The organism is Streptomyces sp. WMMC1477, from assembly GCF_027460245.1.
In the GTDB taxonomy this organism is placed as follows: Bacteria; Actinomycetota; Actinomycetes; order Streptomycetales; family Streptomycetaceae; genus Streptomyces.
In genome coordinates, this window is sequence record NZ_JAPZBD010000003.1 from 2,950,001 (window position 1) to 3,007,073 (window position 57,073).

Annotated in this window: 48 protein-coding genes, 2 rRNA genes and 2 pseudogenes (2 of these 52 cut by a window edge); 25 read left to right on the plus strand and 27 right to left on the minus strand. The window is 72.8% G+C overall.

All coding sequences use genetic code 11. The features are described 5' to 3' along the window. The 3 genes from O7609_RS13590 to O7609_RS13600 all read left to right on the plus strand — a co-directional run. A 23S ribosomal RNA gene (locus O7609_RS13590) occupies positions 1–1,103 on the plus strand (it extends 2,024 nt beyond the left edge of the window). A 72-nt stretch (positions 1,104–1,175) separates the two neighbouring features. Then, a 5S ribosomal RNA gene (gene rrf, locus O7609_RS13595) occupies positions 1,176–1,292 on the plus strand. A gap of 149 nt (positions 1,293–1,441) precedes the next feature. Next, positions 1,442–2,401, plus strand: a complete 960-nt coding sequence (locus O7609_RS13600; RefSeq protein ID WP_269736676.1) for a DMT family transporter — start codon at positions 1,442–1,444, stop codon at positions 2,399–2,401. 1 nt (position 2,402) lies between these two features. Here the strand turns inward: O7609_RS13600 and O7609_RS13605 are convergent, their stop codons facing one another. The 7 genes from O7609_RS13605 to O7609_RS13635 all read right to left on the minus strand — a co-directional run bounded on the left by O7609_RS13605 (position 2,403) and on the right by O7609_RS13635 (position 10,391). Next, positions 2,403–4,055 carry a type VI secretion protein gene (locus O7609_RS13605; protein ID WP_269736675.1) on the minus strand — a complete coding sequence of 551 codons (1,653 nt, stop codon included), beginning with the start codon at positions 4,053–4,055 and terminating at the stop codon, positions 2,403–2,405. 1 nt (position 4,056) lies between these two features. Continuing rightward, complete coding sequence (locus O7609_RS13610) at positions 4,057–5,490, minus strand: ATP-binding protein (RefSeq protein WP_269736674.1); 1,434 nt, start codon at positions 5,488–5,490, stop codon at positions 4,057–4,059. Positions 5,491–5,541: 51 nt separating this feature from the next. After that, positions 5,542–7,086, minus strand: a complete 1,545-nt coding sequence (locus O7609_RS13615; protein WP_269736673.1) for an SCO6880 family protein — start codon at positions 7,084–7,086, stop codon at positions 5,542–5,544. Beyond that, positions 7,083–8,435 carry a hypothetical protein gene (locus O7609_RS13620; protein WP_269736672.1) on the minus strand — a complete coding sequence of 451 codons (1,353 nt, stop codon included), beginning with the start codon at positions 8,433–8,435 and terminating at the stop codon, positions 7,083–7,085. Before O7609_RS13620 ends, O7609_RS13615 begins: the two co-directional genes overlap by 4 nt. Beyond that, positions 8,425–9,261, minus strand: a complete 837-nt coding sequence (locus O7609_RS13625) for a hypothetical protein (RefSeq protein WP_269736671.1) — start codon at positions 9,259–9,261, stop codon at positions 8,425–8,427. Before O7609_RS13625 ends, O7609_RS13620 begins: the two co-directional genes overlap by 11 nt. A gap of 183 nt (positions 9,262–9,444) precedes the next feature. After that, entirely contained in the window at positions 9,445–9,657 is a 213-nt protein-coding gene (locus tag O7609_RS13630; RefSeq protein ID WP_269736670.1) for a DUF397 domain-containing protein, read from the minus strand. 83 nt (positions 9,658–9,740) lie between these two features. After that, the gene (locus tag O7609_RS13635; protein WP_269736669.1) at positions 9,741–10,391 is read right to left on the minus strand and encodes an O-methyltransferase; all 651 of its coding nucleotides are present in this window, start codon (positions 10,389–10,391) and stop codon (positions 9,741–9,743) included. A 537-nt stretch (positions 10,392–10,928) separates the two neighbouring features. Here O7609_RS13635 and O7609_RS24750 point away from each other — a divergent pair. Beyond that, positions 10,929–12,083 (plus strand): annotated as a pseudogene (locus O7609_RS24750) (IS701 family transposase); the annotation flags it as partial. Positions 12,084–12,095: 12 nt separating this feature from the next. Here the strand turns inward: O7609_RS24750 and O7609_RS13640 are convergent. Next, entirely contained in the window at positions 12,096–14,021 is a 1,926-nt protein-coding gene (locus tag O7609_RS13640; protein WP_269736668.1) for a helix-turn-helix domain-containing protein, read from the minus strand. A gap of 333 nt (positions 14,022–14,354) precedes the next feature. Between O7609_RS13640 and O7609_RS13645 the strand changes: the two genes are divergently transcribed. Continuing rightward, positions 14,355–15,131, plus strand: a complete 777-nt coding sequence (locus O7609_RS13645; protein WP_269736667.1) for a 2,3-dihydro-2,3-dihydroxybenzoate dehydrogenase — start codon at positions 14,355–14,357, stop codon at positions 15,129–15,131. A 69-nt stretch (positions 15,132–15,200) separates the two neighbouring features. Here O7609_RS13645 and asnB read toward each other — a convergent pair whose 3' ends face one another. The 4 genes from asnB to O7609_RS13665 all read right to left on the minus strand — a co-directional run bounded on the left by asnB (position 15,201) and on the right by O7609_RS13665 (position 20,955). Continuing rightward, positions 15,201–17,042, minus strand: a complete 1,842-nt coding sequence (gene asnB, locus O7609_RS13650; RefSeq protein WP_269736666.1) for an asparagine synthase (glutamine-hydrolyzing) — start codon at positions 17,040–17,042, stop codon at positions 15,201–15,203. Positions 17,043–17,098: 56 nt separating this feature from the next. Continuing rightward, positions 17,099–18,553: an MFS transporter gene (locus tag O7609_RS13655; protein WP_269736665.1), complete on the minus strand. Its 1,455-nt coding sequence runs from the start codon at positions 18,551–18,553 to the stop codon at positions 17,099–17,101. A gap of 168 nt (positions 18,554–18,721) precedes the next feature. Next, positions 18,722–19,123, minus strand: a complete 402-nt coding sequence (locus tag O7609_RS13660) for a hotdog fold thioesterase (protein WP_269737268.1) — start codon at positions 19,121–19,123, stop codon at positions 18,722–18,724. Positions 19,124–19,254: 131 nt separating this feature from the next. Further along, positions 19,255–20,955 carry an AMP-binding protein gene (locus O7609_RS13665; protein WP_269736664.1) on the minus strand — a complete coding sequence of 567 codons (1,701 nt, stop codon included), beginning with the start codon at positions 20,953–20,955 and terminating at the stop codon, positions 19,255–19,257. A gap of 445 nt (positions 20,956–21,400) precedes the next feature. Here O7609_RS13665 and O7609_RS13670 point away from each other — a divergent pair, with 445 nt between their 5' ends. The 7 genes from O7609_RS13670 to O7609_RS13700 all read left to right on the plus strand — a co-directional run bounded on the left by O7609_RS13670 (position 21,401) and on the right by O7609_RS13700 (position 29,307). Next, positions 21,401–23,326: an AMP-binding protein gene (locus O7609_RS13670; RefSeq protein ID WP_269736663.1), complete on the plus strand. Its 1,926-nt coding sequence runs from the start codon at positions 21,401–21,403 to the stop codon at positions 23,324–23,326. Continuing rightward, positions 23,323–24,450 (plus strand): beta-ketoacyl synthase N-terminal-like domain-containing protein, encoded by a 1,128-nt coding sequence (locus tag O7609_RS13675; RefSeq protein ID WP_269736662.1) that lies wholly within the window; start codon positions 23,323–23,325, stop codon positions 24,448–24,450. The genes O7609_RS13670 and O7609_RS13675 overlap by 4 nt, the downstream gene beginning before the upstream one ends. Next, positions 24,450–25,517, plus strand: a complete 1,068-nt coding sequence (locus O7609_RS13680) for a beta-ketoacyl synthase N-terminal-like domain-containing protein (protein ID WP_269736661.1) — start codon at positions 24,450–24,452, stop codon at positions 25,515–25,517. Before O7609_RS13675 ends, O7609_RS13680 begins: the two co-directional genes overlap by 1 nt. A 34-nt stretch (positions 25,518–25,551) precedes the next feature. After that, entirely contained in the window at positions 25,552–25,821 is a 270-nt protein-coding gene (locus O7609_RS13685) for an acyl carrier protein (RefSeq protein WP_269736660.1), read from the plus strand. Beyond that, positions 25,818–26,588: a 3-oxoacyl-ACP reductase FabG gene (gene fabG / locus O7609_RS13690; protein ID WP_269743632.1), complete on the plus strand. Its 771-nt coding sequence runs from the start codon at positions 25,818–25,820 to the stop codon at positions 26,586–26,588. Before O7609_RS13685 ends, fabG begins: the two co-directional genes overlap by 4 nt. Positions 26,589–26,767: 179 nt before the next feature. Beyond that, on the plus strand, positions 26,768–27,391 hold the full coding sequence (locus tag O7609_RS13695; RefSeq protein ID WP_269736658.1) for an isochorismatase family protein: 624 nt from the start codon (positions 26,768–26,770) through the stop codon (positions 27,389–27,391). Beyond that, entirely contained in the window at positions 27,388–29,307 is a 1,920-nt protein-coding gene (locus O7609_RS13700; protein ID WP_269743633.1) for an anthranilate synthase family protein, read from the plus strand. The genes O7609_RS13695 and O7609_RS13700 overlap by 4 nt, the downstream gene beginning before the upstream one ends. A gap of 353 nt (positions 29,308–29,660) precedes the next feature. On the opposite strand, the gene O7609_RS13705 is transcribed toward O7609_RS13700, so the two are convergent. Continuing rightward, complete coding sequence (locus tag O7609_RS13705; RefSeq protein ID WP_219092566.1) at positions 29,661–29,969, minus strand: hypothetical protein; 309 nt, start codon at positions 29,967–29,969, stop codon at positions 29,661–29,663. 84 nt (positions 29,970–30,053) lie between these two features. Between O7609_RS13705 and O7609_RS13710 the strand changes: the two genes are divergently transcribed. Together O7609_RS13710 and O7609_RS13715 are read left to right on the plus strand one after the other, a co-directional pair. After that, positions 30,054–31,022 carry a C40 family peptidase gene (locus tag O7609_RS13710; protein WP_269736656.1) on the plus strand — a complete coding sequence of 323 codons (969 nt, stop codon included), beginning with the start codon at positions 30,054–30,056 and terminating at the stop codon, positions 31,020–31,022. A gap of 335 nt (positions 31,023–31,357) precedes the next feature. Further along, a complete protein-coding gene (locus O7609_RS13715) occupies positions 31,358–32,038 on the plus strand; it encodes a phosphatase PAP2 family protein (RefSeq protein WP_269736655.1) in 681 nt (226 codons plus the stop codon). Positions 32,039–32,101: 63 nt separating this feature from the next. Here the strand turns inward: O7609_RS13715 and O7609_RS13720 are convergent, their stop codons facing one another. After that, a complete protein-coding gene (locus O7609_RS13720; protein ID WP_269743634.1) occupies positions 32,102–32,266 on the minus strand; it encodes a hypothetical protein in 165 nt (54 codons plus the stop codon). 90 nt (positions 32,267–32,356) lie between these two features. Between O7609_RS13720 and O7609_RS13725 the strand changes: the two genes are divergently transcribed. After that, on the plus strand, positions 32,357–33,169 hold the full coding sequence (locus O7609_RS13725) for a hypothetical protein (protein ID WP_269736654.1): 813 nt from the start codon (positions 32,357–32,359) through the stop codon (positions 33,167–33,169). A 251-nt stretch (positions 33,170–33,420) separates the two neighbouring features. Beyond that, complete coding sequence (locus tag O7609_RS13730; protein ID WP_269736653.1) at positions 33,421–33,618, plus strand: hypothetical protein; 198 nt, start codon at positions 33,421–33,423, stop codon at positions 33,616–33,618. Between the two features lie 80 nt (positions 33,619–33,698). Here O7609_RS13730 and O7609_RS13735 read toward each other — a convergent pair whose 3' ends face one another. After that, positions 33,699–34,046, minus strand: coding sequence for a metal-sensitive transcriptional regulator (locus tag O7609_RS13735; protein ID WP_269736652.1), 348 nt, complete (start codon positions 34,044–34,046; stop codon positions 33,699–33,701). Between the two features lie 214 nt (positions 34,047–34,260). Between O7609_RS13735 and O7609_RS13740 the strand changes: the two genes are divergently transcribed. After that, positions 34,261–34,881, plus strand: a complete 621-nt coding sequence (locus tag O7609_RS13740) for a DUF47 domain-containing protein (RefSeq protein ID WP_219092559.1) — start codon at positions 34,261–34,263, stop codon at positions 34,879–34,881. A gap of 6 nt (positions 34,882–34,887) precedes the next feature. Then, complete coding sequence (locus O7609_RS13745; protein ID WP_269736651.1) at positions 34,888–35,886, plus strand: inorganic phosphate transporter; 999 nt, start codon at positions 34,888–34,890, stop codon at positions 35,884–35,886. Positions 35,887–36,157: 271 nt separating this feature from the next. Here O7609_RS13745 and pstB read toward each other — a convergent pair whose 3' ends face one another. The 4 genes from pstB to pstS form a co-directional block, all read right to left on the minus strand. Next, positions 36,158–36,934, minus strand: coding sequence for a phosphate ABC transporter ATP-binding protein PstB (pstB, locus tag O7609_RS13750; RefSeq protein ID WP_219092557.1), 777 nt, complete (start codon positions 36,932–36,934; stop codon positions 36,158–36,160). A gap of 100 nt (positions 36,935–37,034) precedes the next feature. Beyond that, positions 37,035–38,114 carry a phosphate ABC transporter permease PstA gene (pstA, locus tag O7609_RS13755; RefSeq protein WP_269736650.1) on the minus strand — a complete coding sequence of 360 codons (1,080 nt, stop codon included), beginning with the start codon at positions 38,112–38,114 and terminating at the stop codon, positions 37,035–37,037. Further along, positions 38,111–39,121 carry a phosphate ABC transporter permease subunit PstC gene (gene pstC / locus O7609_RS13760; RefSeq protein ID WP_443072115.1) on the minus strand — a complete coding sequence of 337 codons (1,011 nt, stop codon included), beginning with the start codon at positions 39,119–39,121 and terminating at the stop codon, positions 38,111–38,113. Before pstC ends, pstA begins: the two co-directional genes overlap by 4 nt. Before the next feature lie 168 nt (positions 39,122–39,289). After that, a complete protein-coding gene (gene pstS, locus O7609_RS13765) occupies positions 39,290–40,420 on the minus strand; it encodes a phosphate ABC transporter substrate-binding protein PstS (protein ID WP_269736649.1) in 1,131 nt (376 codons plus the stop codon). A gap of 366 nt (positions 40,421–40,786) precedes the next feature. On the opposite strand from pstS, the gene O7609_RS13770 reads away from it, so the two are divergent. Then, a complete protein-coding gene (locus tag O7609_RS13770) occupies positions 40,787–41,992 on the plus strand; it encodes a C40 family peptidase (RefSeq protein ID WP_269743635.1) in 1,206 nt (401 codons plus the stop codon). 139 nt (positions 41,993–42,131) lie between these two features. Continuing rightward, complete coding sequence (locus O7609_RS13775) at positions 42,132–43,418, plus strand: PP2C family protein-serine/threonine phosphatase (RefSeq protein ID WP_269736647.1); 1,287 nt, start codon at positions 42,132–42,134, stop codon at positions 43,416–43,418. 61 nt (positions 43,419–43,479) lie between these two features. Here the strand turns inward: O7609_RS13775 and O7609_RS13780 are convergent, their stop codons facing one another. From O7609_RS13780 to O7609_RS13795, 4 genes are all read right to left on the minus strand, one after another. Beyond that, positions 43,480–43,833, minus strand: coding sequence for a DUF2516 family protein (locus O7609_RS13780; RefSeq protein ID WP_219092575.1), 354 nt, complete (start codon positions 43,831–43,833; stop codon positions 43,480–43,482). Between the two features lie 109 nt (positions 43,834–43,942). Continuing rightward, entirely contained in the window at positions 43,943–44,554 is a 612-nt protein-coding gene (locus tag O7609_RS13785) for a hypothetical protein (protein WP_269743636.1), read from the minus strand. Between the two features lie 31 nt (positions 44,555–44,585). Then, positions 44,586–44,954 carry a helix-turn-helix domain-containing protein gene (locus O7609_RS13790; RefSeq protein ID WP_269736645.1) on the minus strand — a complete coding sequence of 123 codons (369 nt, stop codon included), beginning with the start codon at positions 44,952–44,954 and terminating at the stop codon, positions 44,586–44,588. Between the two features lie 59 nt (positions 44,955–45,013). Then, the gene (locus O7609_RS13795) at positions 45,014–45,679 is read right to left on the minus strand and encodes a maleylpyruvate isomerase family mycothiol-dependent enzyme (protein ID WP_269736644.1); all 666 of its coding nucleotides are present in this window, start codon (positions 45,677–45,679) and stop codon (positions 45,014–45,016) included. Between the two features lie 436 nt (positions 45,680–46,115). Here O7609_RS13795 and O7609_RS13800 point away from each other — a divergent pair, with 436 nt between their 5' ends. Together O7609_RS13800 and O7609_RS13805 are read left to right on the plus strand one after the other, a co-directional pair. Continuing rightward, positions 46,116–46,811 (plus strand): SCO2400 family protein, encoded by a 696-nt coding sequence (locus O7609_RS13800; RefSeq protein WP_443072117.1) that lies wholly within the window; start codon positions 46,116–46,118, stop codon positions 46,809–46,811. A 77-nt stretch (positions 46,812–46,888) separates the two neighbouring features. Then, positions 46,889–47,734 carry an SDR family oxidoreductase gene (locus O7609_RS13805; RefSeq protein WP_269736642.1) on the plus strand — a complete coding sequence of 282 codons (846 nt, stop codon included), beginning with the start codon at positions 46,889–46,891 and terminating at the stop codon, positions 47,732–47,734. Positions 47,735–47,855: 121 nt separating this feature from the next. On the opposite strand, the gene rpmF is transcribed toward O7609_RS13805, so the two are convergent. Beyond that, positions 47,856–48,026 (minus strand): 50S ribosomal protein L32, encoded by a 171-nt coding sequence (gene rpmF / locus O7609_RS13810; protein ID WP_269736641.1) that lies wholly within the window; start codon positions 48,024–48,026, stop codon positions 47,856–47,858. A 217-nt stretch (positions 48,027–48,243) separates the two neighbouring features. On the opposite strand from rpmF, the gene O7609_RS13815 reads away from it, so the two are divergent. Beyond that, positions 48,244–50,031 carry a cholesterol oxidase substrate-binding domain-containing protein gene (locus tag O7609_RS13815; protein ID WP_269743638.1) on the plus strand — a complete coding sequence of 596 codons (1,788 nt, stop codon included), beginning with the start codon at positions 48,244–48,246 and terminating at the stop codon, positions 50,029–50,031. A gap of 222 nt (positions 50,032–50,253) precedes the next feature. Next, positions 50,254–53,439 (plus strand): alpha-N-acetylglucosaminidase, encoded by a 3,186-nt coding sequence (locus tag O7609_RS13820; RefSeq protein ID WP_269743639.1) that lies wholly within the window; start codon positions 50,254–50,256, stop codon positions 53,437–53,439. 49 nt (positions 53,440–53,488) lie between these two features. Here O7609_RS13820 and O7609_RS13825 read toward each other — a convergent pair whose 3' ends face one another. Then, positions 53,489–54,046, minus strand: a complete 558-nt coding sequence (locus O7609_RS13825) for an SRPBCC family protein (RefSeq protein WP_269736638.1) — start codon at positions 54,044–54,046, stop codon at positions 53,489–53,491. 146 nt (positions 54,047–54,192) lie between these two features. Between O7609_RS13825 and O7609_RS13835 the strand changes: the two are divergent. Beyond that, positions 54,193–55,837: pseudogene (locus O7609_RS13835) on the plus strand (MFS transporter). Between the two features lies 1 nt (position 55,838). On the opposite strand, the gene O7609_RS13840 reads toward O7609_RS13835, so the two are convergent. Together O7609_RS13840 and O7609_RS13845 are read right to left on the minus strand one after the other, a co-directional pair. Beyond that, entirely contained in the window at positions 55,839–56,237 is a 399-nt protein-coding gene (locus O7609_RS13840; protein ID WP_269736636.1) for an ankyrin repeat domain-containing protein, read from the minus strand. Between the two features lie 67 nt (positions 56,238–56,304). Then, on the minus strand, positions 56,305–57,073 hold the 3' portion of the coding sequence (locus O7609_RS13845; protein ID WP_269743641.1) for an asparaginase. Its footprint extends 278 nt past the window's final position; the window shows 769 of its 1,047 coding nt (coding positions 279–1,047); its start codon lies beyond the right edge, outside the window; its stop codon occupies positions 56,305–56,307.

Consider the following 57,073-nt stretch of genomic DNA (forward strand, 5'->3'; position numbering starts at 1 on the left):
TAAGGCGATGTATACGGACTGACGCCTGCCCGGTGCTGGAACGTTAAGGGGACCGGTTAGCTGCGTTTCGGCGTGGCGAAGCTGAGAACTTAAGCGCCAGTAAACGGCGGTGGTAACTATAACCATCCTAAGGTAGCGAAATTCCTTGTCGGGTAAGTTCCGACCTGCACGAATGGCGTAACGACTTCTTGACTGTCTCAACCATAGGCCCGGTGAAATTGCAGTACGAGTAAAGATGCTCGTTTCGCGCAGCAGGACGGAAAGACCCCGGGACCTTTACTATAGCTTGATATTGGTGTTCGGTTCGGCTTGTGTAGGATAGGTGGGAGACTGTGAAGTCATCACGCTAGTGGTGGTGGAGTCGTTGTTGAAATACCACTCTGGTCGTGCTGGATGTCTAACCTGGGTCCGTGATCCGGATCAGGGACAGTGTCTGGTGGGTAGTTTAACTGGGGCGGTTGCCTCCTAAAGAGTAACGGAGGCGCCCAAAGGTTCCCTCAGCCTGGTTGGTCATCAGGTGGTGAGTGTAAGTGCACAAGGGAGCTTGACTGTGAGACTGACGGGTCGAGCAGGGACGAAAGTCGGGACTAGTGATCCGGCGGTGGCTTGTGGAAGCGCCGTCGCTCAACGGATAAAAGGTACCCCGGGGATAACAGGCTGATCTTCCCCAAGAGTCCATATCGACGGGATGGTTTGGCACCTCGATGTCGGCTCGTCGCATCCTGGGGCTGGAGTCGGTCCCAAGGGTTGGGCTGTTCGCCCATTAAAGCGGTACGCGAGCTGGGTTTAGAACGTCGTGAGACAGTTCGGTCCCTATCCGCTGTGCGCGTAGGAGTCTTGAGAAGGGCTGTCCCTAGTACGAGAGGACCGGGACGGACGGACCTCTGGTGTGCCAGTTGTTCTGCCAAGGGCATGGCTGGTTGGCTACGTTCGGAAAGGATAACCGCTGAAAGCATCTAAGCGGGAAGCCTGCTTCGAGATGAGGGCTCCCTCCTCCTTTGAGAGGGTAAGGCTCCCGGTAGACGACCGGGTTGATAGGCCGGATATGGAAGCCCAGTGATGGGTGGAGTTGACCGGTACTAATAGGCCGAGGGCTTGTCCATAGTTGCTTGCGTCCACTGTGTAGGTTCTGAGACAACAACCGTGTGTTGGCCGGTTTGTTTGTTTCATGGTGTTTCGGTGGTTATAGCGTTAGGGGAACGCCCGGTCACATTCCGAACCCGGAAGCTAAGCCTTTCAGCGCCGATGGTACTGCATGCGGGAGCGTGTGGGAGAGTAGGACGCCGCCGAACAAATCGTGAGAGCCCGGGGTTCTGGATTTATCGTCCAGGACCCCGGGCTTTTTTGTGTTCCGGGTCCTGTGCACCCAACAACACGGCGTTGCCGGGATGCTCCACATAATTCGGTGGGTGTCGAAGCGGTCGTGGTCTACCGTCGGCCCATGACACAGACCCTGAACGTGGACCGTCAACGAGACTGGCCCGCGCTGATCGCTGTGAGCATCACCCTGCTCCTCTGGGCCTCCGCTTTCGTCTCCATTCGGAGTGCGGGTTCCTCCTACTCGCCCGCGGCCCTGGCTCTGGGGCGCCTGCTGACGGCGGCCCTGGTGCTGGGGGCGATCTGGCTGATACGTCGGGAGGGCCTCCCGCCTCGCCAGGCGTTGCCCTGGATCGGAATCGCGGGGGTGCTCTGGTTCGGCGTCTACATGGTGGCCTTGAACTGGGGGGAGCAGGAGGTCGATGCGGGGACCGCGGCCATGCTCGTCAACGTCGGGCCGATCCTCATCGCGTTGTTGAGTGGTCGGTTCCTCGGAGAGGGTCTGCCGCGTGCGCTGTTCCTGGGGATCGGGGTGGCCTTCCTCGGGGCCGGCATGGTCGGGTTCTCCATGGCCGACATCGGTGGGGCTTCGGTAGTGGGTGTGCTGCTCTGCCTGCTGGCCGCCGTCACCTATGCCGCGGGAGTGGTCGCGCAGAAGCCGGCTCTGCGGTGCGCGACGCCACTCCAGGTGACCTTCTTCGGGTGCCTGGCCGGTACGCTCGCCTGTCTGCCTTTCGCCGGGGTCCTGACGTCCGAGGTACGGGAGGCGCCGCCGTCGGCCACGCTCAACATGGTCTACCTGGGGGTCTTTCCGACGGCGCTGGCCTTCACCACATGGGCCTATGCACTGGCCCGGACGCCTGCCGGGCGGATGAGTGCCACCACCTACGTCGTGCCGGTGCTGGTGGTGCTCATGTCCTGGCTGGCGCTGGACGAGGTACCGCGGCCGCTCGCGTTGGTCGGTGGCGTGCTGTGCCTGGTGGGTGTGGCCGTCTCCCGCCGGCGGCCCGGGGACGGAGCCCCGCGGTCCGGGGCCGTCGTCGACGAGGGCACCGATCCCGCCCCGGAGACGGCCGCCCGCTGAGTCAGCGAACCAAGCCCGTCCGCGGCAGCTGGCCGAGCACCAACTCCGGCCACCAGGAGCGGGCCTGATCCTGGGAACGGAGGTGGGCGACCGCGTGGATGCCGACCTCCGTAGCCTCGTTGACGAGCGACGGGAGGTCGGCCAGAGGAGCGACGGCGGCCGGGTCGTCGAGGACCAGGGTGATTGGTGGGTCGAGCCGACCGGAGGATGACCGTTCGGCCATGCGCCGGCCGTGCTCGACCACGTTCGAGGTGAGCGCCGTGACGAAGGGCATGACGCCGGCATGACGGCGTGGGGCTTCCACGGCCTCGCCCACGATGTAGAGCGTGCCCACTTCGGGGGCGAAGGATTCCACCGCCCTGGAATCGGCGCGGTTGCCCGCGCAGGCGTCCCGGACGTGGACGTGCCCCAGGGCGTCCAACGCGTGGGCGATCAACGCGACGGCGGCCTCGCGCCGTTCCGGGTGGGCGGCGAGCGTCGCCTCCAGCTCGCCCGCCGAGCCCGGGGCGGCTCCGGTGTCGCGGCGCAGGATGCGGACGGCGTCTGCCGTGGACCCGCCCGTGGCCCACCGGTGCGCGAAACGGAACGGCTTGCCGGAGACAGCGGCGGCGTGGAGACAGCAGCGCAGCAGGGTTTCGGCGGCGTGGTGCACGGCTGCCTCGGCCGTCGCAGGGCTGCGGACCGGTGCGAGGAGAGCTGCGGCGCGGCTCCGGGCGACCGCCGGGTCGGCGCAGCCCCGCTCCGGGGCCCAGCGCAGCCGCACGGGGGCGTCCGTGCGGTGGGCGGGGTCGTACACGTATGTCGGCCCCAACTTGGCGCGGGCTCCGACCGAGACGCGCCACAGATCGGGATCGGCGGTGACGACGACGGCAGGGCCGTCGGCGGCCGCCAGGGCCTCGGCCGGATCGGCCGCGCCCCGCAGCACCAGGCCGTGCGCCGTTCCCGGCGAGGGCCGTGCGGCTCCCGTGAGGCCTACGGTGCTGGGGCTGTGCGAGGTGAGGCTGGAGCGTGGCACAGGCGCGGGCACCGGCTCGCCCGAAGCCGAAGCCGAAGCCGAAGCCGAGGCCGAACGCGGGGCTGAGCCCGGGGCCGGGTCCGGAGGGAAGGCCTTCGCCGCTGACGGGTCCCGCGCCGACTCGTGGGGGCTGTCGGCCCGGAGCGGTGGCCGCGGGTCCGGGACGGCGTGGGGCCGGGCCGCCTCCCGGGCCTCCCACGGCTGTCCCGGTGGCGCCTCCTCGCGGGTGTCCTCCGCGATGCGCCGGGCCACGTCCCTCGCCCGCCGCCGGGCCCTGCGGCGGGCGAGGGACGTGAGCACCGCGACGGTCACCACGAACAGGATCATGACCTCGCCGATCAGCAGGCCCCAGAAGAGGCCGGGCCCGGAGAGCGTGGCGGGGTCGGCGTCCGGCCAGGCCGCCGCGAGGTCCGCGGGGTCGGCCACGAGGGCGCGGACGGCCAGCGGGGTGTGGGTGAAGCCGACGCCGTGCGGCCAGGCGCCGTGGGCGAGCAGCCCGGCCAGCCCGACGGCCGTCCAGGCCAGCACGGTGAGCCCCAGCAGCAGGGCCAGCAGCCCGACCAGCAGGCCGTCCGGAATGCCGCCGCCGGGCCTGCGGCCGGGTTCGGGGATGGTGCCCGGATGTCCGTGCCCCGGCATGTCAGGCCACCGTCCCGTCCGCGTGCGTGAGTCGGTCGAACCGGCTGGCGCGGGACTCGGCCTCCGTCTCCAGCGCGTGGTGCAGCTCGTCCATGGGACCGTGCGGTTCTGCGTCCTCGTGGCCTACGGAGGCCTCGGTCATGGCGCGGTCGGTGAACACGAGCGGCCTCTCCGCCTCCGTCACCAGGTGCTTGACGACCTGGACGTTGCCGTTGACGTCCCACACGGCGATGCCGGGGGTGAGGGTGGGGATGATCTCGACGGCCCAGCGGGGCAGCCCCAGCACCTGACCGGTGGCCCGGGCCTCGTCCGCCTTCTGCGCGTAGATCGTGCGGGTGGAGGCCATCTTGAGGATGGCCGCCGCCTCCTTGGCGGCGGCGCCGTCCACGACGTCCGACAGGTGGTGCACGACGGCGACGAAGGAGAGCCCCAGCCGTCGGCCGAACTTCAGCAGCCGCTGGAACAGCTGGGCGACGAAGGGACTGTTGATGATGTGCCAGGCCTCTTCGACCAGGAAGATGCGCTTCTTGCGGTCCGGCCGGATCCAGGTGTGCTCCAGCCAGACGCCGACGATCGCCATCAGGATGGGCATGGCGATGGAGTTGCGGTCGATGTGGGAGAGGTCGAACACGGTCAGCGGTGAGTCGAGGTCGATGCCGACGGTCGTCGGGCCGTCGAACATGCCGCGGAGGTCGCCGTCCACGAGCCGGTCGAGGACGAGGGCGACGTCCAGGCCCCAGGCGCGGACGTCCTCCAGTGCCACGTTCATCGCCTGCGCCGACTCGGGCTCGGGGTGGCGGAGCTGCTCGACGATGTCGCCGAGGACGGGCTGCCGCGTGGAGACGGTCGCGTTGACGTAGGCGTGCGCGACCTTGAGGGCGAAGCCCGCCCGTTCGTCCAGACCGTGGCCGAGCGCCACCTCGATGATGGTGCGCAGCAGGGCGAGCTGGCCCGTCGTGGTGATGGCCGGGTCGAGCGGGTTGAGCCGGATGCCCTGGTCCAGCGCGGCCGTCGGGTCCAGGCGGATGGGGGTGATGCCGAGCTGCTCGGCGATGAGGTTCCACTCGCCTGCGCCGTCCTCGCCCTGGGCGTCGAGCACGACGACCTGGCGGTCCCGGAAGCGGAGCTGGCGCAGGACGTACGTCTTCTCCAGTGCCGACTTGCCGTTCCCGGACTCGCCCAGCACCAGCCAGTGCGGGGCGGGGAGTTGCTGGCCGTAGAGCTGGAAGGGGTCGTAGATGTACCCCTTCCCGCTGTAGACCTCGCGGCCGATGATGACGCCGGAGTCCCCCAGGCCCGGGGCCGCGGTGGGCAGGTAGACGGCCTGCGCCTGGCCTGTGGACGTGCGGACGGGCAGGCGCGTCGTCTCCGTTCTGCCGAAGAGGAGGCTCGTGAAGGCGTCGGTCACGGTGGAGAGCAGGTCATACGCGGCCATGGGGGCTGCGCCTCCTCGTCACTGATCTGGTGGTCAGCTCTCGATGCGTCCTCACCGGCGGATTCCGGTGGCGAAGGGGAGGGTGTTGACGAAGGCGCGGTGGTGTTCCCGGTCGCACCACTCCAGTTTCAGATAGCTCTTTCCCGCCGCCGCGCGGATCGTCCGTTTGTCGCGGGCGAGGCCCTCGGGCGAGCGGGAGGAGACGGTGATGTAGCCCACGAGGTTGACTCCGGCCGCGCCGCTGGCCAGGTCCTCTCCGCGCTGGTCGACGCGGCCGTGCGCGGCGATGTCGCGGGGGTCCACGGTGCGGTTCATCTTCGCCTGCCGGCTGGCCTCCGCCGAGTCGTTCGTCTTCTCGGTCAGCATGCGCTCGATGGCCAGCTCGGTGGGCTCCAGGTCCATGCACACGGCCACCGTCCGGATGACGTCGGGCGTGTGCACCAGCAGGGGGGCGAGGAAGTTGACGCCCACCGGTGTCATCGGCCATTCCTTCACCCAGGCCGTCGCGTGGCACCAGGGCTCGCGGGTGGCGGACTCTCGCGTCTTCGCCTGGAGGTGGTCGGGCCGCGTCGCGTCCAGCTCGGCCGGCCAGGCGTTGCGCTGGGTCATCGCCTGGATGTGGTCGATGGGGTGGTCCGGATCGTAGGACGCGTGGACGAGGGAAGCCAGCCGGGCCTGGCCGAGCGGCTGCCGCACGCGGATGTCGGCCTCGGCGAGCCGCGCGCAGATGTCGGTCAGCTCGCGCGTCATGACGATGGCCAGGCCCTCGTCGCGGGAGAGCCGGCGGCCGCCGGAGCGGTTGGCCTTGGCGATCGTCGCGGCCTCGGCGGCCAGTTCCCGGCCGTGGTGCATGCAGGCCACCAGATAGGCGCGATGCTGCTCGCTGGAGGTGGAGACCATGGACTGGAGGTGGTCGTAGGAGGCCTGCAGCCACCGCGGGGCGCGCTCGTCTCCGCGCTGGGCGACATCCTTGGCGTGGGCGTCCGGATCGGCCGGAAGGGTGCGGGCGAGCATCTGGAGCCGGGTGACGTAGCCGTCGCCGTTGGCCACGTGCTTGAGGAGCGTCCCGAACCGGTCGACCAAGGCCTCCTGGTCCTCGCTGTCCCGCAGGCCGACGCCGGGTCCCTCGATCTCGATGGCGGCGGTGACGGTGCGTCGGTCGGCGTGCAGCAGGACGGCGATCTCGTCCGGCCCGAAGGGGGAGGAGAGCCACGTCATGCGGCCGATTCCGGGGGGCGCGCCGATCTCCGTCTCCCGGCCGTCGAGCCGGATGCCCGCCTCCGGGGCCTCCGACCGGTACGTCCCGCCGCGCCGCAGCAGCCTGCGGTAGGAGCGGTCGATCTCGATCCACCGGTAGAACGTCCGCCCTCGGTAGGGGACGTAGACAGCGGCCAGCGCGAGCATCGGGAAGCCCGCGAGTAGCACGATCCGCACCGACAGCACCGGTACCAGCAGGCCGCACATCATGCCCAGGAAGGCACCGACGACGATGAGGGCGATCTCGCCCGTCTCGCGGTTCTTGCCGATGACGGCGTTCGGGCGGGAGCGCCCGATGGTGTACGTGCGGCGTGGCGCGACGGTATGGGACGTCGTCACCTGCGGTCACCTCCGGTGCGGTCGTTCGTGGTGCGGGGCGCGGCGGGCGGGTTGGCCCGCTGCTGCGGGGGCGCGGCGGTGCGGGTGCTGTGCGCGGCCATACCGCCGGCGACCGGGTTGGCGGGCTTGGCCCCGCCACCGCCGCCTCCCTGCTGACCGCCGCCCGAGCCGCTGCCACGGGCGCTGTGGGCGCTGATGCCCTGTCGCAGCATGGCGGCCGGGGTGGCGATGGCGGCGACGGCCTTGCGGGAGGCCGGGTCGGCGGAGGCGTTGCGGTGGCGGACGATGTCGTCCCCGAAGCCGGGGACGAAGCGATAGATCATCGCGGAGGCGAAGATGGCCAGCAGGATGATGGCGAGACCGGAGACGATGGCGCCCATCGCGTTCGGGCCGTCGTCCGCGGCGAGCGCCCCGGCCAGCCCGAGCACGATGACGATGACGGGCTTCACGAGGATGACGGCGATCATGATTCCGGCCCAGCGCCGCACGTGGGCCCACATGTTCTTGTCGACGAGGCCCGAGTACACGACGACGCCGAGCAGCGCGCCGACGTACAGGAGGGCGGCCCGGATCACCAGCTCCAGCCACAGCACGCCCGCCGCGAGGACGGAGACGAGCGAGACGACGATCAGCATGATCGGCCCGCCGCCGATGTCCTCACCGGAGCGGAGGGCCTCGGAGAACGTGCCGAAGAACTTGTCCGTCTGCGAGCCGGTTCCGGTGGCGATGACATCGGTGACGGCATCGCTGGCGGAGACGAGTGTGTAGAGGACGAGCGGGGTGAAGGCGGAGGCCAGCACGACGAGCCAGAGGAAGCCGACGGCCTCGGACAGCGCGGTGGTGAGCGGGACGCCGCGGATGGCGCGCTTGGTGACGGCCAGGAGCCACAGGATGAGCGTCAGGATCGTGGACGCGGCGAAGACGACGGCGTACTGGCGCAGGAAGGCGGCGTTCGTGAAGTCCACGTCGGCGGTGGCCTCGACGGCCTCGGACAGCTTGCCGACGATCCAGGCGGCGGCCTCGGCGCAGCCGTTGGCCAGGGAGGACAGCGGGTCGAGGCTCTCCAGCGCTTCCGGGGTGCGGCTTCCTCCGCCCCCGTCCCCGCCGCCCTCGCACAGCTCCCGCGCGGTTCCGCGGACGAGATCACAGGGGTTGTTGCTCTCGTCCGGATCGGGGCTCTCATCCGGGCTCGGGCTCGCTCCCGGGTCGTCAGGAGGTTCCGTGGGGTCGGCCGCGGCCGGCCCCGAGGCCAGGAACGCTGCTCCCTGAGCTCCCCCGATCAGCGCGAGGAGCGCTGGCCAGCGGCCCCTGAGCGTGGCGGAGCGAACGGCCGGCTGGTTACCGCGCATAGGTGAAACCTCCGAAGCGCTTCTGGGCCTCAGCCATCTCCTCTGCGGAGGAGGCGCGCTGGTCGCGGCCCACCGGGGTCGGTCCGTCCTGTTGCTCGAGTTCGACGACCTTCCAGTCGCCGTCGGCCCATCGCAGCTCGAAGGTGTTGGTGTACCAGGCTTCCGTGACCGGGTTCCGCGAGTCCTCGCCGCTGATGCCGAACAGCGTCACGTACCAGACAGCTACGGTTGCGGTCCCGCCACTGCCGTCGTACGCCACGATGTCCGAGCCGATGGGGTTCGCTCGCGACACGAACGTGCTCCCCTCAGGGGCCGATCCGTCTTCGTTCAGCCCGATGCGTCGAAGGAAGTCGGGATCGCTGTACACGTCGTCGAGGGAAGCCAACTGCTCGGCGGAGAGGTCGGGGGCGAAGACCGCATCGACGATGGACGTGCGCGTCCTGGTGTCGTACATGCCGTCCCCGGTGAGCGCCACCACGTAGTTGGCGGCGGCGCTCTGGGCGCCCTGTTCGGTGCGGGGGAAGCCGGAGGGGACGCCGGGGCCGCGGGGTTCGACGGGGGCGACGCCCGAGGGGGCCGTGGGGTTGGCCTGGGCGCCGCCCTCCGCGTCGTCCTCGCTCTCGCCTCCGCCGCGGGTCGCGAAAGCGATCGCGGCGATCAGGATGACCACGACGCCGACCACGGTGACGAGGCTGCGCCCGGGACGGACGCCGGGTGATCGGCCCGGCTCCCGGCTCTCTCCTTCGGGCAGGCGCACACGGGTGCCCGTGCGACGGGTGTCCGCGTACTCCCGTTCGCCTCCGTAGCCGTCGCCGCCGATGCTCATGGAACGCCTGCCCCTCGACCCGTCGCCGTCAATCGTCAACCGCCTTCCGCCTATTGTCCCCTTCTTCGACGGTAGCGGGGCAGAGTTGTCCACGGGCGGAGTGTGACGATGTGACCGCGATCCGCGCCACGCGGGACGGCGCACGTCAGGCTGTCCACGCCTGTGGACGAAACCGAGGGGGCCTCAGCCCGCGCCGTGGACGAAGTGGTCGAACTCGTCGTTCCGGACCCCCAGGACGAAGGCCCTCCACTTGGCCTTCGTCGTCGTGACGACGTGCTCGGGGTCGTCGGTTTGGCGGAGGTGGACGCGACCGCCCTCGCCGACCGCGACCTCGATGCACTCCTCGTCGGGGTCGTCGGACGAGCGGATCCAGTCGAGCTTGTCCCAGTCGGTCATGCGTCTCAGCCTAGAGGCGGCACGCCGGCGGCGGGGCCGGACGGCCCGGAAGGTGCGGGCCGCCCGGAAGGTGCGGGCGGTGCCTACCGTTTGCGGACCACCGTCACGCCGTCGCGCAGGGGCAGCATGGCGCAGGTGACGCGGGTGTCGGCGGCGATGGTGTCGTTGACGGCGCGGATGGCCTTCACCGTCTCGCCCTGTTCGGCCTCGTCGACGACGCGGCCCTCCTGGAGGACGTTGTCCAGCACGATGACGCCGCCGGGCCGCAGGCGGGTGACCAACTCCTCGTAGTAGGCCGGGTAGCCGGACTTGTCGGCGTCGATGAAGGCGAAGTCGACGGTCTCCTCCCGCGGCAGCGCGCGCAGCGTCTCCACGGCGGGGCCGAGCCGGAGCTCGATGCGGTCGTCCAGGCCGGCGCGCCGCCAGTAGCGGCGGGCGATGGACGTCCACTCCTCGCTGAGGTCGCAGGCGATGAGCCGGCCGCCCTCGGCGAGCCCCCGGGCGATGCAGATGGACGAGTAGCCGGTGAAGGTACCCACTTCGACGGCCACCCGCGCCTCGGTGAGCTGGGTCAGCAGCGTCAGGAACGCCCCCTCGTCCTGGCTGATCCGCATCTGTGCCAGATCGGGGACGGCGCGCTCGGTCTCCTCGGCGAGGTCGCGCAGGACGTCGTCGGCGGCGGGGCGGGAGTGGTCGATGAGGTAGGGGTCGAGACGGGGATGGACGATGTGCACGGATGCTCCGGGGGTCGGCGCGACGGAGGGGTGGCGGGGCTTCTGTGACGCTCTTCCCGGGGGCCGGGGCTCCCGGTTCCCAGCAGGTTACGTCGCGGAGCGTGCCGGGGAAGCAGACGCGTCGACCCGGCCGGTGCCGGTTGCTCTCACCGGGTTCTGCTCGCTCGGTGCCGGCAGGGCGTCCGTTCGGCGGAACTCGCGGGCCGGCGCCGAACCGGCTGAGTGGGCGTGGATCCGGGTGCGTGGGGCGGAAGCGAGTGTGTGGGGCGAAACGGGTGAGAGAGGTGGAAGCGGGTGTGTGGGGAGGTAGGGGCGGTTGGTGGTGGGGGAGGCCCTGTGGGTGGTGATGCCGTACACGGGTTCCGGCGTGTGGACGACTTGTGCGGGTAGAGGGGTGAGCCTGTGATCACTGTGAGGCGCCGTCAGGGTGTGGTCCTGTACACCTGGCCCCGCGCGGGTGGCCTGCCTACCGTTCCGAGGTGCCGTTCGGATGTCGGTGCGCATGACACGTCAGTGACCACGCGCTGGAGGGACTTGATGAACAGCAGCACCTCGGCCATACCGCGCGAGCCGGTCGCGGTGGGGGAGTCCCACGAGGCCGTTCTGGACGAGCTCACCTCGGCCCTGTTCACCTCGCTCCCCCGCAGTGACCAGCGCCGTCGGGGGGTCCAGTACGTCCAGGGCCTGCTGCGCGCGCGGGGCCGCAAGTCGATCCGCAACATCGCGACCCTGACCGGCGGTGCCGCCACGGAGCAGGGCCTGCACCATTTCGTCTGCAGCTCCACCTGGGACTGGACGCCGGTGCGTCAGGAACTGTGCCGCTACCTGGACCGGCACGACGCGCCGTTCGCCTGGGTGGTGCGCCTCGTGCTGATTCCCAAGGCGGGCACCCACAGTGTGGGGGTGGGCAGACACTTCGTGCCGGCGCTCGGTCAGGTGCTCAACGCCCAGCAGGCCGTGAGCGTGTGGGCGGTGACGCCGAGGCTCACCGCTCCGGTCAACTGGCGGCTGCACCTGTCCGGTCCTGCGGCGGACGGGGCGGAAGCGGACGTCCGGGAGTCCGCCACCTCGGAGCACGGTGCCGGGACGCTGGGCGACAGCGTCGCTGAAACGTTCCTGGAAGTGGTCACGGGCTGGCGCCGACCGGTGCGCCCGGTGGCCTTGGACGCCCGTGAACTGGCCGTGCCCCGGCTGCTGGGCCGGTTACGTGCGGCAGGCGTCCCGGTGGTGTTACGGATACGCCGCACGCTTCCGCTGACGCCGTCGGACGCCGGGCAGCGGGGGAGTGCGCTGCCGGCCCACCGCGTCCTCCGCGCGTTCGGGCGGCCGCACCACCTGCGGCCGAGTGCACAGGAGACCGGACGGGACGCCCGCACCCTGGTCGCCGGGGTCCGGGTGAGCCTGCCCCCCGGGTCCTCCGTCCCGCAGCAGGGGGCCGAGGAGTTCGTTCTCGTCGGAGCTGGGCCGAAGGGACGGCACTGGCCCACCGAGGTGTGGCTGAGCGACCTGGTGCACCACCGGCCCGCGGCTCTGCTCCGGCTCGGCCGGTCGGTCGTGCGGGTGGAGAGGGACTTCGCCGACATCGCCGACCGGGTCGGTGTCCGGGACTTCGCCGGCCGCTCCTACAGCGGCTGGCACCGTCATGTGACGCTCGCCTCGGCCGCTCACACGGTGGCGGCCCTCACCCGACGCGCGCCCGCGCTCCTACCCGGGCCATCCGGGGTGCTCGCCCCCTTCACCGACGCGTCCCTCGACCAGGGAGTACCGGATCCCGTGCAGACGGAGCGCGAGCTGGATCTTCAGCGCTTGGTCGGGGTGCTGCCATTCGGGGCCGAGCAGGCTTGCGATCCGCGCCAGCCTGCGGCAGACCGTGTTCGGGTGGACGAAGAGCTGCCGGGCGGCGTAGGTCGGGCTGCTGCCGGAACGGAAGTAGGCGTCCAGCGTCTTGGTCAGTTCGGTGAACCGCTGCCGGTCGTGGTCGAGGACGGGACCTATCGCCGAGCGGACGAAGGCGGCGACGTCGCGGCCCTCGGAGAGCAGCACCCCGAAGAAGCCGAGGTCGCGGGCGGAGGCGACGCAGCCGGTGGCGCCGAGGGCGGACATCGCGTCGAGGCACTGGCGGGTTTCCGCGAACGCGGCCGGCACGGCTGCCTGATCGGTCACCGGACCTGCCTCGGCGATGGTCAGGGGGTCGTCCAGCAGCGGTGCCAGCTCGTCCATGACGGCTCGGGCCGCCCGGCGGGGGTCGGCGCCCGGCAGGACCAGGACCAGGAGATCGCGGTGCTCGCCGGCCAGCCCGCCGGCCCGGCGGGCGTGGAGGGATGCCCAGGCGGCCGCCCTGCCCAGGTCCCCGGGGCTCGGCAGGACGCTCAGGACGACGTGCGGCCGTCCGGGACCCAGGCCGAACGACGCGCTCTGCCCGACGAGCCGCGCGGCCCCGGAGAGGAGGTGGTCGAGCCGGCCGTCACGGCTCTGGGGCGGGGCTGCGCGCCGCCCGGCCTCACTGGTGAGCAGCAGGACGGCCAACGCCTCGGCGAGGATGGCCAGCACCCGGAGGTCGGTGTCGGTGTCGGTGTCGGCAACGTCCCGGCGCAGCAGGACCGTGCCGAGACCGGTGCCCCTGGCGCTGATCGGGGCCGCCCACGTGCCCTCGCCGAACGCGACCGGCCGGCCCGCCGCGTGGGCGGCCACCGCGGCGGGCCCGTCGTCCGCGTCGCCGCCCCAGGCGGCACCGTCGGTCGTGTCGAGCACCGTGCCGTCCGCGGCGAGGATGCGCAGCGCTCCGCCCGTCCGGGCGGCGACGGCCTCGGCCAGCGCGGAGGGCGGCGCGCCGTCGAGCGCCCGGCCGATCAGGTGGTGGTGCAGGGCGCGCAGTTCGCGCGCGGTCCGCAGCCGCCGCTCGGACTCCGCACACCGGGTGTCGAGAGCGGACAGTTCGGAGTGCGCCCGCTCCGCCGCCATGACCTTCCCCACCGCGGCGCCGACGAGTTCGCCGAGCCGACCCGCCAGAGAGGTCTCCTCGTGGGTGAAGTGACGAGGGCTTCGATCGGCGAGCAGCAGGGCGCCGGCCGGTCCGCCGCGGCCGAGCGGGGCCACCAGCACCGCGCGCACGTCCTCGGCCGCGACCGCGGCGTCGAGCGGCGAGCGGTGCCGCAGGCGGTCGTCGCGCGGGTAGTCCGGGGTCCAGAAGGGGACCGTGCCGGATGCCGGGTCGTCGCCGGTGCCGTCGAGGTCGGGCAGGGCCAGGCCGACGGTGTGCGGCGTGACGTGGCCGTCCGCCGCGCGCACGGTCACCGGGCCCCCGTCCGCGTCCTGCAGGCAGACGCAGGCCAGGTCGGTCCCGAGCAGGAGGCGGGCCCGCCGGGTGACGACGTCCATGAGGGAGTTCAGGGTGACGGGCGCGGCGAGCTCCAGGGCGATGCTGAGGAGGCCGGTGAGCCCGGCCTCCCGCTGACGTCGCAGGTCGCACCGCTCGGTGACGGCCCGGGCGAGCCGGGTGGCCTCCTCGACGACCGCCAGCGTCCGCGCGTCGGGGTTGCCGTGGCGGGCGCGGGCGGCGACCTTCTCCAGCCGTCCGAGCGGAGCACCTTCGGCGAGCAGTTCCAGGATGGTGAGGGCGCTGGGCTCCATCCCGGTGATCTCCCCCCTCCCGGCTCTCCCGTCCTCCCTCTGAGAACCGTCGGATGCGCGGGGCCAGAACACGACCATGCGGCAGTGGTGCCGCGGACCGTTCATTTTCAGCCAGGCGGTGTGCCGCCCGGGATCTGAGCCCGGCCCGGCGGCTTCCGCACCGTTCACGGTGCGGAAGGGCTGGCCCGTTCCGGTGCCCCCCAGCGCGAGCCGGGGCGCCACGCACGGCCGGACGCCGACCTCCTCGGCGGCCGGATATCCACCCTGGCCGGCATCCCCGGGCGTTCGGGGCCGGTGCAGCGCGAACCAGTCCATCCAAGCCTGGAGATGCTCATGCAGAACAAGGTTGCCCTGGTCACCGGCGCGGCGGGCGGCATCGGCGCCGCAGTGGTCCAGGCGCTGGCGGGGCGGGGGGTCCGGGTGGCGGCCGTCGACCGCGACGCCGGACGGCTCCACGAGACGGTCGCCGAGCTGGCGGGGGAAGGGCACCGCGTCGAGGCGTTCTCCGCGAACGTCGCCGACAGCCGCGAGGTCGAGACGGTGGTCGACGCCGTCCGGTCCCGGCTCGGACCGGTGGACTTCCTGGTCAACGTGGCCGGAGTGCTGCGCTTCAAGCCGGTGCTCGACCTCACCGACGAGGACTGGCGGACGACGTTCGGGGTGAACGCGGACGGTGTCTTCCACATGTCCCGGGCCGTGGTCCGCGCGATGGTCGCGCGCGGGGGCGGGGCCGTCGTCACCGTGGCCTCCAACTCCGCCGCGGTGGCCCGGACCGGAATGGCGGCCTACGGTGCTTCCAAGGCCGCCGCCACGCTGTTCACCAAGAGCCTGGGCCTGGAGGTGGCCGGGTACGGCATCCGCTGCAACGTCGTGGCGCCGGGTTCCACCGACACCCCGATGCTCACCGGGATGTGGGACGGCGACGAGGAGAGCAACCGGAAGGCCACCGTCGAGGGGTCCCCGGAATCCTTCAAGGGCGGCATACCGCTGGGGAAGCTCGCCCTGCCCCGTGACGTCGCGAACGCCGTCGTCTTCCTGCTGTCCGACGAGGCCGGCCACATCACCCTGCACGAGCTGACGGTTGACGGCGGCGCCACGCTGGGAGCCTGACGTCCGCCGCTCCGGGCCGCCCCTGGGAGGCGGCCCGGAGCGGCGCGTCCGGCGCCGTCCGGGAGGAGCTCAGAGCTCCAGGTCGACGTCGTGGCGACGCAGCCAGAAGTCGAGTGCCAGGACCAGCTCGGTGCCCGTCCGGTAGCCCGGGCGCGGGTCCTCGGCGGTGGCGGCGGCGAGGGCCTCCTCGTCCAGCAGTTCACGCACCGGGGAGTCGGTGCCGTCCGTCACGCGCCTGAGGGCGGCCCGGAGCCCGTCGAGATAGCGCGGGTCGCGGGTCGTCGGGTAGGGCGCCTTGACCCGGTCGGAGATCTCGGCCGGCAGCAGGTCGCGCGTGGCGGCGCGCAGCAGGCTCTTCTCCCGTCCGTCGAAGGACTTCATGGCCCAGGGCGTGTTGAAGACGTACTCCACCAGACGGTGGTCGCAGAACGGCACCCGGACCTCCAGGCTGGCCGCCATGCTGGCCCGGTCCTTGCGGTCGAGCATCCAGGGGAGGAAGCGGGTCAGGTGGAGGTAGCCGATCTCGCGCATCCGCCGCTCGGAGCCGGACTCCCCCGGCAGCCGGGGCACTTCGGCGAGGGCCTCGTGATAGCGCTGGGCGCGGTACCCGGCGAGGTCGATCTTCGTCAGCAGGCCGCGGTTGATCAGGGACTCGCCCGGCCCGCTGCCGGGACCGGCGATGCCGGTTCCGAACGGTGGCGCGAGCCAGGGGAAGGTGTCCGCGGCGACGGTCTCGGGGTGGTTGAACCACCGGTACCCGCCGAACACCTCGTCGGCCGACTCACCGGACAGGGCGACGGTGCAGTGCCGGCGGACCTCCTTGAACATCAGGTACAGAGAGGTGTCGCCGTCCCCGAGGTCGAAGGGCAGGTCCCGGGCCCGCATGACCGCCTCCCGGGCCGTGGTGTCCAGCAGCGACTCGGACGGGAGGCAGACCACGTGGTGGTCGGAGCCGACGTGCCGGGCCAGGAGTTGTGCGAACGGGGCGTCGGGCGTGCCGCGCCAGTCGTCGGCCTGGAAGGTGTCGGCGTGCCGGGCGAAGTCCAGGGCGAACGACTTGATCGGAGCCGTCCTGCCGCGGGCCGCCAGCGCGGTGATGACGCTGGAGTCCAGACCGCCGGAGAGCAGTGTCCCGACGGGCACGTCGGCCACGAGCTGGCGGTCGACGATGTCCTCCAGCAGCTCCCGCACGCGGCCGATGGTGGTGTCCAGGTCGTCGGTGTGCTCGTGGGACTCCACCGCCCAGTACCGGCGCACCGAGAGGCCCCCGCGGCCGATCCTCAGCGTGTGGCCGGGACGCAGCTCGTACATCCCCTTGTAGAGGGCGTGGCCGGGGGTCTTGGTGAAGCCGAGGAGTTCGGCGAAGCCCTCGGCGTCCATCGCGGGCCGTACCCGGGGGTGGGCCAGGATGGCCTTGGGCTCCGAACCGAAGAGCAGGCCGTCGGGAAGCGGCTGGTAGTAGAGGGGCTTGATGCCCATGCGGTCACGGATCAGGAGCAGTTCCTCGCTCCGGGCGTCCCACAGGGCGAAGGCGTACATGCCGTTGAGGCGTTCGGTGCAGCCCTCGCCCCACTCGAGGTAGGCGCGCAGGACGACCTCGGTGTCGCTGGCCGTGCGGAAGGTGTGGCCACGGCCGAGCAGTTCCCGGCGCAGCTCGCGGTAGTTGAACACCTCGCCGCTGTAGCTGAGGCCCACCACCACCTCACCGTCGCGTTCGAAGAACATCGGCTGGCTGCCGCCGGCCGGGTCGACGACGGACAGGCGACGGTGGCCGAGGGCCACCGTCGGGGTGGCCCACAGTCCCTCGGCGTCCGGCCCGCGGCACACCACGGTCGCGGTCATCGCCTGTGCGATGTCGGGTTTCACGGGTGCGTCCGGGTCGAAGGAGACCCATCCAGCTATTCCACACATGGGCGTCGTCTCTCCGGTGGGAGGGCGCGGGGACGGGCGGACCCGTCCCCGCGAGGTCAGGTGCGGGTGGGCGGCGGGCTGAAGCGCTTGAACGTCCAGGTGGTCGCCATGACGACGAGGACGAGCAGGAAGCTCACACCGGTGGCCCAGGCCATAGCGACGGACCAGTCGTCCCCGGTGGCGTTCGTGCCCGCCACGGCGAAGAACAGGGCGCCGATGGCCGCGACACCGGCAGCGCTGGCGAACTGCTGGCTGGTGGTGAGGATGCCGGAGGCCGTGCCGGCGTCCTGCGGACGGACCGTGGTGAGCGCAGCGCCGAACAGCGCGGGCAGCACCACGCCGTTGCCGCCGCCGATCAGGCACAGGCAGAACACGATCCACGGCAGGCCGGTGTCGGTACCGGCCACGGAGAGGCGCAGGGCGAGCATCGCCAGGCCGAGTGCGGTCACCCCGCCGGACACGACCAGCGCGTTCATCCCCCACCTCGCAGTGAGCCGGCTGCCCACCATCGAGGTGGCGGTGAACAGCACACCCATGGGGGAGAACACCAGGCCCGCCTCCAGCGGGTCGAGCCCGAGGCCGGACTGGAGCAGCAGCGTCAGCGTGAACATGAAGCTGCCGAAGTAGAGCATGAAGGCCACGCTCGCGAGCACGCCGCCGCGGAAGGAGTCGCTGCGGAAGAGGGACATGACGAGCACGGGGTTGCCGCCGCGGGCCGCGAGGCCCCGCTCCCACCACAGGGTGACCGCGGCCACCGGGGCGGCCAGCGCCATGCTGACCCAGGTCCAGGCCGGCCAGCCGGAGCCGTGACCCGTGGTCAGCGGAACCAGCAGCAGGGCCAGGGCGAGGGAGACGCCGACCGCGCCGGCCGGGTCCAGGCCCACCTTCTCGCGGCGCATGCGGGCGGGCAGCACCTTCATCGCGGCGAACGCGATGAGCAGGCAGAACGGCACGTTGATCAGGAAGATCGTGCGCCAGCCGAGCCCGGCGAAGTCGGAGGACACCAGTGCGCCGCCGAGCACCTGGCCGGCGATGGAGCCCAGACCGGCCGCGACGCCGTACCAGGCCATCGCGCGGGGCTTCTTCTCGTCCGGGAAGTAGGCCGTGATGACGGCGAGCACCGGCGGCACCATGATCGCCCCGGCGAGACCCTGCGCGAGGCGGGCGGCGATGAGTTGCCCGGGGGTGGTCGCCACCCCGCACAACAGAGACGTCACCCCGAAGGCGAGGGTGCCGATGACGAACAGGCGTCGGTGGCCGTAACCGTCCCCGAGCCGTCCACCGGTGATCATGCCGCCCGCGTACGCGAACGCATACCCGCCGACGATGAGTTCGAGAGCTGCCGGGCTGGCGTTGATGCTGCTTTCCAGGGAGGGCGCCGCCACGTTCACGACAAAGAAGTCGAACTGGGCGAAGAACATGGCTGATAACAGCACCAGGAGAACCGGGGTGGTGCGCAGCGCGGGCGGTGCCTTGGCCCGCGTTTCGTGGGGCTCGTGGACGGTGGTCATGGGCTCTTCCTCGCAGGTTCGCGCGGCACGCCGGAGTTCAGGCCGCTGGTTCGGAGGCCGGGTTCGTGACGGGGCCGGAGACGGGAACAGTCTCCCCGTCTCCGGCCGGTGCCATGGGCCGCAGGCATGGTTTTTGCGTCAACCACGTCTGCGCTCGGCCCGCCCGTGTCAACGACGTCTGCGTCGGCCGTGCACGGCGCAGGTGATCCGTGCGGTGCAGACCCGGCGGCCCGCCTCGTCGGTGATCACGACCTCGTAGCTGGCCGAGGAGTGACCGAGGTGCAGTGCCGTCGCCACGCCGGTCACGGTGCCGGAACGCACGGCCCGGTGGTGCGTCGCGTTGAGGTCCACGCCGAGGGCGATGCGTCCCTCGCCGGCGTGCAGGGCCGCGCCCAGCGAGCCCAGCGACTCCGCGAAGGCTGTCGAGGCTCCGCCGTGCAGCAAGCCCTGGAGCTGGGTGTTGCCCGACACCGGCATGGTCGCCACGACCCGCTCGGCGGTGGCCTCCAGGAAGACCATGCCCATCCGGCCGGCGAGGGTCTCGGCCCCGGCGTCGTTGACCCAGGCCACGGTCGTGTCGCACGGCCCGGATGACCCGGACGGCTCGGACGCCCCGGACGGCTCGGACGCCTCGGGCCGACCCGTCGGCGCGGTGCCCGCCGCGGCCTCCGGGCGGCCGGGCACCGGAGCGGAGGGCGCGGTCACGCGTCGGCCTCCGTCGCGGCGTCGGCCAGGGCCACCGCATGCGGGTCGGACGCCTGGTAGTCCTCCAGCGCGGCGTACCGCTCGCGCAGTCGGCGCTTGAGTACCTTGCCGGTGGGACCGAGCGGAACGTCCTGCGGGGAGGGCGCGATCTCCAGCAGCAGCAGTGTGGGCTGGCCGACGCCCGCCAGGACGTCGTTGGCGCGTTCCAGCAGGTCCGCGGTGGCGGCTTCCCGGCGGAGCGTCACCAGAGCCACCGGCACGACGCGTCCGCGGTGCTGCCCGGCGACCACGGAGCAGTCGGCCAGTTCCTCGATCGCGAGGAGCAGTTCCTCCTCCATCAGCGCCGAGTAGCCGTCGCCGTCGGCGGTGCGTATCCGGTCCACCGCCCGGTCCACGTGGAAGTACTCGCCGTCGGCCGAGCGGCGTACCAGGTCCCCGGACAGCCAGTAGCCGGAGAGCATGGAGCGGTAGGTGGTGTCGGAGTCGTTCCAGTACCCGTGGGCCACCGACTCGCTGCGCACCCCGAGCAGGCCGACCTCGTCCGGCCCGGCCTCGGAGCCGTCCTCGTTGAGCACCGCCACCTCGGCGATCGGCACCCGGGTGCCCAGGTGCCGGGCGCGGGTCGGGGAGTCCTTCGTCAGCACCCGGCGCAGTGCGGCCCACCCCAGCTCGGAGGAGCCGAGCCCGTCGTCGATGACCGACCCGGGGACCGGGGTGCCTCCGGAGGTCGTGCGCCCCAGTTCCATCAGCCGCCGCAGGTGGGCGTCGTGTCCGCAGTCCCCGAGGTTGACCCACACCTCGACGGAGTCGAAGTCCGCGGGGTCGGGGTCGTGCGTGGCCAGGTGCGAGAGCGCTTCGTTGAAGGCGAGGACGACGGTCGGGCGGTGGGTGGCGCAGCCCCGGGCGATCCCCGGGCCGGTCGGGTCGGACCAGCCGACCGTGGGCACGCCGGCGAGCAGGGAGTAGAAGGTGAACGCGATGGCGCTGGAGTGCGACTGCGGTGCGCCCGCGAGCACCACGACGCCCTCCGGCTCGGGGTGGTTGACGAGCCGGTAGCAGGCGCCCGAGACGCTTTGCCGGTGGGCCCAGATCACCGGCTTGGGAGCGCCGGTGGTCCCGGAGGAGTGGCAGATGACGACGGCGTCGTCGTCACTGTGCCGGAAGAGGTCCGACGCACGCGGGGCGCGGGCCCCCAGCACGCCGACCTCCTCGTCGAGGGCGGTCCAGCGCAGTTCGGGCAGTGCGCGCTCCCCGCCGGCGAGGAGATCCAGCCGTTCACGGTCGGTGAACAGCCCGACGGCACCCGTGCGTCGGACCAGGCCGAGGGCGAACTCGGGCAGCATGCGGCCGTTGATCAGCACGCCGATCGCACCGATCCGGGCCAGCGCCGTGAGATGCACCTGGTACGCGAACGTGTCCGCCAGGAACACGGCCACCCGGTCGCGCGGCCCCACGCCGCGGTCCAGGTACCAGGCCGACCAGGCGTCGGCCAGGGCGTCGAGCTCGCGAAGGCTGAACTCCGAGCGCGGCTCCCCGTCCGGTCCGGTGAGCGGCCTGTCGGCGACCAGCACCGGCAGGTCCGCCGCCGGGTTCGTCTCCACGGCGAGCCGCCAGGCGTTCCCGCCGCCGAGGCCCGGCAGCTCTGCGAGGCGCCTGCGGGCTTCCGGGGGCAGCATCGTCTTGTGCGTGAGCGGCATGAGATCACCTGGCTTCGGTCGGAGGAATCTCGGGCGGACGTCGGAACTCCGCCGGCGGCGGCGCGGGCACACCCTGCGGGACACCGGCCTGCCTGCCCCGGCGCGGCGACCGTCCACCCCGCCGTGCTTGCGTCCCGGCGCGTGCCGGCCCGCACGGGCAGCTCGTCCACGCAAACTACGGGCGGGTCCGGGCCGCCGCCACCGTGGTGCGGAAAGTGCGTCAGGTCGGGTCGCGCACCGGGCGGACCGGTATCCGCCCGCTGCCGCGCGGCCGGTCGAATGCGACGGCAACGCGGCTGGTGCACAGCTGACTTGACGGATTCCTGAGGCGGTCACTGACGGGCCGAATGTGCCTCGGGTACGGTCCAGACGCCTCGTTGGAAGACTCTGGGGCCATCGCTGCGGCAGTCCTGTAGACCGACACGGACCGACAAGGAGCGCGCCCGTGCAGCCTGAGCGGATGTCCGACATCGTGGAGCGAATACGCCGTATCGTGGCGGACGTTCTCGAACTGGACCTTGCAGAGATCTCCGCCGACGCCTCCTTCCAGCAGGACCTGAAGGTGGACTCCCTGGAGAAGGTCGAGATCGCCGCGCGCGTCGAGCGTGCCTTCGGTCACGGGCTGCACGGCGAGGACTTCGCCGAGATCGACAGCGTCCTCGACGCCGTGGGCCTGCTGAGGGCGGGCGGTTCGCGCGTCCCGCCGCCGACGGGCGGGGAGCCGCCGGACGCCGGTCCCGGCGCGGACGCCTCCGGGGCGGTTCCCGCAGAGCGAGCCGACGCGCGGCGGGCCGCGGCGGACCCCGTCGTGGCCGGTCCCGGCCCGTCCTCGGAGGGCACTGACCTGGTGCGGCGGCTGGTCGGCCGTCATCTCGCCGCCGGTCAGGGCGCCCGGACGGCCTACACCGATCCGGACCTCGGCGAGGTCAGCTACCGTCAGCTGTACGAGGCGGCGCGTGGATACGCCGGATCGCTGAGGGCCCTCGGCGTGCCGTCCGGCGCCCGCGCCGTGGTCGTCGCCCAGGATTCCGTGGCCACCGTGGCGGCGATCCTCGGGCTGTGGTGGCACGGCTGCGTGCCGGTGCCGGTCAGCCCCCTGCTCGGCGAGGACGAGCGGGACCTCATCGCCGCCGACTGCGCCGCCGAGGTCCTCCACCTGGACACCTGTCCCCCCGACACCGGAGCGGACGGGCTGGCCGGGGGCCGCGTCGTGCTCGTCGGGGACGAGGTCCGCGCCGGGTTGCGCGGCGACGGTCCCACCCCCGCCCACCGGCCGGACCTCGCCGGGCCGCCCGCCCTGCACGGCTCCGGCCGCGCCGCCCTCATCCAGTACACCTCCGGCAGCACGGGCAGGCCCAAGGGCGTGCGGCACTCCGCCGCCGGAATCCGCGCCATGCTCGACGGCTTCGGCGCCCGGCTCGCGCTGCGCCCGGACGACGTCGTGCTGTCCACCGCCCGGATGTCCTTCGGCTACGGCTTCGGCAGCTCCGTCCTGTGCGCGCTGGACGCGGGGGCGACCACCGTCCTGATCGGCGGGGCCGTCGACTCGCGCGTCGTCACCGCCACCCTGCGGCGCCACCGCCCGACGGTGCTGTGCTCCGTACCGCGCCTCTACGCGGCCCTGCTCGACGCCCTGCGCCCCGGCGACGAGGCCGTGGCCGCGCTGCGGCTGTGCCTGACCGCGGGCGAGAACTGCCCGGCCGCGCTCCACCGCCGCATCCGGGAGACCTTCGGCGCACCCGTGGTGAACTGCTTCGGCGCCACCGAACTGATGCACGTCGTCATCGCCACGCCACCGGACCAGCCGATGCCCGGACACATGGGAGCCCCGGTGCCGGGCGTCACCGTCACCGTCCGGGACGAGGAGGGCGGCCCGGTGCCCGACGGCACCGAGGGCCGCCTGCACATCGCGGGCCCCACCGTCGCGCTGGGGTATCTCGACCGCCCCGACGCCGATCGCGTCACCTTCGCGGACGGCGGCGCCTACACCGGCGACCTGGTGCGCCGGGACGCCGACGGTCGTCTCACCCACCTGTGCCGTGTCGACGACGTCCTCAACCTCGGGGGCTACAAGGTCGCTCCGGCGGAGATCGAGGCCGTGGTGCGCGACGTCAGCGGGGTCCGCGACTGCGCTGTGGTCGCCTCCCGGGACGCGGACGGCCTGGAGTGCGCGGTGGCGTTCCTCGTCGCCGACGGAACCGAGGACACCGCGGACACCGGCCACGACACCCTCCGGCGGGCCGTACGGTCCCGCATCCGCCGCGATCTCGCGCCCTACAAACGGCCTGCGCGGATCGAGTTCGTCGACGCGCTGCCCACCACGACCACCGGAAAAGTGGCCGCCCACCGACTTCGGGAGCAGGCAAAATGACGTGGGACATCACCGGGATGGGGGCGGTCGCGTGTGTGGGCGACTCCCCGTCCGGGATCTTCGACTCGCTGTGCGCGGGCGTCGACGGTCTGGGCGCGCTCCAGGCCTTCGACCACGACAAGTACCGCGCCCGGCGGGCCTACGAGATACCCGACCGGCGCCGGCCGGGCGTCGACGAACCGGGCCGGGCCACCCGCTGGCTCCTCGCGTCGATCGACCAGGCCCTCGCCGACGCCGGTCACCCCGCTGACCTGGCCGACGTACCCGTGCTGGTCGGCACCACGCTCCAGGAACAGCGCAGCGCCGAACTGTGGTGGCGGCACGGCGCGCCGCTCGACCCCGCCGCGCTCCACTTCGGCACCGCGCTGCGCGAGCGCTACGGCGCCACCCGCACGTACACGTTCGCCAACGCCTGCGCCGCCACGCTCTACGCGCTGGCCATGGCCACCGACCTCATCGAACTCGGCGCTGCCGACACCGTCGTCGCGGCGGGAACCGACTCCATCGGCGAGAGCGCCTTCGGCACCCTGGACCGGGTCCAGAACGAGCCCGAGGCCCTGCGCCCCTTCGACCGCTCGCACCGCGGCATGCTGATGGGCGAGGGCGCCGTGGCGGTGGTGCTCACCCGCGCCGCCGGTTCCGGCCGCCGGGTCCACGCGCGGCTGCGCGCGGTGGGCGTCAACTGCGACGCCCACCACTCCACCGCCCCCGACCCGGAGGGCATCACCCGCGTGCTGCGCGAGACCCACCGGCGTGCCGAGGTGGCACCGCCCGACATCGACCTCGTCATGTTGCACGGCAGCGGCACGCCGAAGAACGACTCCACCGAGGCCACCGTGCTGTCCCGGATGTTCCCCGGCCCGGGCGGGCCGCTGATGACCGCCATCAAGTCGATGACCGGCCACACCCTGGGCGGCTCCGGCCTGCTGAGCCTGATCACGGCGGCGATCGCCCTGCAGCGCGGTCAGGTCCCGCCCGTGCTCGGTCTCGTCGACCCCATCGAGGAGGCCGACGGCCTCCGGCTGGTGCGCGACAAGGCAGCCACCGCCGACCTGACACTCGCCCAGATCGACGCGTTCGGCTTCGGCGGAATCAACGCCGCCGCGATCCTGGAAGCAGCGTGATGAGCACCCCACACCCCCCGGCGCCCGCATCCGCGCCCGCATCCGCGCCCGCGCCCGTGCCCCCGCCTGGCCGCCGCGAGGCCGTCGTCACCGGAGTGGGCCTGGCCGTCCCCGGGCTCAGCCTCCCCGACGAACTGCTCGGCGCCGTCCGCGAGGGCGGCTTCGATCCCCGTACCGGACTCCTCGGGCGCGACCTGCGGCACAAGGACCGCGCCTCCCGGCTCGCTCTGCGCGGCGCGGCACCCGCCCTGCGGGACGCGGGGCTGCTCGGCGACGACGGCTACACCGGCGAGGGCGACTCCACGGCCGTCGTGGTCAGCAGCAACTTCGGGATCCTGGAGAGCGTCTGCTCCTTCGCCGACATCATCGCCCGGGACACGGTGCGCGGCCTCAGCCCTGTCGGGCTGCCGCAGACCTCCAGCAACGTGATCGCCGGTTCGGTCGCCATGGCCCATGGGCTGCGCGGCCCGAGCCTCACCCTGTGCAACGGTCCTACGAGCGGTCTGGACGCCATCGACTGGGCCCGCCTCCTGATCGTCTCCGGGCGGGCCACGACGGCCCTGGTGATCGGAGTGGAGCCGGACGGCGACGCCGTCACCAAGCTGCTGGGCGCGGCCACACTGGACGGCGCGGTCGCGCTCGTCGTCGAGTCGGGCTCCCGCGCGGCGGAGCGGGGGGCCCGGGTGCGCGCCACCGTGGACGGCTGCGCCCGCGCGGCCGACCTGGCCGGGGCCGTCACCGGGGCGCTGGGCTCGCGGCCCGGCCCGGACGGGGCCGCCGGGCAGTTCCCCGACGCCTCCGTCGACCTGTGGCTCACCGATCGTCAGAGCCGGGACGGCGACGTCGCGGACGGTACCGCCGCCCGGCCGCCCGTACGGGCCGACGCCGTGGTCGACCCGGCCGCGCCGCTCGGGCTCTGCTCCGGCGCGCTCGGGGTGCTCCAGGCCGCCGCCGCCGTCGCGCACTTCGACGAGCACACCGGCCACACCGCCCTCGCCACCTGCGGAGGCCCCGGTGACGACGCCGTCGCCGCGCTGTTCCTCGGCGGCCCCCGCCGCACCGCCTGACCCCGCTCACGTCCACCCAGATGAGGAGTCATCCATGGCCGAGCACACCGACCGGCAGGTCGATCCGGAGGAGCTGCGCGCCGTCGTCGCCAAGGCGCTGGAGCTGCCCGTCGAGGAAGTGACCGACGACGCGCGGTTCAAGGAGGACCTCGACGTCGACTCCCTGATCTCGCTGGAGATCGCCGTGCGCGTCGAGGAACAGTACGGGGTGCAGATCGACGATTCGCAGTTGGCCGAGATGGGCAGTTTCCGCCTCGTACGGGAGTTCGTCGAGGCCAGCCTGGGCGCCGAGTCCGCGACGTGAGCGGGGCCGGAACCGGGCACGCGGCCGAACCCGCCCGCCCCGTCGCGCTGGTGACCGGCGGCTCCCGGGGCATCGGGCGCGCCGTCGTCGTCCGGCTCGCCGAGGACGGCTACGACGTCGCTTTCTGCTACCGCTCCGACTCCGCCGCCGCCGAGGCCGCGGCCAAGGACGCCGAGGAGGCCGGTGCGCGCGTCCACCACCGGCGTGTCGACGTCGCCGAGTTCGCGCAGGTCAAGGAGTTCGTCTCCGGAGCCGAGCAGGAGGTCGGCCCGCTGTCGGCCGTCGTCACGTCGGCCGGGATCACCCGTGACCGCCCGCTCGCGATGATGAGCGAGGACGAGTGGCACGGGGTGGTGAACACCAACCTCAACGGCACCTACAACGTCTGTAGGGCGGCCGTGTTCGCGCTGATGAGGCGCCGGCGCGGGGCGATCGTCACCCTCTCGTCCATCGCCGGGGTACACGGCAACGCCACGCAGACGAACTACGCGGCCTCCAAGGCGGGCATCATCGGCCTGACCCGCTCGCTGGCCAAGGAGTGCGGCCGTTTCGGCATCCGGGCCAACACCGTGGCGCCGGGGCTGATCGACACCGACATGACGGCTGACCTGCCCCCGGAGGTCACCGAACGCCACCTGTCCAACATCGCGCTCGGCCGGGCCGGTACGCCGCGGGAGGTCGCCGAGCTCGTCTCGTTCCTGGTCTCGGAGCGGGCCTCGTACCTCACCGGCCAGGTCATCGAGATCAACGGCGGTCTCTCCGGCTGACCGGCCGCACCGCACGGGTGCGGCCGGCCGCGGGACCGGCCGCACGGTCAGCCCGCGCCGGGGCCGCCGTCCCGGGGCGGAGACCGTCACGGAGTTCGCGGCCGGGAACGTGCTCCACCAGGAACGTGCGCCACCAGGATGCCCACGCGTCATTCGAGACAGGAACGGGAAGCGAAGCGATGCCCGGGATACCCCCGATCGAGGCCTACCCGATGCCCGCCCCCGGTGATCTGCCGGCCAACACCGCCCGGTGGACGCCCGATCCGGCCCGCGCCGTACTGCTCGTCCACGACATGCAGCGGTACTTCCTGGCGCCCGTTCCCGCCACCGTGCGCACCTGGCTGGTGCACAACACCTCGGCCGTCCGCGACCGGTGCGCCGCGCTCGGCGTTCCGGTGGCCTACACGGCCCAGCCGGGCGACATGACGGCCGAACAGCGGGGCCTGCTCGCCGACTTCTGGGGCCCGGGCATGCGCGCGGCGCCGCCCGACCGCGAGGTGGTCGAGGAACTGGCGCCGACGGACGGCGACTGGCGGCTGACCAAGTGGCGCTACAGCGCGTTCTTCAACTCGCCGTTGCTGGAACGCATGCGCGCCAGCGGCCGGGACCAACTGGTCCTGTGCGGTGTGTACGCCCACGTCGGCGTCCTGATGACCGCCGTCGACGCGTTCACCCACGACATCCAACCGTTCCTCGTCGCCGACGCCGTCGCCGACTTCTCCGCGCAATACCACCGTATGGCCCTGGACTACGCCGCCGAACGGTGCGCGGTCGTCCTGACCGCGAAGGAGGTCCTCGCATGAGCCCGGCCCTGTCGTCCGGCGTGGCGGACGAAGACGACCTGTTCCACCGCGTCCTGACCGATCCGCCCGGCGCGTACGCCCTGCTCCACCGCCCCGAGACGACGGGCACCGGCACCCTCGACGTCCTCGTCGGCGAGGTCTCCCGGCCCGCGACGCTCGCCGGACTCCCGTTGCCGGACGCGCCGGAACGTCCCGGCCACGCGCACCACGAACTCCTCGTGCTCGTTCCCTACCGGCAGATCGCCGAGCGGGGCTTCGCCGTTCCCGACGACGGCGCCCCGCTGATCGCGCTGGCCGTCACCGACCAGCAGCGGATCGGCGTGCACGACGCGCTGGCCCGCATCCCCGAGGTGCCGATCTCCCTCAGCGGCGGCCACTTCGACGTGGACGACGCGGCCTACCGGGAGATCGTCAAAGCCGTCGTCGACCGGGAGATCGGCACCGGTGAGGGCGCGAACTTCGTCATCAAGCGCTCGTTCGTCGCCGATATCACCGACTACGGCCCACACAGCGCGCTGACCTTCTTCTCCCGCCTGCTGCGCCGGGAGGCGGGCGCCTACTGGACGTTCCTCGTCCACACCGGCGAGCGCACCCTCGTCGGCGCCACGCCCGAGCGACACATCAGTGTGGAAGCGGGCAAGGCCGTGATGAACCCCATCAGCGGCACCTACTCCTATCCGCCCCAGGGGCCCACCCTGGACGGCGTCATGGAGTTCCTCGCCGACCGCAAGGAGGCCGACGAACTCTTCATGGTCGTCGACGAGGAACTGAAGATGATGGCCCGCGTCTGTGATCAGGGCGGCCGGGTGGTCGGCCCGTACCTCAAGGAGATGACCCGGCTCGCGCACACCGAGTACCTCATCGAGGGGCAGACCACCCGCAGCGCGGCCGACATCCTGCGCGAGACGCTGCTCGCCCCCACCGTGACCGGGTCCCCGCTGGAGAGCGCCTGCCGGGTCATCAGCCGGTACGAGCCGCAGGGGCGCGGCTACTACAGCGGCGTGGCCGCTCTCATCGGACGCGACGCGTCGGGCCGCCCCGCGTTGGACTCCGCCATCCTCATCCGCACCGCCGACATCAGCGCGGCGGGCCGGGTGGCGATCGGCGTCGGCTCGACCCTGGTGCGCCACTCCGACCCCTGGGCCGAGGCCGCCGAGACGCGGGCCAAGGCGGACGGCCTGGTCGCCGCCCTCGACTCCGGCCGCAGCGCCCGCTTCGCCCGCCATCCGCGGGTCAGGGCGGCTCTGGAGCACCGCAACGCCTCCCTCGCGGAGTTCTGGCTGCGCGACGACGCCGACCGGGCGGCGAAGCAGAACGATCCCCTGCTCGCCGGACTGCGGGTCCTGGTCATCGACGCGGAGGACACCTTCACCGCGATGATGAAGCATCAGCTCACCGCCACCGGACTGGCGGTGACGGTACGGCGCTTCGACGAGGACCACACCCTGGACGGCTGGGACCTGGTCGTCCTGGGACCGGGCCCCGGCGATCCGAGCGAGGAGGACGACCCGCGGATGCGGCATCTGCGCGCCACGGTGCGTACGCTGCTGGAGCGCCGGGCCCCGTTCGTCGCCGTGTGCCTGAGCCACCAGGCGCTCAGCCTTGCCCTCGGGTTCGAGGTCCACCGGCTGGCCACTCCCAACCAGGGCGTCCAGAAGGGGATCGATCTGTTCGGCTCGACCGAACGCGTCGGCTTCTACAACACCTTCGCCGCGTGGAGCGAGGTGGACCGGCGGGAGGTGCCGGGCGTCGGGCTCGTCGAGGTGAGCCGCGACCGTGCGGACGGGGAGGTGTACGGTCTGCGCGGCCCGCACTTCGCCTCCGTGCAGTTCCACGCGGAGTCGGTGCTCACCCAGGACGGCCCCCGCATTCTCGCCACGGCCCTGCGGGCGGCTCTCGGGCTCGGCCCCGGGTAGGTCTTCGGGGAGTCGCCGTCAGGGTGTCGGGCCCACGTCAGGACGGATGTGAGGGCGACGGCTGCCGGGTGGGACCGGGCGGTCTTGCCGGAGCGGGTGGCGATGCCCTGCCGCTGCTTGCGGTGGTCGGGGCACCGTCCGACGACGTTGCGATGCCGCCGGGAGGGCACCGGTGCGGAACGTCCACCCGGTCCCGCTCAGGGCCAGCCGTTCGTCCGGTCGGGGCCGCTCCGGCGCGGGCCGGGGCGGCACGGGCGGAGGAGATCCCCCTCTCCGTCAGCCGGCCCAGGGCGACGTGACGTCACACCGCGGCCCGGCATCCGAGATCACCGTGGCGACAGGCTCCGGGTCGTCTAGACGGCCATGCCGTAGACGATGGTGAACAGGGTTCCCAGCGACCCGATGATGAAGACGCCGGTGAGTCCCGCGACGATCAGGCCTTTCCCCTGTTCGGCGCTGAACGTGTCGCGCAGGGCGGTGGCGCCGATGCGCTGCTTGGCGGCACCCCAGATCGCGATGCCCAGGCAGATGAGGATCGCGACGGCCATGACCACCTCGATCATGACGCGGGCCTCGGTGCCCAGGGAGCCGAACGGGCCCCAGTCGGGTGCGATTCCCCCGATAATGGTGGTGATGTCGCCTTCTTCGGCCGCAAGGAACATGTGAACTCACCGCCACAGGTGGGTTGTCGGTATCGGCTCGGTACAGCCTTCTCGAATTCTGCCATGGAATGCGATGGTTGGGGGGTGCGGAAGGCTTGGGTGGCTTCGGGGTGCGGTCTCGGTCTGGTGTTGTCGTTCCTGGCGCTGCTGGTGGTGGGCACGTACGTGTCCGCGTCCCAGTTCGGCCCGGGCGGGGGCAGCCCGGTACGGCTGGCGAAGGGCTCGGTGCCCGCGGAGTACGCGGAACTCGTGCAGAAGTGGGGAGGCCTGTGCGAGGCGCTGAACCCCGCGCTGCTGGCGGCACAGCTGTACCAGGAGAGCGGCTGGAACCCGCGGGCGCAGTCGCCCGCCGAGGCGCAGGGCATCGCGCAGTTCATCCCCGGCACCTGGGCCGTGCACGGGCTGGACGCCAACGGGGACGGCGAGGCCAACGTCTGGGACCCGGAGGACGCGATCCCCTCGGCCGCGTCCTACGACTGCACGCTGGCCCGCAACGTCGCGGAGGTGCCGGGCGACGTGACGTCGAACATGCTGGCCGCCTACAACGCCGGGCCCTACGCCGTCATCAAGTACGGCGGGGTGCCGCCCTACGAGGAGACGCGGAACTACGTCGCGGTCATCCGCACGATGGAGAAGTCCTTCGCGGCGACCCAGGGGCGGCTCTCGCCCGCGCGACAGGCCGCCGGGGCCATCCACTACGCGCAGGAGAAGCTGGGCACGCCCTACCTGTGGGGCGGTGACGGCACGGCCGAGGACGACGGACGGTTCGACTGCTCGGGGCTGACCAAGGCCGCCTACGCCTCGGTGGGCATCGAGCTGCCCCGCGTCGCCAACGACCAGTGGAACGCCGGGCCGCATCCCTCCCGTGGCGAGCTGCTCCCCGGCGACCTCGTCTTCTTCGCCCACGACCTCGACGATCCCCGCTCCATCCACCACGTCGGGATCTACGTCGGCGGCGGATACATGATCGACGCCCCCTACACGGGGGCCGTCATCCGGTTCGATCCCATCGACTCGCCCGACTACTTCGGGGCCACCCGCCCGACCGGCTGAGTGCGGCCCGGCCGCCCGGTGGCCCTACGCTGGGTGGGCCGCCGCTCACGACGGACACGGGCCGCGGAGGGGCCGCGGACGCCCAACGCGGGCCGTGGACGCCGGAGACGGGCCCCCGCACCCCGGGGACGCGTCGCGGGCGCCGGGCACGAGGCGGCGGTCGGTCACCCTTCGATAACGTGGACGTGATCATTCAGTGGATGGCGGAACGCCGGACCCGGCTGCCGCGTTCCCTGACCAGGATCGGATGACCTTCCGAGACACGGGGGCCGGTAGCCATGCAGAGCGAGTTACACGGGTGACGCGAGTGACAGCGAACGAGAGGCCGCAGCGCCATGTCTGACTGGGACAGCTCCGACGTCGAGCTGCTCTACCGCGTCAACGGCTGGTCCGCGAGCCTGCCCGACTGGGCGAACTCGGCGCTGGCCTTCCTCAGCGAGTACGGCGTCATCGCCGGCCTCATGGTGCTGGGCCTGTGGGCGTGGTGGACGGCGCGCCGCCGGCCGGACGCCGTGACCGCCGTCGCCGGGCTGATGTGGGCCCCGCTGGGCGCCTCGGCCGCCTACCTGGTCAACTATCCGATCCGGGAGCTCGTGGCCAGGCCGAGACCGTTCGTCGACCACGAGGGGCTCAACGTCCTGGTGGCCGGGAAGGACGGCTACTCCTTCGTCAGCGACCACTCGGCGCTGGTGATGGCCCTGGCCGTGGGCATCTTCGTCGTCAACCGGAAGCTCGGCGCGCTCGCCATCGCGCTGGCCCTCTTCCAGGGCTTCGGCCGCGTCTACACGGCGGTGCACTACCCGACGGACGTCGTCGGCGGGCTGGCCCTGGGCGCCGCCGTCGTGCTCCTCCTGGCCCCGCTCGCCGCCGCCCTGCTCACCCCGCTCACCCGGGCCGTGGCCGCCTCGCCGCACGTGGGGCGGCTGGTGCAGGCCCCTCCGCGGGGGGCCGTCGAGCCGGAGGACGCGCCCGGCGAGCCGGTGGCCGCGGCCCACGGCCGCGACCTGGCGGCCTGAGCCTCCGCCCCGCTCGCCCGTCTCCGGACGCGGGGTGCGGCCACGCCCCGCCGTGGGTGGCGGCTACGCCCCGCCGTGCTCGCCGGCGTCCGCCTGTGCCCGGGCCCGGGCGCGCCGCGCGGGGCCGCGCCAGCCGCAGGAGCAGTGGGCGCTCACGAAGGAACCGCGCTCCCGCAGGCTCGTGGTGTGTTCTTCCGTGGCGTCGGGAGACTCTCGCTGGTCGGGCACAGGGCCAACGCTACCCGGGCGTAACGGCTGGACAGGTGCCGTCGTTAAGCGGATCGAGTCCAGGGACGGTCCGTTGGGGGTCTGGTTGCGATGGACAGGCGGAAGGCCGCTGCCGGTGTGCTCGCGTCGATCGTGCTGACGGCTGTCGTGGGCACGGGGTGCTCGGGACGCACCGCCGCGGTGCCGGAGCCGGCGGGCGAGGATCCCCGCGCCCAGATGCGCCGGTTGGCCGACGAGTTGGCCGAGGCGCGGACGTCACGGGTGCGCAGCCGGATGGAGCTGCGCAGCGGTGGCACGCGGCTGACCATCAGGGGGGCCGGGGGGTTCGACTTCACGCGGCGCATGGGCCGGATCGAGGTCACTCTGCCCGGCGGGCGGCAGGGCCCGGTCACGGCGCTCATCGCGCCGGGCGCGCTCTACATGAAGAACCGCGGCGCGGGGGTGCCGGAGGACAAGTGGGTGCGGGTGGATCCGGCGGAGCTGCCCGACGGCAACCTGGTCTCCAACGGCGTGACGGATCCGCTCGTCGCGGTGGAGCTGCTCCGCGGGGTCAGCTCGGTGCGGTACGTGGGCACGCGGCGGCTGGACGGCGAGCTGGTCCGCCGCTTCCGCGGGACGACCGACGTGCGGGCGGCGGCGGGTGAGGCCTCGCGGGGCCGGCGGGGCCAGCTCTCGGCGGCGGCGAAAGGCTTCTCCACCCGGGCCGTGCCCTTCGAGGCGCACCTCGACGAGGAGGGGCGGCTGCGCCGCGTGCGGCACACGTTCGTCTTCGGCAACGACGAGGCCGTCGTCTCCACCACGGAGCTGTACGCGTTCGGGACGTCGGTGGAGGTGGAACTGCCGCCGAGAGCGGACGTCTACACGGGCCGGATCGCCACGGCCACGCCCGCGCCGCCCGCGTGACGCCGACGGCGGGGGCGCGGGGGCGGGTGAGGCGGGCGTCCGGCCCCGGGGAAACCCGCCCCCGGTGGGCCGGGCTCCGGGGGGGGGCGTCCGGTGTCCCGCGGGACCACGTCCGGGTGGTCCTAGTCCGGATGTGTCATGCGGGAATGCCCCGGGCCGTCCTACGGTGAGGCGTCGGGGGTGAGCGGTCGGCCCGTCCGCGCGGCGGGGCTCGGCCGTTCGCGGCTCAGCGTGCAGGGAGGTGGCCACGGATGCCGAGGGAGCCGTCGGCGGTCCAGGACCGGGAGGCGCTCGCCGAGATCGAGCTGTACGGAGAACTCATCATCGCCGCGGCCGCCGAGCCGGACGAGCGGCTGAGTGACGACCGGATCGACGAGGTGCTGGGCACCGGGCGGCGGAACGCCCCGGAGCCGGACGCTCCGGCTGACGCGGAGTGCCGTGAGGACTGACGCCGTACCGCATGTTTTCAGCCAGGGGTTGACGCCATGAGGGGGCGGCCATGACGTCCCGTATGCGCGGGATGTCCGGCTCAGGTGCGCAGGAGCCGGGCGATGGCGGCGGTGGCTTCCGCCACCTTGGCGTCCATCTCCTCGCCGCCCTCGTCGGCCGCCGCGGCGACGCAGTGCCGCAGGTGCTCCTCGAGGAGCTGGAGCGCGAAGGACTGGAGCGCCTTCGTCGAGGCGGAGACCTGCGTGAGGACGTCGATGCAGTACACGTCCTCCTCGACCATCCGCTGAAGCCCGCGAATCTGCCCCTCGATGCGCCGGAGCCGCTTGAGATGGGCGTCCTTCCGCTTGCTGTAGCCGTGCGGTCCGGGCGGCTGCGGCGAGGGCGCGGGCTCCGTCGCCCCGGCGCGGGTGGGTTCGACGGTCGTCATGTGTGCTCCCCTGATCCTTCTCCGGGTCATACCCCGGCTGGGTATATTGTACCGATTTTCCCGCGAGGCCCGCGATGGCGGACAGTGCCCTGCCTTGGCCCCGGTTCTGCGGCCGACCCCCCATGGGCGACACTGGTGACCACCGGTTCGCCGTGGCCGGATGATGCGCCTAGCATCAACGAGACTGTCGCCCGAGCACACCCGAGGACCCCTTGTGCGCTTTCGTCTGACCCCCAGGGAGACGAGCTTCTACGACATGTTCGCCGCGTCAGCGGACAACATCGTGACCGGTTCGAAGCTCCTCATGGAACTGCTCGGGGCGGAGTCCTCCGCACGGACCGACATCGCCGAACGGATGCGCGCGGCCGAACACGCCGGCGACGACGCCACGCACGCGATCTTCCACCAGCTCAACTCCTCCTTCATCACCCCGTTCGACCGTGAGGACATCTACCGCCTCGCCTCCCTGCTCGACGACATCATGGACTTCATGGAGGAGGCCGTCGACCTGGTCGTCCTCTACCAGATCGAGGAGCTTCCCAAGGGCGTCGAACAGCAGATCGAGGTGCTGGCCAGGGCGGCGGAGCTGACCGCCGAGGCGATGCCGCACCTGCGCACCATGGAGAACCTGACCGAATACTGGATCGAGGTCAACCGGCTGGAGAACCAGGCCGACCAGATCCACCGGAAGCTCCTCGCCCACCTCTTCAACGGCAAGTACGACGCGATCGAGGTCCTCAAGCTCAAGCAGGTCGTGGACGTCCTGGAGGAGGCGGCCGACGCGTTCGAGCACGTCGCGAACACGGTGGAGACCATCGCGGTCAAGGAGTCCTGACCTGTCGTGGACACGTTCTCCCTGATCGTCGTCGTCGGCGTCGCGCTCTTCTTCACCTACACCAACGGGTTCCACGACTCCGCCAACGCGATCGCCACGTCCATCTCGACCCGGGCGCTCACGCCCCGCGTGGCGCTGCTCATGGCGGCGGTCATGAACCTGGCCGGCGCGTTCATGGGCAGCGGCATCGCCGAGACGGTCAGCGAGGGCCTGATCGAGACGCCGAGCGGCGACAACGGCATGCTCATCCTGTTCGCCGCGCTGGTCGGGGCGATCACGTGGAACATGGTCACCTGGTACTTCGGCCTGCCGTCCTCCTCCTCGCACGCGCTGTTCGGCGGCATGGTCGGAGCGGCCCTCGCCGGGGCGACGACCGTCTACTGGGACGGCGTGCTGACGAAGATCGTCATCCCGATGTTCCTGTCGCCGCTGGTGGGGATGTGCCTCGGCTACCTGGTGATGACGGGCATCCTGTGGGCGTTCCGGAACGCCAACCCGCACCGGGCCCAGCGCGGCTTCCGGATCGCCCAGACCGTCTCGGCGGCCGGCATGGCACTCGGCCACGGCCTCCAGGACGCCCAGAAGACGATGGGCATCGTGGTGATGGCCCTGGTCATCGCCGGAGTGGAGGACCAGGGCGAGCCGATCCCGCTGTGGGTGAAGGTCGTCTGCGCGCTGATGCTCTCCCTGGGCACCTACGCGGGCGGCTGGCGCATCATGCGGACCCTGGGCCGCCGCATCATCGCCCTCGACCCGCCCCAGGGCTTCGCCGCCGAGACCACCGCGTCCTCCGTCATGTACGCGACGGCCTATGTCTTCACGGCCCCGATCTCCACGACGCACCTCATCACCTCGGCCATCATGGGCGTGGGCGCGACCCGCCGGGTCAAGGCGGTGCGCTGGGGCGTCGCGAAGAACATCGTCGCCGGCTGGTTCATCACCATGCCGGCCGCGGCCGCGGTGGCCGCGCTCGGCTACGGCCTCACCTACCTGGTCGTCGGCTGACCCCACGGCGCCCCGGCCCCGATCTGCTCCCGGTCCGCCCGGCGCCCGGCCCCGCCCGACCAGCGGATCGCCCGCGCCCGGACGCGCCGGAAGGGGTCCGGACGCGCCGGAAGGACCCGGACCGCGCCGAAGGGCCCGCACGCGCCGGGCGCGCCGCACGCGCCGGGCGGTGCCGGAAACGCAAAGGGGGCCCGCCCGACCCTGGACGGGGGTCGGGCGGGCCCTTCTCGTCATGCGGTGGCACCGCCATGCAGCACCGCAGACGTCTCGGTCAGCCGAAGCGGCCGGAGATGTAGTCCTCGGTGGCCTGCACCGAGGGGTTGGAGAAGATGCGCTCGGTGTCGTCGATCTCGATCAGCTTGCCGGGCTGCCCGATCGCCGCGAGGTTGAAGAACGCGGTGCGGTCGGAGACGCGCGCGGCCTGCTGCATGTTGTGCGTCACGATGACGATCGTGTACTGCTCCTTCAGCTCACCGATCAGGTCCTCGATGGCGATCGTCGAGATCGGGTCGAGGGCCGAGCACGGCTCGTCCATGAGCAGCACCTGCGGCTCGACGGCGATGGCGCGGGCGATGCACAGCCGCTGCTGCTGACCGCCGGAGAGGCCGGAGCCGGGCTTGTTCAGCCGGTCCTTGACCTCGTTCCACAGGTTGGCGCCGCGCAGCGAGCGCTCCACGACCTCGTCGAGCGCGCTCTTCCTGTACTTGCCGTTCAGGCGCAGCCCGGCGGCGACGTTGTCGTAGATCGACATCGTCGGGAAGGGGTTGGGACGCTGGAAGACCATGCCGATCGTCCGGCGCACGGCGACGGGGTCGACCCCGGGGCCGTACAGGGACTCGTCGTCCAGCATGACCTTGCCCTCGACGCGCCCGCCGGGGGTCACCTCGTGCATGCGGTTGAGGGTGCGGAGGAAGGTGGACTTGCCGCAGCCGGAGGGCCCGATGAAGGCCGTCACGGAGCGGGGTTCGACGGTCATCGAGATGTCCTCGATGGCCTTGTGGCTGCCGTAGTAGGCCGTCAGGCCGCTGACGTCGATGCGCTTGGCCATGTGGATCACTTCTTTTCTGCGTACATCCGCGTACACGCCCTGCCGGGATGGTTCCGGTCACCCGCGTACGTCGCGTTCATGGGGTCTGTGTACCTGGCCGTCAGTGGCCGGTCTTGGGGGCCTTCCAGCGGGCGACGCCTCGGGCCAGCAGGTTGAGCAGCATCACCAGGGCGATGAGCACCAGTGCGGCGGCCCAGGCCCGGTCGTAGGCGTGCTGGTTGCCGGCCTTGAACTGCGTCCAGATGAAGTACGGAAGCGAGTCCTGCGGCCCTTCGAACGGGTTGTTGTTGATCGACGAGGCGCCGAAGACCAGCAGCATGATCGGTGCCGTCTCACCCGCGATGCGGGCCACGGCGAGCATCACACCGGTGGTGATACCGCCGATCGAGGTCGGCAGCACGACCTTCAGGATCGTCCGCCACTTCGGCACGCCGAGGGCGAGCGACGCCTCGCGCAGCTCGTTCGGGACGAGCTTCAGCATCTCCTCGGTCGAGCGTACGACGATCGGCATCATCAGGATGGCGAGTGCCATGGCCCCGGCCCAGCCGGAGTAGCCGAAGTCGAGCAGGATGATCCAGAAGGACAGGATGAACAGACCCGCGACGATCGAGGGGATGCCGGTCATGACGTCGACGAAGAACGTCACGGCCTTGGCGAGCTTCCCCTTGCCGTACTCGACCAGGTAGACGGCGGTGAGCAGGCCGATGGGCGCGGAGATGAGCGTGGCGAGGCCGACCTGCTGCAGGGTGCCGATCAGCGAGTGGTAGACACCGCCGCCCGGCTGGAGGTCGCGCAGCCCGCTCATGGAGTGCGTCAGGAAGTAGAGGTCGAACATCTCGGCGCCGCGGGCGACCGTCTCCCACACCAGGGAGGCGAGGGGCACGATGGCGGCGAGGAAGCAGACCCACACGAGGCTCGTGGCCAGGCGGTCCTTGGCCTGCCGGACGCCTTCGACGGCGGAGGTGAGGGTGTAGCTCGTCAGCACGAACAGCAGGGCGGCGATCAGGCCCCACTGGGCACGGCTGCTCAGGCCGGCGAGTACGCCGATGCCGATGCCGAGGCCGGCCGAGGCGAGGGCGATCGCCAGCGGGGCCCAGCGGGGGAGCCGGGCGTGCCGGAGCGTGGCGGGGCGGGGGGCCGCGGCGTCCACGGGACGCTGGTCCATGACGGTGTTGCTCATGCGTTGGCCCCCGAGTACTCCTTGCGGCGAGCGATGATCAGACGGGCGCCACCGTTCACCAGCAGGGTGATGACGAACAGCACCAGGCCGGAGGCGATGAGGGCGTCGCGGCCGATGTCGCCGGCCTCGTTGAAGCCCGCGGCGATGTTCTGGGCGAAGGTGCCGCCGCCCGGGTCCAGCAGGCTCGCGCTGATCAGGAAGCTGGGCGACAGGACGGTGGCCACGGCCATCGTCTCGCCCAGGGCGCGGCCCAGGCCGAGCATCGAGGCGCTGATGACGCCGGAGCGGCCGAAGGGCAGGACGGCCATCTTGATGACCTCCCAGCGCGTGGCGCCGAGCGCGAGCGCGGCCTCCTCGTGCATCTTCGGCACCTGCTTGAACACCTCGCGGGAGACGTTCGTGACGATCGGCAGGATCATGATCGCCAGCACGATGCCCACGGTGAACAGCGAGCGCGCCGCGCCGCCGTCGTAGGCGAAGATCCCGGTCCAGCCGAAGTAGTCGTCCAGCCACGTGTACAGACCGGTGAGGTTCGGCACGAGGAAGAGGGCGCCCCACAGGCCGTAGACGATGGAGGGCACGGCGGCGAGCAGGTCGATGACGTAGGCGAGCGGCCCGGCGAGCTTGCGCGGCGCGTAGTGCGAGATGAACAGCGCGATGCCGACGGCGACGGGCACGGCGAGCGCCATGGCGATGATGGAGCTCACCACGGTGCCGAACGCCAGGACGGCGATGCCGAAGACCGGCGGGTCGGCGTTGGCGTTCCAGTCGAACGTGGTGAAGAAGTTGCCCTCGTTGACGGAGAGGGCGTTGAAGGTGCGCCAGGTGAGGAAGGCCGCGATGGCGGCCATGATCACCAGCAGGGTGATTCCGGAGCCCTTGGCGAGGCCCAGGAATATGCGGTCGCCGCGGTGCGTTGCGCTCCCCTTCCTGCCCTCGGACTCACCGGGAGTCCGGGGAGGCAGCTCCGCCTGGGGCGGAGGCGCGGCGGTCTTCGTCATGTCCATGGTTTCTCCGGTCTGGTGCGGGACCGGCCGTTCGGCGGGGTCGGTCCCTGGCGGCGGTGCACCGGAAGGGTGGTGGGTGTGCGGACGGGGGCCGGGTATCCGGCCCGGGGGCCGGATACGCCGGAATGCCGGTGCGGCCCCATGGGCGAGGGCCGCACCGGCGTCAGGTCAGGAGAGGGACGAGACCTGCTCGCGGACCTTGGTGATGACGTCGTCCGGAATCGGGGCGTAGCCGATCTCGGCGAGCTGGTTCTGCCCGTCCTCGCTCGCGGCGTAGGTCAGGAAGGACTTCATCGCCTCAAGGGTCGAGGGGTCGTTGCCCTTGTCGCAGGCGATCTCGTAGGTGACCAGGATGATCGGGTAGGCACCCGCCTCCTTGGTCGCGTAGTCGAGCTCCATGGCCAGGTCGCCGTCGGTGCCGACGATCTTGCCCGCGGCGATGCCGTTGGAGGAGTTCTCGACCGTGGCCTCGACGGGCTCACCGGCACCGGTGTCCAGCTTGACGGTGTCGATGTCGTTGCCCGTGGCGTAGGAGAGCTCGAAGTAGCCGATCGCGCCGTCGGTCTGCTTCACGTTGGTGGCCACACCCGCGGAGCCGTTCGCCGACTGCCCGCCCTGGGCGGCCCACGCCTTGGCGGGCTCGTACGTCCAGGAGTCCGGGGCGGCCTGCTGCAGGTAGGTGGTGAAGTTGTCGGTGGTACCCGACTCGTCCGAGCGGTGGAAGGCCTGGATCTTGGTGGACGGCAGGTCCGTGTCGGGGTTCAGCTTCTTGATCGCCTCGTCGTCCCACTTGGTGATCTTCGAGTCGAAGATCTTGGCGATCGTGTCGGCGTCCAGGACGAGGTCCTCGACACCGGAGAGGTTGTAACCGACGGCGACCGGGCCGCCGACCATCGGCAGGTTGATGGCCTTGCCGTCCGTGCAGACCTCCTTGGAGGCCTCCACCTCGTCGGCGTCGAGGGCGGAGTCCGAACCGGCGAAGGCGGTCTTGCCCTGCAGGAACTCCTGGATGCCCGCGCCGGAGCCGGTCGGGTTGTAGTTCACCTTGGTGCTCTCGCAGGCCTGCTGGTAGGCCTGCACCCAGGCGTCCACCGCGTTCTTCTGCGCGCTGGAACCCGAGGCCAGGAGGTTGCCCTCACCCTTGCACTCGATGTTGCCGGCTTCGGCCTTCTTCGAGGGGCTGTCGCCCCCCTGGGAGCTGTTGTCGTCCGATCCGCAGGCAGTCAGGACCAGAGCACTGGTGACTGCCATAGCGCCGACGGTCAGGGCGCGAAGCCGGTTCGTGCGCTGAAGCTTCACTTCGGTTCAGTTCCTTCCTGAGCCCGCCGGTGGGGCGGCAAGCGTGGAGTGGGCGTATCTCTGTGATCAGCTATGGGGGCCCGCTCGGCATGTCGCCATGCGGCGCCCTCCGTACGGCTGAAATTAGGCAGGACAGGTGAAGCGCCCGACCGTCGAGAGTGAACGGAAGGTGAACCTCGACAGTCGGAGCGGTGTCCGTGTTCGTCCCGTATTCCGGCCGTTGCCGCGGCGTGACCCTGTTACTTTCCGGTAGCCCGTGGCACGATCCCACGGAACCGGGCGCGCTCCCGGGACGTCTGTCCGAGGGCTCCGCGGGCGCGTCAGGGCGGAGTCCCGGGCCGTGGTGGGGCGAAGGGGAGGGATGACGTGAAGCCGAGCAGGGGTGCGGTCCTCGCCGGTGCGCTGTGCGTGCTCATGGTGACGGGAGGACTGACGGCCACGACGGCACACGCCGCCCTGCCCCCGCCCACGGTGGCCCCCGCCCCGCAGCCCTCCCCGCCCGCACCGCCTGCCCCGGGCGAGGGCGGCGGTCCCGGCGACGGCGGTCCGGGCGACGGCGGCGAGAACGCGGCGGATCCGGCGGACGGGGACGGGGATGCCGACGGGGACGGGGACGAGGCCGTCGAGGCGTCCGAGGGCGGCGAGCTGGAGGAGGTCCGCCGGCGGATCGAGGCCCTGCACAACCAGGCCGGCTCGGCCACCGACGCCTACAACGCCGCCGTGGAGCGGGCCCGCCGACAGCAGCGTGCCGTCGACGCCCTGGGCCGGCGCGTCAAGCACAACGAGGCGACCCTGAGGGACCTGCGCAACCGGGCCGGAGCCATGGCCAGGGCCCAGTACCGGGGTGGAGGCTTCCCCGTCGCCACGCGGCTGACGCTCGCCGACGACCCGCGGGAGTACATCCACTCCCTCGGCATCCTGCGCAAGGGCCAGCGCGCGACGTCCGGCGTCATCAGCCGGCTCGACCGCCTCGGCCGTGAGCTGGCGGACGACCGCGAGGCCGCCGCCGACCGGCACAGCGAGCTGGAGGGCACCCGCAAGAAGCGCGGCGCGGCGAAGAAGCGGATCGAGGCCAAGCTGAAGCAGGCGCGCACGCTCGAATCCTCCCTCGCGGCCGAGGAGCGGGCGCGGCTGCGGGAGCTGGAGGAGCGGACCGCCCGTGCCCGGCAGCTCCGTTGGCTGAGAACAGGCGTTCTGGAGGAGATCAACGGGGAGGCGAGCGAGCGGGGCAGGAAGGCCGTCACCTTCGCCCTGGCACAGCTCGGCAAGGACTACGAGTGGGGCGCCGAGGGCCCGGAGACGTTCGACTGCTCCGGGCTCACACTGCGCGCCTGGGAGGCCGCCGGGGTGCCGATCCCGCGCACCTCGCAGGAGCAGTGGCGGCGGCTGGAACGCGTCGACATCACCGACATGCGTCCCGGCGACCTGATCATCTACAAGGAGGACGCCAGTCACGTGGGCCTGTACCTGGGAGACGGCGAGATGGTGCACGCCCCGCGCACGGGCCGGCAGATCCGCGTCGAGGGCGCCGGCTCCCTGCCCATCCTCGGTGTCGTCCGGCCGGACGCGTGAGGGCCCGCGCGCCCCGGCCGCCCCACCCCCGGACCTGGCGGAGATCCAGTGATTCCGGGCATACCGCCAGGACCGGCGGGCGCGGCCGTTCCGCCCCGGCCCGCCCGGCGGCTAGTGTCACCTGCGGCATCCGGTCCGGATGCCGTCGTCAGTCCCGGGGGGAGGGAAGAGGTCCGTCGTGAAGCCCGTATCCGTGGGCGAGGGAGCCGGCGCAGCCGGTACCCCGCTTCCGGCCGACGCGCCGTCGGCCGCCACCCTGCCCGCCCAGGCCGGGCCGCCCCGTCAGGCCGAGACCCTCCTCGTCGTCGACGCCGACCCGGCCGGCTCCCCGCCGCTCCCCGAGCTGTCCGACGCCCGCGGTGGCCGCGTACGCGTCCGGACCGCCCGCAACCTCACCGAGGCCGAGCGCCTCTTCAGCGAGGAAGTCCACTGCATCCTGCTCGACCTCGCGCAGTCCGACCTCGACCTCCTGCGGCAGGTGCTGCGCTTGGCCCCGGGTCATGCCGTCCTCGTCCTGACCAGGGAGGACGACGCCGAGCGAGCCGCCGAGGCGGTACGCATCGGCGCCCAGGACTACCTCTACCGCGACGAGCTCGACACCCGTACCCTCGGCCGCGCCATCCGCTACGCCGTCGAACGAAAACAGGCGGACCGGGCCCAGCGACAGCTCACCGAGTCCCGGCTGCGGGCCCAGGAGAACGCACGCCTCGAACGCGGCCTGCTCCCCACCCCGCTGCTCCGCGGCAGCTCTCTGCGGTTCGCCGCCCGATACCGGCCGGGTCGCTCCCGCGCCCTCCTCGGCGGCGACTTCTACGACACCGTCCGCACCTCCGACGGCACCGTGCACGCCATGATCGGCGACGTCTGCGGGCACGGCCCCGACGAGGCCGCACTCGGCGTCGAGCTGCGCATCGCCTGGCGCGCGCTCATCCTGGCCGGGCTCGTCGGCGACCGGCTGCTGGCCACGCTCCAGCAGGTCCTGGAGCACGAACGGCGCAGCGAGGAGATCTTCGCGACGCTGTGCATGATCGACATTGCCCCCGACGGCCGCCGCGCCGGCGTCTGCCTGGCCGGCCACCCCGCCCCGCTCCTCGCCCGGCCGGGCGCCGCGCCGCGGCTCCTGCCCGAGGACTCCGCAGGGCCCGCCCTCGGCCTCCTGCCCCGGGCACGCTGGGCCCGTACAGCGGTCGAGCTGGGCGGTTCCTGGGGACTCATGATGTACACCGACGGCCTGATCGAGGGCCGGGCCTCCGCACAGACGCGTCAGCGGCTCGGGCAGGAGGGCATGATGCGCATCGTGGCCGAGGCCATGGCGGCCGGAGCCACGGGAGAGACGCTGCTGGACGAGGTCCTCACCCACGTCCGCGACCTCAACGGCGAGGAGCTCGCCGACGACGTCGCCGTGCTCCTCCTCAACCGGGACTGACCGGGACCGGCCGGGGACACCGGCCGGGCGGGGGCGCTCACCGCCCGCGCGCGGCGGGCGTCTACCGCCCGCCGTTGTAGGGGCCGTACGGCCCGTCGCTGCTGCTGCCCCGGTACCGGCCGCCCCCGCCCCGCCCGCCGGTCACCTGGATCAGCGCCGGCCGGACGTCGACCAGGTACACGATGTTGGCGATGACGGCGACGATCAGCAGCAGGAAGCCGAGGAACGGCACCCCGAAGAGCTGCACCGCCGCGCCGATGCCCAGCAGGATCAGCCAGAACGGCTTGGTGTTCTTGTCCGCCGCCCGGTAGGCGTCCTCACGGCGCAGGGCCGCGTCCACGAAGCAGAAGATGGAGAGGATGAGCAGCCCGAGGAACACGAAGCTCATGACGCTGCCGAAGCCGTTCAGAATCACGCTCGTCATCCTCCTGGAAGAAACCGGTCCTGCATCCACGCTACCCGCACGGCGGCCGAGGGCGTAGGCAGACACCTGCCCGCCCCGGCCGTCCCGTACGCGGCGCGGATCAGGAGTCCGAGGACTCCTCGGGCGCCGCGGCCTTCCGCGTCGTCGCCGTCGTCCTCTTCGGCACGGTCTTGGCCGTCGTCCTGCCCGTGGCCTTCGGCGCCGCCTTCTTCGTCTCCGGCTTCTGCTCCGGCTTGGCGGCCCCGTCCGCCGTGCCGGGCCCGTCGGCCTTCGGCTCCTCCGGGCGGGCCCGCCCGGAGACCCTAGCCTTCCCGGCAGGCTCCGGGCTCGGGGGCTGGGCCACGAACGGCTCCCGCTCGACCTTCGTCTCCCAGCCGCCGTCGTCCTGCCCGCGGCCCCACCACGCGTCGACGGCGACCTTGCCCTGCTCGGCCAGCGTGTCGTAGTTCTCCTTGGCCTTCACCGCGGCCTCGGCGGCGTATCCGACCCCCTGCAGCGCGAGCTGCTGCGCCTGCTCACGCCACTTCCGCAGGTCGGAGTCGAGCGAGGCCAGCGCCTCCTGCACCCGGCCCTGCAACGCCTTCGTGTCGGCCTCCCGCAGCTTCGCGATCCGCTCCGGGGCCTCGGTGCGGACCTTCTCGATCAGCCCGGCCGCGAAGTACAGCGGCGTCGGGTAGGTGAGCGTCTTGCGGACGTCGGTGTTGCTCGGCATGTGCGTCCCTCCCGGGCGTCTGTCTGCCGTGTCATGGGCGTGAGCCAGCGGCGCCGTCGCCGTTCTGCGCGCGGAAGGACGTGTAGATCTGGAGCAGCGCCTGCTTCTGCTGCTCGGTGATCGACGGGTCGGCGAGGACGGCCGCCGCGACGTCGACCTCGCGACCGTCCCGTTCCTCCAGCATCCCGGCCCGTACGTAGAGCGTCTCCGCCGAGATCCGCAGCGCCTTCGCGAGCTGCTGCAGGATCTCGGCGCTCGGCTTGCGCAGGCCGCGCTCGATCTGGCTCAGGTACGGGTTCGACACCCCGGCCGCCTCGGCCAGTTGCCGGAGCGAGAGCTGCGCGGTGCGGCGTTGCTCCCGCAGGAACTCCCCGATGCCGCCGGGATTGAGTGAACCCATGCCCCCACGGTGCCCCACCGCGCTAACTATTGCAAGCACATCGCTTGCAATGGTTCACGTCACGCTGCCCCGCAGCGGCTGCGCAGGAGCGCCACGCCCTCGCCTTCGAGCTCGTCGCAGTAGGCCGCGCGTCCGGTCATGGCCATCACCAGGGCCACGGTGGAACCGGACACGAGCGGCCCCGAACCGGTCGTGAAGGGGCCGTCGTCCGCGACGAGCCTCAGCCCCTCGACGCGTTTCCCGGCGACGACCACGAGGTCCGTGCCCTGGTAGTACTCGGCCACCCGCGTGACGACCCCGGCCGGGTAGTCGCGACGGATGCCCAGCGGACGCCGGATGTCCTCGCCGTGCACCAGCGTCTCCCCCAGCATGGCCACGACGGGCAGGGGAGGCTTGGTGGTGCTCGGGACGACGCGCCGGAACCGGTCGAGGGTCTCCGCCGGGCCCGTACCCAGCTGTTCGGCCAGCCGCATGGCCACCTGCTTGTCGAAGTCGAACCGGCAACGGATCACCCCCACCATCCAGCGTGCGGCGTTGAGGCTCGCGGCCGCGGTGAGGTGGGCGAGGACCTCACGCACCGTCAGGCCCGCGCAGAGCGAGGGCTGGTCCCACCGCTCGTCGGCCAGGTCCGCGAGATCGTCCGCCAGCGCGGCTCGCTCGGCGTGGACCAGGGACCAGACTTCGGACCCGCGGCCGCGGTCCGCTCTCGCTGTCGTATCAGTCATGGGGAGGTCTCCTGTCACGGGTCGTGCTCCGACGTCGCTCCCGAGCCGGTTCGGGCGTCTGACACGGGCGGTCGCAAGGAAGACCGGCGCCGCGGGGAAAACTCATCGCCCGACAGCGGCTCCTTTTACCGGGCGACGGCGAGTCCGGCACGCACGCGCGCGGGGCTGCCGGTGGCACGCAGCTCGGCGAGCACGGTGCCGATCGTACGACGCGCGCTCCCGAGAGGTGGGCGCCCGGCGCGTCACCGAGGGCTGAGCGGCCGTCCACCGTTGTGGGGCGGGCCCCGGGGCTTGCGTACAGGATCTTCACCGGTGTGGGTGTGAGCTGTACGCTGCCCCGGGGCGCGTGTGACCGCGGGGGACGGAACGTCCAAGCCCACCCGAACGGTTGTCCTGGCGCTCTCCGGGTGGCGCTGCCAGCACAGAAAGATCGCGGATGGACTACTGCTCCTTGTGCCGTCGGCATGTCAACGGCGCGTTGGCGTGTCCGGGATGCGGCGCGGCTGCACGGCGGACCGCTCCGGTGGCTCCGCCCGGCGAGGGCGCCGTCGCGCCCGCCGGGCAGGAGGGCCGCCCCACGGACGACGAGGCCGTCACCGAGCCCGCCGAGGGGCGCGGCGCCCCCGTACCGGTCGGCGGCCGGGCGGCACGTCGCCGGCAGCTGGCGCGGCAGCGGAAGTACCAGCGGCGGGCCCTGGTGGCCACGGCCATCGCCCTGGTGGGCGGCGGTGTGTCCGCCGTCACCCTGCAGAGCCGGCCGTCGACGGGGCTGGCGCAGGCGGGTTCGTCGGCGCAGGAGGGCTCCGGGCCGGCGGCCGCGGGCGCGCAGTGGGCCTACGAGGGCGGGCTGGCCGCGGGGGCCCCCACGACGGGCGACGGCGAGTCCGGCACACCCTCGGAAGGGGACCCGGCGTCGGGAACGGACGCCACGCCGGAGGCGAGCCCGGGGGCGGACGGCCGCTCCCCGGCGCCCGGAGCCGACGGTGAGTCGCCGGGGGCGACGTCGCCGGAGGAGGCTCCCGAGGCGGAGCCCGCCGCCGACGAGGACGCGTCCGCGGGGCCGCCGGGCCTCGCCAAGGGCGCGAAGGGCGACGGGGACCCGAAGGGCGGCGGTCACCCGCTGCGGGACTGAGCGCGGTGGACGGCCGGAACGCCACGGCCCGGCCGAAGGCGTGACGTGGCGAACCCCGCGGCCGTACCGTGCGGAGCGTGGACATCCTCATCGCGGGCGGCAGCGGCTTCCTGGGCCGTGAGCTGGCCCGGCGCGCCCGGGCCGCCGGGCACGGCGTGACGGCGACCTTCGCGACCCGCCCCGCGGACGTCCCCGGAGTTTGCTGGCTGCCGATGGACCTGCGCCGCGCCGAGGAGGTCACCGCGGTGCTCGCGGAGGCCGGGCCGGACGCCGTCGTCAACGCCGCCTACCGGCAGGCCGACTGGGCGGTCACGGCCGACGGCGCGATCCGGCTGGCGCTGGCCGCCGTCCGGTGCGGCGCACGGCTGGTGCACGTGTCCAGCGACGTCGTCTTCTCCGGCGCCGACGTCCACTACGACGAGTCCGCGACGCCGGACCCGATCACCCCGTACGGAGCGGCCAAGGCCGCGGCCGAGACGGCGATCCGGCTGCTCGCCCCGGACGCGGCCATCGCGCGCACGTCGCTGATCCTCGGCGAGGGCGGCTCCCCGCAGGAGGCCTTCGTCCACGACCTGGCCACCGGCCGCCGGGACGGTGCGCTGTTCACCGACGACATCCGGTGCCCCGTCCACGTCGCCGACCTCGCCGGGGCCCTGCTGGAGCTCGCCGCCTCCGGGCGGGCGGGCGTGTGGCATCTCGCCGGCCCGGACGCGGTCAGCCGCCACGAGCTCGGCGTCCTGGTGGCCGAGCGCGACGGCCTGGACGTCACCGCGCTGAAGACGGCGCGCCGCGCCGATACCGGCCCACCGGGCCCGCTGGACGTCCGCCTGGACGGCAGCCGTAGCCGACGCGACCTGCGCACCCCCCTACGGGGCGCCCGCGACTTCCTGCGCGCCGCACCCCGCGAACCCGCGCCCTCGTGACCCCTCCGCTCCGTGCCCCTGACGCCGACGACGACGATCGGCACGCCGCACAAGGGGCGCACCGTCGTGAACCTCACGGCCGACAACATCCAGCAGCCCGTCGCGGTGCCGTTGCCCCGGTTCAGCCCTCCGGGTCCAGGAGGCCGCGCTGGTAGGCCTTCACGAGGTGCTGGGGGACGAGGTAGGTCGAGCCGTCGACGGTGACGGGCGCCAGGCGCGGCGCGGAGGCCTTCCACTGGGCCCGGCGGTGACGGGTGTTGCTGCGCGACATCTTCCGCTTGGGAACGGCCATCGGTCTGACTACTCCTCGGTCTTCGGGCGCCGGCCGACGGTGGGACGGGCCGACGGTCCGGAGTCTATAGGAAAACGGTTTTCATTATAGATCCGCGGTCGCGCGGTCCGTGCCCCGGGCCCCGCACGACCAACCCGTGACGCCACCCCCGCCCTCGTGACCGCGACCGCCCCGCCGTCGTTGGCACGGTGATCCGGACTGCGTCAGGGGGACGGCCATGGCAGTGGGCAGACGACGGGTACTGGCCGCGTCGGCCGCCGCGCTCGCGGCGACGGGGTGGCGGCCGGCCGGAGCCGTGGCGCCGGGCAGCGCACACGCCGTCGGGTCCGCGCCCCCGGGGCTGCCGGACGGCGTCGAGGTGTACCAGCGGGCGTACCGGAACTGGTCGGGCGAGATCCGCGCCGACGCGCTGTGGACGTGCGCCCCGCGCGGCCCCGAAGAGGTGCGCGCCCTCGCCGACTGGGCGGTCGAACACGGCTGGCGGCTGCGGATGCAGGGCTTCCGGCACACGTGGGCGCCGCTCACCGTCGCGGACGGCGCGCCCGCCCCCGGGCGCGTGCTCCTGCTCGACACCAGGCGGCACCTGACCGGGCTGCGCCTGGTAGGCCCGGACGCCGTCCGGGTGGGCGCCGGGAACTCCATGGAGGAGCTGCTGGACTTCCTGGGGCGCCGCGGCCTCGGCGTCACCGCCTGCCCGGCGCCGGGCGCCCTGACCGTGGGCGGAGCCCTGGCCGTCGGCGGCCACGGCACGGCGGTCCCCGCGGCCGGGGAGGTCCGCGCGCCCGGCCACGGCTACGGCTCGCTGAGCAACCAGGTCGTGTCCCTCACCGCCGTCGTGTGGGACCGCCGGGCGCGCGGGGGCCGGGGTGGTCACGTCCTGCGGGAGTTCCACCGCTCCGAGGCCGGAACCGCCGCGCTGCTCGCGCATCTCGGGCGGGCGGCGGTGGTCGACGTCGTGCTGCGGGTGGGAGCCGACGAGACGCTGCGCTGCGTCAGCCGCCTCGACATCCCGGCCACCCGGCTCTTCGCCCCGGACGCCGGCTCCGGCCGCACGTTCGCCGGCCTCCTGGACGCCGACGGCCGGGTGGAGGCGATCTGGTTCGCGTTCACCTCCCACCCCTGGGTGAAGGTGTGGAGCCGCAGCCCCCGCCGCCCGCTCGGCTCGCGGCGCGTGGACGAGCCGTACAACTACCCGTTCTCCGACCGCGTTCCCGATCCCGTGGCCCGGCTGGCGGCCGAGCTGGTCGCGGGCCGCCCCGAGCTGGCCCCGCTCTTCGGGCGGCTCCAGTTCCTCATCGCGAAGGTGGCGTTGACCGGCGACGTCAGCGACGTCCTGCTCTCCGGCGGCCTGTTGCGGGAGCTGCTCACCGGCGAGCTGCTGGAGCACCTGCTCGCCGGCGGGCTGCGCTCCGACCTGTGGGGCCCGTCCCGGTTCCTGCTGCACTACGTGCGGCCGAGCACGCTGCGGGTGACGACCAACGGGTACGCCGTCCTCGTCCGTCGGGCCGACGTGCAGTGGGCGTTGAGCCGCTTCCACCAGCACTACGAGCGGCTCCTCACGCACTATCGCGAGCGGGGGGCCTACCCGGTCAACGGCGCCGTCGAGGTGCGGGCGAGCGGGCTCGACGTCCCCGCGTGGTGCGAGGTGCCCGGCGCCCGGGCGCCGTCCCTGTCGCCCCTGACCCCGGACCGGCGGCACCCGGAGTGGGACACCGCCCTGTGGCTGAACGTCCTCAGCCTCCCGGGAACGCCGACGCTGCCCGCCTTCTACCGGGATCTCGAACGCGCGCTGCTGGGAACGTTCGACGGCACGCGCGCGGGGCTGCGTGTCGAGTGGTCCAAGAGCTGGGCCCATACGGAGGACGCGGCCTGGGCCGATCCGGACGTGCTGGGCCGCGTCGTCCCCGCGAGCCTTCCGGCGTGGTCGGGGGCCGTCGACGCCCTGGACCACCACGACCCGCACGGCGTCTTCGGCACCCCGCTCCTGGACGAACTGCTGCGCTGAGCCGCGTCTCGTGTCCGTGCGCGGCTACGCCCGGACCGCCTCGTTCCGAGGGAAGCCCGGCGAGAGCAGCGAACCTGGGCGGCCGAGCGCGTCACGGCGGCCTGAACCCGGCGAACGGGGTAGCGGCGGGCGGACGGCCGGGGTGGCGCGGTGGCCGCGCCGCCCCCGGTCGTTAACGTGCCGTGCGGACAACGGTCAACACCACCGCACAACGTGGGGAGCATGGTGAGCCGACGAAACGGGCCGGGCGAGGCGAGCGGGCCGGGCGCACCCACCCGGCGGGCTCTGCTGGGCACGGCCGGGGCACTGGGCGCGGGAGTGGCCTTGACGGGCAGCACGTACGGACGCACCCCGCCACACGGCGGCGGGGAGCCGCACGGCGGAACCGGCGGGGAGCCGGGCCCCGGCATGGGCGGGGCCGGGCTCGCGGCGGCGCGGGCCGCCCTGGAGCGGCTGCTGCCGGAGCACGCGGAGCAGTTCGCGCTCAGCCCGCTCGACGGCCCGGAGCGGTTCACCCTGGGTGGGCGCGCCGGGGCGGTGGAGGTCGGCGGCACGAGCCCGGCGGTACTGCTCACGGGCGTGCACTGGTATCTGAAGTACACCTGCGCGGCGCATCTGAGCTGGGCCGGTTCGCAGGTGGACCTGCCGGAGCGGCTGCCCGCGCCGCGCACGGCGGAGGAGCGCCGGGCCACCGTGCCGCACCGCTTCGCGCTCAACGACACGCACGACGGCTACACCGGGCCCTACGCCGACTGGGCGCGCTGGGATCGGCTCATCGACCTGCTGGCGCTGCACGGCGTCAACGAGGTGCTGGTCACCCCGGGCGCGGAGGCCGTCTACCACCGGCTGCTGCTCGACTTCGGGTACGACGACGCCGAGGCGCGGGCCTGGCTGCCGGCCCCGTCCCACCAGCCGTGGTGGCTGCTGCAGAACATGGCGTCGTTCGGCGGCCCGGTGAGCCCGGGGCTGCTGGCCCGGCGCACGGAGCTGGGACGCCGCATCACCGGGCGGCTGCGGGAGCTGGGCATGTCCCCCGTGCTGCCCGGCTACTTCGGGACCGTGCCGTGTGGGTTCGCCGAGCGGAACCCCGGCGCCCGCACGGTGCCGCAGGGCACCTGGGCGGGGCTGCCCCGGCCGGACTGGCTCGACCCGCGCACCGAAGTCTTCCGCGAGGTGGCCGCCGCGTTCTACGCCCACCAGCGGGAGCTGTTCGGCGTGCCCGAGGGCGAGGGCGGGCTCGTCAAGATGGACCTGCTGCACGAGGGCGGGGACCCGGGCGACGTCCCGGTGCCGGAGGCGGCCCGCGCGGTGGAGCGGGCCCTCGGGGCGGCCCGGCCCGGCGCGACGTGGGTGATCCTCGGCTGGCGGGAGAACCCGCGCCGGGAGCTGCTGGACGGGCTGGCCCACCCGGAGCGCATGCTCGTCGTGGACGGGCTGTCCGACCTGGACGCGGTCACGGACCGCGAGGCGGACTGGGGCGGGGTGCCGTACGCGTTCGGCACGATCCCCAACTTCGGCGGCCGGACGACGCTGGGCGCCAAGGCGCACCGGTGGACGGAGCGCTTCACCCGTTGGCGGGACCGGCCGGGCAGCGCGCTGCGCGGCACCGCGTTCATGCCGGAGGCGGCCGAGCGGGACCCGGCCGCTTTCGAGCTGTTCAGCGAGCTGGCCTGGCGGCGGGAGGCGGTGGACCGGGCGGCCTGGTTCACCGGGTACGCCGCGTTCCGCTACGGCGCGGTGGACCGGGCGGCGGCAAAGGCGTTCGGCGTCCTGCGGGAGACGGCGTACCGGATCGGCTCGGCCGACGGCCGCCCGCACGACAGCGTCTTCGCGGCCCGGCCCAGCCTGTCCGCCCGCTCCGGCACCCACTACGCCACGCACACCCCGGCGTTCGACCCGCCCGCCTTCGACGCCGCGTTCGCCGCGCTGCTGGACGTCGCGGAGCCGCTGCGCGGGAGCGACGCCTACCGGCACGACGTGACCGACCTGGCCCGGCAGGCCGTGGCCAACCGGTCGTGGCTGCTCATCGGCCAGCTGGAGCGGGCGTACGAGGAGGCCGACCGCGCGGCGTTCGGACGGCTCGCCCGGCTGTGGCTGGAACTGATGCGGCTGGCCGACGACATCGCCGGGTCCCATTCCCGCTTCCTCCTGGGCCCCTGGCTCGCGGACGCCCGGCGCGCGGGCGGGGACGAGGCCGAGCGGGCGCGGCTCGAACGCACCGCGCGGGTGCTGCTCACCACGTGGGCGGAGCGCGGGACGGCGGACGGCGGACGGCTCGCCGACTACGCCAACCGCGACTGGCACGGCCTCATCGCCGACCACCAGCTGCCCCGCTGGCGGGCCTACCTGGACGAGCTGGAGGACGCGCTCGCCGCCGGCCGGCCGCCGCGGGAGATCGACTGGTACGCCCGCGAGGAGGCGTGGACGCGGCGCCGGGACACCTACCCGCAGCGGGCCGTCCACGACGCCCACCGGACCGCCGGGCGCGCCCTCCGGGTGCTGTCCCGGGCCCCGTACCAGGGCAGCCTCGCCGTACAGGCCGAGCCCGGGACGCTGGGGCCCGGCGAAAGCGCCGTGCTCACAGCCGAGTTCCGCAACGAGAACGGGCTGCGCGCCACCGGCGCCGTCGACCTCGCCCTGGAGGGCCCGGCGGAGGCCGGGCCGGGAGAGGGCACGGCCTGGCCGCGGGTGCCGCCGGGTGGACGGGTCCGGGCCCGGTGGCGCGTCACCGCGCCCGAGGGCGGCCCGCGGCACCCACTGGAGCCGGTGCCGTACGAGGTGAGCGCCGCCTACGGGCCGCGGGGCGAGCCCCGGGTGCGCTCGACGGCGGGCGGCACGCTCTTCGTGGCCGGTCCGCTGGACGGAGCGTGGCGCACCCACAGCACGAACGGCGCCGTCTTCGGGCAGCTGGACGAGCGGTACGCCGTGGACGGCGCCGGGGCGGACCTGTGGGGCCGCACCGAGGAGTTCGGCGCCCTGTACCGCCCGGCCGCGTTGGCGGACGGCGGGTCAGCGGCCGTGACGGTCACCGCGCAGCCGGACACCGGGCCGTGGGCCCGAGCGGGCGTCCTCGTCCGGAACCGGCTGGGCGAGGCGGGCGGCCGGGGAGCGGTGAACCTCGCCGTCACCCCGGGCAACGGCGTCGTCCTGTCCTGGGACGCCGACGGGGACGGCCGGTTCGGCCGCTACCGGCGCCTCACGGGGGCGCGGGCCCCGGTGCGGCTGCGCCTCTCGCGCGCCGGGACGCGGTTCACCGGTGCCTTCTCCGCGGACGACGGCGCGACGTGGCGGACCGTCGCCTCGGTGGACGTGCCCGGGGCCGCGCCGCGCCAGGACGCGGGCCTGTTCATGACGGCCGCGTCCCGACGCCGGGCGACCGTGGAGTTCGCCGACTGGGCGCTGGGCTGAGCCCGGCGGCTCCGGCGGCGGGCGTGGAGGAGGGGTCAGGCGTCCGGGGTCAGGCGTCCGCCGAGGGGCGGGCGCCGTCCGTCTCGGCGAGCTTCCTGATGCCCTCCAGGGTGGCCTCGATGCCCTGGCGGAGGCCTTTCAGCCGGTGGGCGATGATCTCCTCCTCCCGGTCCGGCATCTCCTCGATGTAGGACGTCATCCTCGAGGGCGCGGGGCCGATCCGCACGGAGTGGCCGAGCACCGTGCCGCCGCCCTCGGCCGCCGTGAGGTCGAAGCGCCAGGTGGCCAGCGGCACCGCGGTCTCGGCCGTCTTCGGCGGCCCGAAGGTCCCGGCCAGGTCGACGACGTCCCAGGAGAAGGCGCGCTCCTCCGCGACCTCGCCGACGCGGCTCGTCGTCCGCCAGGCGCCCATCCGCTCGTTCTCGTTGTACCCGGCGAACACCGCACCGGGGGTGGGGCCCTGCGCCCCGTCCAGCCACTCGACGCGCCGGAGTTCGGGGCTGAAGCGGGCCGGGGTCGCGATGTCGGACACCAGGGCCCACACCGTGGAGGGGGAGGCGTCGATCCGGACCTCGCCGCCCGTCGTCGGGCCGTCCGCGTAGCGCATCTGAGCTCCTTCACCGGAAGTTCGAGTTTCCTCGAACTTACCTCAGTGGTAGGGGAGTTGAGAGGTGAGGTGGCTCACGTCCCGTGCGCTCCGGGCGCCGGAAAAGCAGTTGACTTCAACTTCACTTGAGCTTCTAGTTTCGCGGTATGACATCCCACGAGACGCGGGGGGAACGCGTCGCCGGGCGACGCGAGTGGATCGGTCTCGCCGTTCTGTCCCTGCCGACGCTCCTCATCTCCCTCGACCTGACCGTCCTCCACCTCGCGGTGCCGAAACTCAGCGCCGACCTCGGACCCAGCAGTTCCCAACTGTTGTGGATCGTCGACATCTACGGGTTCCTCATCGCGGGCTTCCTCCTCGTCATGGGCACCCTGGGCGACCGCATCGGGCGCCGAAGGCTGCTCCTGACCGGCGCCGCGGCCTTCGGCCTCGCCTCCGTCCTGGCCGCTCTGTCGAGCAGCCCGGGCATGCTCATCGCGACGCGCGCCGTGCTCGGCCTGGCCGGCGCGACGCTGATGCCCTCCACGATGTCCCTGATCCGCAACATGTTCCACGAGCCGCGGCAGCGCACCGTGGCCATCAGCGTGTGGATGTCCAGCTTCATGGTGGGCGCCGGAGCCGGACCGCTGGTCGGCGGCGCGCTCCTGGAGCACTTCTGGTGGGGCTCGGTGTTCCTGCTCGGTGTTCCTGCTCGGCGTGCCGGTGATGGCCCTGCTGCTGGTGGCCGGGCCCTTCCTGCTGCCGGAGTTCCGCGACCCCGCGGCCGGTCGGATCGACGTCCTCAGCGCCCTGCTCTCGCTGGGCACCGTGCTCTCCGTCGTCTTCGGCATCAAGCAGACCGCCGAGCACGGCCCCGGACTCGTGCCGGTGCTGGCCGTCCTGACCGGCCTCCTGCTCGGCGCCGTGTTCGTGCGGCGCCAGCGCACCCTGGCCGAGCCCTTCCTGGACCTGCGGCTGTTCCGCAGCCGTGGCTTCACGGTCTCGCTGAGCACGGTCGCCCTGTCCGTCTTCGCGATGGGCGGCGTGATGTTCTTCGTCGGCCAGTACCTCCAGATGGTGCTGGGCATGTCCCCGTTCACCGCCGGGCTGTACTCGCTGCCGGGCGTCGCCGCCGGGATGATCGGCATCCTCGCGGCCCCGGCGCTCGTCCAGCGCGTACCGGCCGCCTACCTGATGGGCGGGGGGCTGGCGGTCGCCGCGCTCGGCGTCGCCCTGCTCGCGGGCATCACGCCGGAGTCCGGCAAGGGGCTCGCCGTGACGGCACTCGTCGTCCTGCACCTCGGCTTCGGCCCGATGATGGCGCTCGGGACGGACATGATCATCGCCGGTGCGCCGCCCGAGCGGGCGGGCGCGGCCTCGGCGATCTCCGAGACCGGGACCGAGATGGGCATGGCGCTCGGCATCGCCGTCCTGGGCAGTCTCGGCACGGCCGTCTACCGGGACCGGGTCGGGGAACTGCTGCCCGAGGGCCTGCCCTCGGCTGCGGCGGACACCGCGGGCGACACGATCGGCGGCGCGGCCGGTGCCGCGGCCGAGCTGCCCGCGTACCTCGGCGCGGCGGTGATGGACGCCGCCGGTCAGGCGTTCGTCACCGGGCTGCGGACGACGGCCGTCGTCAGCGCCGTCGTCGTCGCCGCGCTCGCGGTGGTGACGACGGTCATGCTGCGCGGGGTGCGCCCCGGCGAGGGCGCCGGGTCCGAAGCGGCCGACCCCCACGCCCCGACGACGAACGGGCCCGTGACGGCGGCGGGCGCGGCGCCGCACGCCGACCCCGCCCCGGAGCCGGTCTAGCTCAGGCGGCCCCGAACAGCCTGAGCAGGTCCTCCTTGCCGAACATCCGGGCCGTGTCGATCGCGCTGGGCGTCCCCGCGGCCGGGTCGGCGCCGCCGTCCAGGAGGGCGCGGACGACGTCGTCCTCGCCCTTGAACACGGCGCCGGCCAGGGGCGTCTGCCCCCGGTCGTTCGGCTTGTCGCCGTCCCCGCCCCGCTCCAGCAGGGCGCGGACGGCGGCCACGTGCCCGTGGTAGGCGGCCAGCATGACCAGCGAGTCGCCCTTGTCGTTGGTGAGGTTCGGCGGGACGCCCGCGTCCACGTAGGCGGCGAGGGTGTCCGTCTCGCCGCGCCGGGCCAGGTCGAAGACCTTCGCGGCGAGCTGCAGGACCTCGGGGTCGTGCGCGGCCTCTTCCGTCATGGCGAACCTCCTGGGCGCGGGGCGCGTGCTGCGTTCCCCGTCACCCTACGCACGGCCGCCCTCGCGGTCAGAACACGGCGCGGACCGCGCCGACGGGCACGCCACCGCCGTGCAGCGGGTGCTCCGCGATGCGCGCCACCACCGGGTCGTCCACGCCGAGCCGCTCCAGGGCCCGGCCCAGCACCGGGCCGAGGGCCCGTACACCGCCGTCGTCCAGCTTGAAGGCCAGCGCGCGGCCGTCCGGCAGCGCCACCGCCTGGACGGCCTCGGCGCCCAGCTTCGACAGCGCCCCGGGCACCTCGCGCATCAGCCAGGTGTCGTGGCGGCGGGTTCCCGCGACGTGCTCGGGGTGGGCCCGCATCGCGTCGGCCACCCGGCGTCCGGCGGTGCCCGGTTCGGCCAGGACGAGGGAGCGGAAGCCCCGGGCGAGCCCGGTGAGGGAGATGGCCAGCAGCGGCGCGCCGCAGCCGTCGACGCCGGTGGCGGCCACCGGTTCCCCGGCCGCCTCGGCGACGACCTCGGCGGCGAGCCGCTGGAGCGGGTGGCCGGGGTCGAGGTAGGAGTCGGTGGGCCAGCCGGCGGCCCGGCAGGCGGCCAGCATGGCGGCGTGCTTGCCGGAACAGTTCATGGTGAGCCGGGCGCGGCCGAGTCCGGCGGCGAGGTAGGTCTCGGCCTCGGCCGGGTCCAGAGGGAGGTCGGCGGGGCAGCGCAGATCGTCCTCGGTGAAGCCGTGCTCGGTGAGGACCTTCTCGGCCAGCTCGCGGTGGAACGGTTCCCCGGAGTGGCTGGCGGCGGCCAGGGCGAGCCGTTCCCCGTCCAGCTCGGCGCCCGCGCGC

Excerpts from the sequence above, each read along its gene's own strand:
- O7609_RS13625 (WP_269736671.1), bottom strand. The coding sequence starts at position 9,261 with ATGAGCATCGGCGGCGACGGCTACGGAGGCGAACGGGAGTACGCGGAC.
- O7609_RS13820 (WP_269743639.1), top strand. The coding sequence starts at position 50,254 with ATGGTGAGCCGACGAAACGGGCCGGGCGAGGCGAGCGGGCCGGGCGCA.
- O7609_RS13715 (WP_269736655.1), top strand. The coding sequence starts at position 31,358 with ATGTCTGACTGGGACAGCTCCGACGTCGAGCTGCTCTACCGCGTCAAC.
- O7609_RS13640 (WP_269736668.1), bottom strand. The coding sequence starts at position 14,021 with ATGGAGCCCAGCGCCCTCACCATCCTGGAACTGCTCGCCGAAGGTGCT.
- asnB (WP_269736666.1), bottom strand. The coding sequence starts at position 17,042 with ATGTGTGGAATAGCTGGATGGGTCTCCTTCGACCCGGACGCACCCGTG.
- O7609_RS13630 (WP_269736670.1), bottom strand. The coding sequence starts at position 9,657 with ATGACCGACTGGGACAAGCTCGACTGGATCCGCTCGTCCGACGACCCC.
- pstC (WP_443072115.1), bottom strand. The coding sequence starts at position 39,121 with ATGGACATGACGAAGACCGCCGCGCCTCCGCCCCAGGCGGAGCTGCCT.
- O7609_RS13785 (WP_269743636.1), bottom strand. The coding sequence starts at position 44,554 with ATGCCGAGCAACACCGACGTCCGCAAGACGCTCACCTACCCGACGCCG.
- rpmF (WP_269736641.1), bottom strand. The coding sequence starts at position 48,026 with ATGGCCGTTCCCAAGCGGAAGATGTCGCGCAGCAACACCCGTCACCGC.
- O7609_RS13840 (WP_269736636.1), bottom strand. The coding sequence starts at position 56,237 with ATGACGGAAGAGGCCGCGCACGACCCCGAGGTCCTGCAGCTCGCCGCG.
- O7609_RS13610 (WP_269736674.1), bottom strand. The coding sequence starts at position 5,490 with ATGGCCGCGTATGACCTGCTCTCCACCGTGACCGACGCCTTCACGAGC.
- O7609_RS13815 (WP_269743638.1), top strand. The coding sequence starts at position 48,244 with ATGGCAGTGGGCAGACGACGGGTACTGGCCGCGTCGGCCGCCGCGCTC.
- pstA (WP_269736650.1), bottom strand. The coding sequence starts at position 38,114 with ATGAGCAACACCGTCATGGACCAGCGTCCCGTGGACGCCGCGGCCCCC.
- O7609_RS13675 (WP_269736662.1), top strand. The coding sequence starts at position 23,323 with ATGACGTGGGACATCACCGGGATGGGGGCGGTCGCGTGTGTGGGCGAC.
- O7609_RS13735 (WP_269736652.1), bottom strand. The coding sequence starts at position 34,046 with ATGACGACCGTCGAACCCACCCGCGCCGGGGCGACGGAGCCCGCGCCC.
- O7609_RS13730 (WP_269736653.1), top strand. The coding sequence starts at position 33,421 with ATGCCGAGGGAGCCGTCGGCGGTCCAGGACCGGGAGGCGCTCGCCGAG.
- O7609_RS13705 (WP_219092566.1), bottom strand. The coding sequence starts at position 29,969 with ATGTTCCTTGCGGCCGAAGAAGGCGACATCACCACCATTATCGGGGGA.
- O7609_RS13700 (WP_269743633.1), top strand. The coding sequence starts at position 27,388 with ATGAGCCCGGCCCTGTCGTCCGGCGTGGCGGACGAAGACGACCTGTTC.
- O7609_RS13725 (WP_269736654.1), top strand. The coding sequence starts at position 32,357 with ATGGACAGGCGGAAGGCCGCTGCCGGTGTGCTCGCGTCGATCGTGCTG.
- O7609_RS13800 (WP_443072117.1), top strand. The coding sequence starts at position 46,116 with ATGGACTACTGCTCCTTGTGCCGTCGGCATGTCAACGGCGCGTTGGCG.
- pstB (WP_219092557.1), bottom strand. The coding sequence starts at position 36,934 with ATGGCCAAGCGCATCGACGTCAGCGGCCTGACGGCCTACTACGGCAGC.
- O7609_RS13620 (WP_269736672.1), bottom strand. The coding sequence starts at position 8,435 with ATGCGCGGTAACCAGCCGGCCGTTCGCTCCGCCACGCTCAGGGGCCGC.
- O7609_RS13685 (WP_269736660.1), top strand. The coding sequence starts at position 25,552 with ATGGCCGAGCACACCGACCGGCAGGTCGATCCGGAGGAGCTGCGCGCC.
- O7609_RS13680 (WP_269736661.1), top strand. The coding sequence starts at position 24,450 with ATGAGCACCCCACACCCCCCGGCGCCCGCATCCGCGCCCGCATCCGCG.
- O7609_RS13790 (WP_269736645.1), bottom strand. The coding sequence starts at position 44,954 with ATGGGTTCACTCAATCCCGGCGGCATCGGGGAGTTCCTGCGGGAGCAA.
- O7609_RS13775 (WP_269736647.1), top strand. The coding sequence starts at position 42,132 with ATGCCGTCGTCAGTCCCGGGGGGAGGGAAGAGGTCCGTCGTGAAGCCC.
- O7609_RS13605 (WP_269736675.1), bottom strand. The coding sequence starts at position 4,055 with ATGCCGGGGCACGGACATCCGGGCACCATCCCCGAACCCGGCCGCAGG.
- O7609_RS13645 (WP_269736667.1), top strand. The coding sequence starts at position 14,355 with ATGCAGAACAAGGTTGCCCTGGTCACCGGCGCGGCGGGCGGCATCGGC.
- O7609_RS13655 (WP_269736665.1), bottom strand. The coding sequence starts at position 18,553 with ATGACCACCGTCCACGAGCCCCACGAAACGCGGGCCAAGGCACCGCCC.
- O7609_RS13665 (WP_269736664.1), bottom strand. The coding sequence starts at position 20,955 with ATGCCGCTCACGCACAAGACGATGCTGCCCCCGGAAGCCCGCAGGCGC.
- O7609_RS13825 (WP_269736638.1), bottom strand. The coding sequence starts at position 54,046 with ATGCGCTACGCGGACGGCCCGACGACGGGCGGCGAGGTCCGGATCGAC.
- O7609_RS13795 (WP_269736644.1), bottom strand. The coding sequence starts at position 45,679 with ATGACTGATACGACAGCGAGAGCGGACCGCGGCCGCGGGTCCGAAGTC.
- O7609_RS13695 (WP_269736658.1), top strand. The coding sequence starts at position 26,768 with ATGCCCGGGATACCCCCGATCGAGGCCTACCCGATGCCCGCCCCCGGT.
- O7609_RS13600 (WP_269736676.1), top strand. The coding sequence starts at position 1,442 with ATGACACAGACCCTGAACGTGGACCGTCAACGAGACTGGCCCGCGCTG.